The organism is Geodermatophilus sp. SYSU D00814 (genome assembly GCF_054050055.1).
Genome location: NZ_JBJGYP010000014.1, coordinates 55,662 through 111,555 on the forward strand (window position 1 = coordinate 55,662; position 55,894 = coordinate 111,555).

The window sequence follows — 55,894 nt, forward strand, 5'->3', positions numbered from 1 at the left end:
CTCCTGCGGCGTCTTGATCTGGATCATGCGTCCACTCCACTTCGCCAGCAGCGGGAGGCGGGTCAGGATCCCGGCCGACATGCGCGGCGCCGCCCCTCAGCTGTGGTCAGACCGTCCGGGCTGCCCGAGTGCGGTCATCACGCGCGCGGTGACCTCCTCGATGGTGCCGATCGCGTCGATGCGCGACAGCAGCCCCTCGCCGTCGTAGAACCCCGACAGCGGTGCGGTCTGTTCCCGGTAGACCTCCAGCCGGTGCCGGACGGTCTCGGGCCGGTCGTCGTCGCGCTGCACCCACTCCCCGCCGACGAGCATCCGCCGGCCGGAGAGCCGGCGCACCAGCTCCTCCTCCTCGACGACGAGCTCGATCACGCGGTCGAGGTGGTGGCCGAGCTCGTCGAGCGAGCCGCGCAGCTGCTCGGCCTGGGCGATGGTGCGGGGGAAGCCGTCGAGCAGGAAGCCCGCCTTGGCGTCGGGCTCGGCCAGCCGGTCCTTGACCATGGCGACGGTGATCTCGTCGGGGACGAGGTCGCCGGCGTCCATGTAGACCTTGGCCTCGAGCCCCAGCTCCGTCTGGCCGCTGACGTTGGCGCGGAAGATGTCGCCGGTGGAGATCGCCGGCACGCCGAGCTCGCCGGCGATGATCTGCGCCTGGGTCCCCTTGCCGGCTCCCGGAGGGCCGAGCAGCACGATGCGCACTACTTCAGGAACCCTTCGTAGTTGCGCTGGTTGAGCTGCGTCTCGATCTGCTTGACCGTCTCCAAGCCCACTCCCACCATGATCAGCACTGCCGTCCCGCCGAACGGGAAGTTCTGGTTCGCCCCCTGCTGGGTGATCGACAGGAAGAAGTTGGGCAGCACCGCGACGATACCGAGGTAGATCGACCCGGGCAGGGTGATCCGGGACAGCACGTACTGCAGGTACTCGGCCGTGGGTCGGCCGGGGCGGATGCCGGGGATGAAGCCGCCGTAGCGCTTCATGTCGTCGGCCCGCTCCTCGGGGTTGAAGGTGATCGACACGTAGAAGTACGTGAAGAACACGATCAGGCCGAAGTACAGGGCCACGTGCACCGCGTTGCTCTGGTCGATGACGTAGTTCTCGAAGAACTGGCGCACCGGGCCGGTCTCGTCGCCCTGCAGCTGGGTGATCAGCTGCGGCAGGTAGAGCAGCGACGAGGCGAAGATGACCGGGATGACGCCGGCCTGGTTGACCTTCAGCGGCAGGTAGGTCGACGTCCCGCCGTACATCCGGCGGCCGACCATGCGCTTGGCGTACTGGACCGGGATGCGCCGTTGCGCCTGTTCGACGTAGACCACCGCGCCGATGATCAGCAGCGCGAACGCGCAGACGACGGCGAAGACGACGCCGCCGCGGGTCTGCAGGATCGAACCGCCCTCGGCCGGGATGCGCGCGGCGATCGAGGTGAAGATCAGCACGGACATGCCGTTGCCGATCCCCTTCTCGGTGAGCAGCTCGCCGAGCCACATGATCACGGCGGTACCGGCGGTCAGCGTGATGACCAGGACGACCGTCGTCCAGACGCTCTCCGACGGGATGATGTCCTGCTGGCAGCCCGGGAAGAGCTGGCCGCTGCGGGCCAGGGCGATGATGCCGGTGCTCTGCAGCACCGCCAGGGCGATCGTGAGGTAGCGGGTGTACTGGGTCAGCTTCTGCTGCCCCGACTGCCCTTCCTTCTTCAGCTGCTCGAACCGCGGGATGACCACCACCAGCAGCTGCACGATGATGCTGGCGGTGATGTACGGCATGATCCCGAGCGCGAAGATCGACAGCCGCAGCAGCGCCCCACCGGAGAACAGGTTCACCAGCGAGTAGACGTCGCGCTGACTGCCGGCCTGCGCCTGCTCGAGACAGCTGTTGATCGCCTCCACCGAGACGCCCGGCCCCGGGACGGCGGCACCGAGCCGGTACACGGCGATGATCGCCAGGGAGAACAGCAACTTTCGCCGGAGGTCTGGCGTCCGGAACGCCGCGGCGAACGCCTGCAGCACGTGCCCTCCCCTTATCGGTCGGACGAGGTTAGCAACGACGGAGGGCCGCCCTGCGCCCCACCACGCGGGAGTCCGCGGCGGGGGCGCTGCAGCGAGGCGGCGGCCGGCCCGTCGGGAGGACGGGCGGGGAACAGCAGACGACCCCCGGGGCTGGTGGTGCGGCCCCGGGGGTCGTCCGTCGTTCAGATGCGGGTGGTGCTGCCCCCGGCGGCGGCGATCTTCTCCGCGGCGGAGGCGGAGAAGGCGTGCGCGTGCACGGTGACCTGGACGCCGCCCAGCTCACCGGTGCCGAGGACCTTCACCGGCCGGCCGCGGCGGACCGCGCCGGCGTCGGCGAGCGTGTCGGGGTCGACGTGCCCGCCCTGGGGGAACAGGGCCGCGATCCGGTCGAGGTTGACGACCTGGAACACGACCTTGTTCGGGTTCTTGAAGCCGGACATCTTGGGCAGCCGCATGTGCAGCGGCGTCTGACCGCCCTCGAAGCGCGCGGAGGTGTTGCCGCGCGCGCCGGTGCCCTTGGTGCCGCGACCGGCGGTCTTGCCCTTGGAGCCCTCACCACGGCCGACGCGCGTCTTGGGGGTGTGGGCGCCCGGGGCCGGACGCAGGTGGTGGATCTTGATGGTCATGAGGGGTCCCTGCTCAGATCTCTTCGACGGCGACGAGGTGCGTCACCGCGGCGACCATCCCGCGGATCTCGGGACGGTCCTCCTGCACGACCGTGTCGTTGATCCGCTTGAGGCCCAGCGAGCGCAGCGTCTGCCGCTGGTTGGGCTTCGTGCCGATCGCCGACCGGACCTGGGTGACCTTCAGCTGCGCCATGTCAGACCCCCTGACCGGCACGCGCCCGCAGCATGGCGGCCGGGGCGACGTCCTCGAGGGGCAGCCCGCGACGGGCAGCGATCTCCTCGGGGCGGACGAGGTCCTTCAGCGCCTGCATGGTGGCGTGCACGATGTTGATCGGGTTCGACGAGCCGAGGCTCTTGGACAGCACGTCGTGGATGCCGGCGCACTCCAGGACGGCGCGCACCGGACCACCGGCGATGACACCGGTACCGGGGCTGGCCGGCTTGAGCAGCACGACGCCGGCCGCCGCCTCACCCTGCACCGGGTGCGGGATGGTGCTGGCGATGCGCGGCACCTTGTAGAAGTGCTTCTTGGCCTCCTCGACGCCCTTGGCGATCGCCGCGGGCACCTCCTTGGCCTTGCCGTAGCCGACACCCACGGTGCCGTCGCCGTCGCCGACGATCACCAGCGCGGTGAAGCTGAAGCGCCGGCCGCCCTTGACGACCTTCGAGACGCGGTTGATGGCCACCACGCGCTCGATGTAGTTGCTCTTCTCGGCGGGTGCGCCACCGGGCCCCCGCCCGCCGTCACGACGGTCGCGGCGGTCGTTGCCGCCGCCGGCGCCGCCGCCGCGTCGCTGTGGTCCTGGCATCAGACGTCCCTCTCGATCTGCTCGTCGGCCGGGGCACCGGCCGCCTTCGGGGTCAGGCTCTTCATCAGAAGTCCAGCCCGCCCTCACGTGCGCCGTCGGCCAGCGCGGCGATGCGGCCCTGGTAGCGGTTGCCGCCGCGGTCGAAGACGACCTTGGTGATGCCCGCGGCCTGGGCGCGCTCGGCGACCAGGGCGCCGACCCGGCGGGCCAGGGCGGACTTGTCGCCCTCGGCGCCGCGGAGGCCGGCGTCCAGCGTCGAGGCACTCACCAGGGTACGGCCGACGGTGTCGTCGACGACCTGGACGTGGATGTGCCGCGAGCTGCGGTTGACCACCATGCGCGGCCGCTCGGCGGTGCCGCCGACCCGCTTGCGCAGCCGGTTGTGGCGGCGCAGCCGCGAGACGCGGCGGCGCGTGCTGATGTCGGTGCCGACGGGCGCGTGCGCCCGGGCCACCTTCGCCCCGCTCTGTGAACTGGTCTGTGCCATCACTTACCCGTCTTCCCGACCTTGCGCTTGACGACCTCGCCCTGGTAGCGGACGCCCTTGCCCTTGTACGGGTCAGGCCGGCGCAGCTTGCGGATGTTGGCGGCCACCTGGCCGACCTGCTGCTTGTCGATGCCGGTGACGCGCAGGCGCGTGGGCGACTCGACCGTGAAGCTGATGCCCTCCGGGGCCCGCACGGGGACCGGGTGGCTGTAGCCGAGGGCGAACTCGAGGTCGGTCCCCCGGGCCTGCACGCGGTAGCCCACGCCGACGATCTCGAGGGTCTTGGTGTAGCCCTCGGTGACACCGGTGATCATGTTGGCGATCAGGGTGCGGGACAGGCCGTGCAGGGCCTTGCTCTCGCGCTGGTCGTCGGGGCGGGTGACGGCCAGGACGCCGTCCTCGCCGCGGGCGACGGTGATCGGCGCGGCGACGGTGTGGGACAGGGTGCCCTTGGGGCCCGTGACGTTGACCGTCTGCCCGTCGATGGCGACGTCCACGCCGCTCGGCACCGGAATCGGCAGTCGTCCGATCCGTGACATCTCGCTCGCTCCTCTTACCAGACGTAGGCGAGGACTTCCCCGCCCACGCCCTTCTTGGTCGCCTGCCGGTCGGTCAGCAGCCCGGTGGAGGTGGAGATGATGGCCACCCCGAGGCCGCCGAGCACCTTCGGCAGGGCGTTCGACTTCGCGTAGACCCGCAGGCCCGGCTTGGACACCCGGCGCACGCCGGCGATGCTGCGCTCGCGGTTGGGGCCGTACTTCAGGTCGACCACCAGCTCCTTGCGGGTGGTGCCGTCCTGCTCGACCTCGTCGACGCGCCAGCCGGCGATGTAGCCCTCCTGCTGGAGGATCTCGGCGATGTGCGTCTTGAGCTTCGACGAGGGCATGCGCGCCGAGTCGTGGTAGGCCGTGTTCGCGTTGCGCAGCCGCGTGAGCATGTCCGCGATCGGGTCGGTCATCGTCATGGGTGTCGTGCCTCTCTCGCCGCGGTTCCGCACGCGTCCCTCGCGTGGGCCTCTCGGCGATCCATAAGTGGTGACGTGCTGGAACGGCCCCGCTGCAGGGTCCCGCGCCGAGCGTGCGAGGCGTGGGGGCAGCGGGGTCCTTCACCAACTCGACTTGCTCACACCCGGCAGCTCGCCGGCGTGGGCCATCTCCCGCAGGCAGATCCGGCACAGGCCGAACTTGCGGAAGACCGAGTGCGGACGACCGCACCGCTGGCAGCGGGTGTAACCGCGGACCGCGAACTTGGGCTTGCGGGCCGCCTTGTTGATCAGCGCCTTCTTGGCCATCTGTCTGTCTCCTCGGCCCGGCTCAGCGGATGGTGGTGACGACGGGCTGGCCGGCGAACGGGAAGCCCAGGAGGCGCAGCAGCTCGCGACCCTCCTCGTCGTTGGTCGCGGTGGTGACCAGCGTGATGTCCATGCCCCGCGGACGGTCGATCTTGTCGACGTCGATCTCGCGGAACATCGACTGCTCGGTCAGCCCGAAGGTGTAGTTGCCGTGCCCGTCGAACTGCTTGGCGTTCAGGCCGCGGAAGTCGCGGATGCGGGGCAGGGCCAGCGCCAGGAGCCGGTCGAGGAACTCCCACATGCGGTCGCCGCGGAGGGTGACCTTGGCACCGATGGGCATGCCCTCGCGCAGCTTGAACTGGGCGATCGACTTGCGGGCGCGGACCACGGCCGGCCGCTGGCCGGTGATGGCGGTCAGGTCGCGCACCGCGCCGTCCATGAGCTTGGCGTCGCGGGTGGCCTCGCCGACGCCCATGTTGACGACGATCTTCGTCAGCCGCGGGATCTGCATGACGTTCTCGTAGCCGTACTCCTGCTGGAGGGCCGGCACGATCGACTCGCGGTAGTGCGCCAGCAGGCGCGGGAGCTCGCGGGTGGGTGCAGTCATCGTCAGAGGTCCTTACCGGTCCGCCGCGACACCCGGATGGTGCGGCCGTCCTCGTCCTTGCGGTGGCCGACCCGGGTCGGCGTCCCCTCGGAGTCGATCACCATCACGTTGCTCACGTGGATGGGAGCCTCCTGGGTCACGATCCCGCCCTGCTGGGCGCCCCGCTGGTTGGAGCTGATGCGGGTGTGCTTCTTGATGCGGCCGACGCCCTCGACGAGGACCTTCTGCAGCTGGGGGTAGGCGGCGATGACCCGGCCCCGCGCGCCCTTGTCCTTGCCGGCCAGGACGACGACCGTGTCGCCCTTCTTGACCTTCATGGAGGGGGCCTTCTTCTTGGTGTCGGTCTTCTTGGTGGCGGCCATGGTCAGAGCACCTCCGGGGCCAGCGAGATGATCCGCATGAAGCGCTTGTCGCGCAGCTCGCGGCCCACGGGGCCGAAGATGCGGGTCCCGCGCGGGTCGCCGCTGTCGCGGATGATCACCGCGGCGTTCTCGTCGAAGCGGATGTAGGAGCCGTCGGGACGCCGACGCTCCTTGGCGGTGCGGACCACGACGGCCTTGACGACGTCGCCGCGCTTGACGCCGGCACCCGGCAGCGCGTCCTTGACGGTCGCCACGATGACGTCACCGATGCCCGCGTAGCGTCGCCCGGAGCCGCCGAGCACCCGGATGCAGAGGATCTCCTTCGCACCCGTGTTGTCGGCGACCCGCAGCCGCGACTCCTGCTGGATCACGTGCTACTCCCAATCTCGGTGGTGACAGCCGGGCCGGAACGGTGAACCGGCTGTCCGGTTCCCACGTGCGGACGCACCGGCAGCGGATGGCTGCCGGTGCGTCCGACACGGGTACCGGGATGTGGCGCTCACCCGGAGGGGCGCCAGTCGTCCAGGGTACCCGGTCCCCGGACGTCCCACGAGGGGCCGTCCGTCACAGGACAGGGACGCCCGGACCCCTTACTTCGCCTTCTCGACGACCTCGACCAGTCGCCACCGCTTGGTGGCCGACAGCGGCCGGGTCTCCATGATCTGCACGCGGTCGCCGATGCCGGCGATCCCCTGCTCGTCGTGGGCCTTCAGCTTGCTGGTCCGGCGGATGACCTTGCCGTAGAGGCCGTGCTTCACGCGGTCCTCGACCTCGACGACGATGGTCTTGTCCATCTTGTCGCTGACCACGAGGCCCTCGCGGACCTTGCGGTACCCGCGGCCGGCCAGGCCGGGACCGCTGGCGACGGCGGTGTTGTCGGGCTCGCTCATGCCACACCCTCGTTCGGGGCGGCCGAGAGACCCAGCTCGCGCTCGCGCATGATCGTGTAGATCCGGGCGATGTCGCGGCGGACGGTCTGCAGCCGCCGGTTGTTGTCCAGCTGGCCGGTGGCCACCTGGAACCTCAGGTTGAACAGCTCTTCCTTGTGCTCACGCAGCCGCGTGGCGAGCTCGTCGGCCGAGAGCTCGCGCAGCTCCGGAGCGGTCAGACCGGCAGCCATCACACCTCTCCTTCACGCGTGATGAAGCGGCACTTCATGGGCAGCTTGTGGATGGCGCGGCGCATGGCCTCGCGGGCCACCGGCTCGGCCACACCGGAGAGCTCGAAGAGCACCCGGCCGGGCTTCACGTTGGCGACCCACCACTCGGGCGAGCCCTTGCCGGAACCCATGCGGGTCTCGGCCGGCTTCTTGGTGAGCGGACGGTCCGGGTAGATCGAGATCCACACCTTGCCGCCACGGCGGATGTGCCGCGTCATGGCGATACGGGCCGACTCGATCTGCCGGTTCGTGACGTACGCCGGCTCGAGGGCCTGGATGGCGTACTCGCCGAAGTTGATCTGGGTGCCGCCCTTGGCCCGGCCGGTGCGGTCGGGGTGGTGCTGCTTGCGGTGCTTGACGCGCCGGGGGATCAGCACGTGTCAGCCCTCCGTCTGGGTGTCGGTGGCGGTCGCCTCGGCCGCCGCGGTGCCCTCGGGACCCGCGACCTCGGCAACGGTCGTCTCGGGCGCGACCTCGCCGGAGGTCACGGCCACGGTGCTGTCGGCGGTGTCCGGACCGGTCGCCGGCGCCCCGGAGGACTCGGCCGCGGCGCGGCCGGCCTCGGTGCCACCGGCGGTCGTGCCGCTGGAGCCCGACCGGCGGGGGCGCTGCGGGCGCTCGCGGCGCTGCTGCCGCGCGGCCAGGGCCTCGAGGGCCTCGCGCTCGGCACGCGAGCCGCTGACGTCGCCCTTGTAGATCCACACCTTGACGCCGATGCGGCCGAAGGTGGTGCGGGCCTCGTACAGGCCGTAGTCGATGTTCGCGCGCAGGGTGTGCAGCGGCACGCGCCCCTCGCGGTAGAACTCCGACCGGCTCATCTCGGTGCCGCCGAGGCGCCCGGAGCACTGCACCCGGATGCCCTTGACCTGCGGGCTGCGCTGGGCCGACTGCATGGCCTTGCGCATCGCGCGGCGGAAGCTCACCCGGCTCGACAGCTGCTCGGCCACGGCCTGCGCCACCAGCTGGGCGTCGGCCTCGGGGTTCTTCACCTCGAGGATGTTGAGCTGCACCTGCTTGCCGGTCAGCTTCTCCAGCTCGCCGCGGATGCGGTCGGCCTCCGCGCCGCGGCGGCCGATGACGATGCCCGGCCGGGCGGTGTGGATGTCGACGCGGACCCGGTCACGGGTGCGCTCGATCTCCACCTTCGAGATGCCGGCGCGCTCCATGCCCTTGGTCATGAGCTTGCGGATGGCCACGTCTTCCTTGACGTAGTCCTTGTAGAGCTTGTCGGCGTACCACCGGGACTTGTAGTCGGTGGTGATGCCCAGGCGGAACCCGTGCGGGTTGACCTTCTGACCCACTAGCGGGTCCCTCCCCTCGTGTTGGCGCGCTGCTGCGTGCCCTGCTGCTGGCCGGTCTGCTGCACGGCGGGGCCGGACTGGCCGGTGCGGCGGCGGGCGGTGCGGGACTTGCCGGCGAGCTCGGCGCTGGAGCCGACCTCGCTCACCTCGACGGTGATGTGGCTGGTCCGCTTGTTGATGCGGTAGGCCCGGCCCTGCGCCCGCGGACGGATCCGCTTGAGCGTGGGGCCCTCGTCGACGAACGCGGCGCTGACGACGAGCGCGGCCGGGTCCAGCCGCAGGTTGTGCTCGGCGTTGGCGACGGCACTGGCGACGACCTTGGCCACCGGCTCGCTGGCGGACTGCGGGGCGAACCGCAGCAGCGCCAGGGCCTCGTCGGTGGGCAGGTAGCGGATGAGGTCCACCACCCGGCGTGCCTTCATCGGGGTGACGCGGACGAAGCGGGCGGTGGCCCGCGCGACCTGCGTCTCCTCTCCCAGCTGGGAAGTCATCTCGTGTCTCTCTCTCCCGGGACCGTGCTCAGCCCCGCCGGGACCGGCGGTCGTCCTTCACGTGGCCCCGGAAGGTCCGGGTGGGGGCGAACTCGCCGAGCTTGTGCCCGACCATCGCCTCGGTCACGAACACCGGCACGTGCTTGCGCCCGTCGTGCACGGCGATGGTGTGGCCGAGCATGTCGGGGATGATCGTCGAGCGCCGCGACCAGGTCCGGATGACCGTCTTGGTGCCCTTCTCGTTCTGCGCGTCCACCTTCTTGAGCAGGTGGTCGTCGACGAACGGGCCCTTCTTCAGGCTGCGTGGCATGTCTGTCGGACTCCTCTACCCGCTCAGCGCTTCTTGTTGGTGCGGCGACGGCGCACGATCAGGGCGTCGCTGGCCTTGCGCTTGCGCGTGCGGCCCTCGGGCTTGCCCTTCGGGTTCACCGGGTGGCGACCACCGGAGGTCTTGCCCTCACCACCACCGTGCGGGTGGTCCACGGGGTTCATGGCGACACCGCGGACGGTCGGGCGCTTGCCCTTCCACCGCATGCGGCCGGCCTTGCCCCAGTTGATGTTCGACTGCTCGGCGTTGCCCACCTCGCCGACGGTGGCGCGGCAGCGCACGTCGACGTTGCGGATCTCGCCCGACGGCATGCGCAGCTGGGCGAAACGGCCCTCACGGGCGACCAGCTGGACGCTGGTGCCGGCCGAGCGGGCGATCTTGGCGCCGCCACCGGGACGCAGCTCGATGGCGTGCACCACCGTGCCGACCGGGATGTTGCGCAGCGGCAGGTTGTTGCCGGGCTTGATGTCGGCCGAGGGGCCGCACTCCACCGTGTCGCCCTGCTTGAGCCGCGCCGGCGCGATGATGTAGCGCTTCTCGCCGTCGGCGAAGTGCAGGAGCGCGATCCGCGAGGTGCGGTTCGGGTCGTACTCGATGTGCGCGACCTTGGCCGGCACGCCGTCCTTGTCCGCCCGGCGGAAGTCGATCAGGCGGTAGGCGCGCTTGTGGCCGCCGCCCTGGTGGCGAGCGGTCACCTTCCCGTGGACGTTGCGCCCACCGCGGCCGTGCAGCGGCCGGACCAGCGACTTCTCGGGATGGTCGCGGGTGACCTCGGCGAAGTCGGCGACGCTGGAGCCGCGGCGGCCCGGCGTCGTCGGCTTGTACTTGCGGATAGCCATTGCTGACTCAGTTCCTCTGTCTCTGGTCCGTACGGCCCGGGCGCCTAGGCGCCGGGACCACCGAAGATCTCGATGCGGTCGCCGGGGGCGACGGAGACGATGGCGCGCTTGGTGTCCTTGCGCTTGCCCATGCGTCCGCCGCGGCTGCGCTTGCGCTTGCCCTGGCGGTTGATCGTGTTGACGGACAGGACCTTCACGTTGAAGACCTGCTCGACGGCGATCTTGATCTGCGTCTTGTTCGCCTCGGGGAGGACCACGAACGTGTACTGGTTGTCGTCCAGCAGCCCGTAGCTCTTCTCCGAGATGACCGGCGTCAGCAGGACGTCCCGGGGGTCGCGGACGCTCACTTGGTCTCCTCGGTGGCGGTGTCGGTCACGACGTCGGCGTCGTCAGCGGCGTCGTCAGCGGCGGTGTCGCCGGCGATGTCCAGGTCGGTGGTGCCCTGGCCGCGGGCCGGCTGCACGGACGGGATGGCGCCGGGGATGTCCGGCGTCGTCAGGTCCGGCTTGGCCAGCGAGACGCGGTCACCGCCGTGCGGACCGGCCACGAACTCGGCGAGCGCGGTCTCGGTGAAGACGACCTCGTCGCTGACCAGCACGTCGTAGGTGTTGAGCTGGCCGGCCTCGATCAGGTGCACGCGCGGCTCGTTGCGCAGGCTCACCCAGTTGAGGACGTCGTCGCGGTCGAGGACCACGAGCACCCGCTTGGCGGTGCTGACGGCGTCGAGCGTGGCCAGCGCGGCCTTGGTCTTGGGGGCGTCCCCGTCGACGAAGGTGGTGACGACGTGCACGCGGCCCTCGCGCGCCCGGTCGGAGAGGGCACCGCGCAGGGCGGCGGCCTTCATCTTCTTGGGCGTGCGCTGCGAGTAGTCGCGCGGCTGCGGGCCGTGGACGGTGCCACCGCCGGAGAACTGCGGGGCACGGATCGAGCCCTGGCGGGCGCGGCCGGTGCCCTTCTGGCGGTAGGGCTTGACGCCACCGCCGCTGACGTCGCCACGCGTCTTGGTCGCGTGCGTGCCCTGGCGGGCGGCGGCGAGCTGGGCCACCACCACCTGGTGCAGCAGCGAGACGTTGGCCGACGCGTCGAAGAGGTCACCGGGCAGCGTCACGCTGCCGGCGGTCTCCCCGGCCGGCGTGCGGACGTCGACCTGGCGGTCGGCGCGCGCGCCCTCGGTCACGGTCGAGCGGGTCACTGGTTGTCACTCCCCACGGGACCGCCCTTGACGGCCGAGCGGACGAGCACGAGCCCACCCTTCGGGCCGGGGACGGCACCCTTGATCAGGATCAGGCCGCGCTCGGCGTCGACCTTGTGGACGACGAGCGAGAGCGTGGTGGTCTTGACCGCGCCCATGCGGCCGGCCATGCGCAGGCCCTTGAAGACGCGGCCGGGGGTCGAGGCGCCACCGATGGAGCCCGGCGACCGGTGCTTGCGCTGCGTGCCGTGCGCGGCACCCAGGCCCCGGAAGCCGTGACGCTTCATGACACCGGCGGTGCCCTTGCCCTTGCTCGTGCCGATGACGTCGACCTTGGCGACGCCCTCGAACACCTCGGCGGTCAGCTCCTGGCCGACCGTGTACTGCGCGGCGTCCTCGGTGCGCAGCTCCACGAGGTGGCGGCGCGGCGTGACGCCGGCCTTCGCGAAGTGGCCGCCCTCGGGCTTGTTCACCTTGCGGGGGTCGATCTCGCCGAAGCCGAGCTGGACGGCCGAGTAGCCGTCGACCTCGGGGGTGCGCACCTGCGTCACCACGTTGGGGCCCGCCTTGACGACGGTCACCGGCACGATGCGGTTGTTCTCGTCGAAGACCTGGGTCATCCCCAGCTTCTCGCCGAGGAGCCCGCGGAACGTACTCGCCATGACTGGTCTCGGTCCCTTACTGGATGTTGACGTCGACCGAGGCCGGCAGGTCGATGCGCATGAGCGCGTCGACCGTCTTCGGCGTCGGGTCGAGGATGTCGATGAGCCGCTTGTGCGTGCGCATCTCGAAGTGCTCGCGCGAGTCCTTGTACTTGTGCGGCGACCGGATGACGCAGTACACGTTCTTCTCGGTCGGCAGCGGCACCGGGCCGACGACGCGCGCTCCGGTCTTCGTGACCGTGTCTACGATGCGCCGCGCCGAGGCGTCGATCGCCTCGTGGTCGTAGGCCTTCAGCCTGATGCGGATCTTCTGTCCCGCCATCGCTGTCTCTCGCTCCTGCCGATCGCTGTTCTGCTAGCTGGGGAACGCCGGGTGCGTCCGGACGTCATCCGGTCTGGCCCCAGCGGGAGGGGTGGCGGTGCACACAGGTGCACGAGCGACCACCCGAGGACGGGCGGCGGCCGGCAAGCGGCCGCCGCCCGTCGGGGGTGCTACTTGAGGATCTTGGTGACGCGACCGGCGCCGACGGTGCGGCCACCCTCACGGATGGCGAACCGCAGGCCCTCCTCCATGGCGATCGGCTGGATCAGCTCGACCGTCATCTCGGTGTTGTCGCCCGGCATGACCATCTCGGTGCCGGCCGGCAGGGTCACGACGCCGGTGACGTCGGTCGTCCGGAAGTAGAACTGCGGACGGTAGTTGTTGAAGAACGGCGTGTGACGGCCACCCTCGTCCTTCGAGAGGATGTAGACCGAACCCTCGAAGTTGGTGTGCGGGGTGATCGAGCCGGGCTTCACGACGACCTGGCCGCGCTCCACGTCCTCGCGCTTGATGCCGCGCAGCAGCAGACCGACGTTGTCGCCGGCCTGGCCCTGGTCGAGCAGCTTGCGGAACATCTCGACGCCGGTGACGGTGGTCTTGGTCGAGTTCGGGCGGATGCCGACGATCTCGACCTCCTCCGACACCTTGACGATGCCGCGCTCCACGCGACCGGTCACGACGGTGCCGCGGCCGGTGATGGTGAAGACGTCCTCGACCGGCATGAGGAAAGGCTTGTCAATCTCACGCTGCGGCTCGGGGATCGCCGTGTCGACGGCGTTCATGAGCTCCATGAGCTTGTCGCCCCACTCGGCGTCGCCCTCGAGGGCCTTGAGCGCCGAGACGCGGACCACGGGGACGTCGTCGCCCGGGAACTCGTACTCGCTGAGCAGCTCGCGGACCTCCAGCTCGACGAGCTCGAGGATCTCCTCGTCGTCGACCATGTCGGCCTTGTTGAGCGCCACGACGATGTAGGGGACGCCGACCTGGCGGGCCAGGAGGACGTGCTCCTTGGTCTGCGGCATCGGGCCGTCGGTGGCGGCGACCACCAGGATGGCGCCGTCCATCTGCGCCGCACCGGTGATCATGTTCTTGATGTAGTCGGCGTGACCCGGGCAGTCGACGTGGGCGTAGTGCCGGTTCTCGGTCTGGTACTCGACGTGGGCGATCGAGATCGTGATGCCGCGGGCCTTCTCCTCGGGCGCCTTGTCGATCTGGTCGAAGGCCGACGCCTCGTTGAGGTCCGGGTACTTGTCGTGCAGGACCTTGGTGATCGCCGCGGTCAGGGTGGTCTTGCCGTGGTCGATGTGCCCGATGGTGCCGATGTTGACGTGCGGCTTGGTCCGCTCGAACTTGGCCTTGGCCACTGGGTTCCTCTCCTCGTGGTGTCGCAGTCGTGCTGACGCTGGGGTGGGCTTGCGGGGGGCCGGGCGGGGACGTACCCCGCCCGGCGGTCACTCGCCGGTGGCCTTGGCGATGATCTCCTTGGCCACGTTCTGCGGGACCTCGGCGTACGAGTCGAACACCATGGTGTAGCTCGCCCGCCCCTGGGTGCGGCTGCGCAGGTCGCCCACGTAGCCGAACATCTCCGAGAGCGGGACCAGGGCCCGGACGACGCGGGCGCCGGAGCGCTCCTCCATCGCCTGGATCATCCCGCGCCGGGAGTTCAGGTCGCCGATGACGTCACCCATGTAGTCCTCGGGCGTGACGACCTCGACGGCCATCATCGGCTCGAGCAGGGCCGGGCTGGCCTTGCGCGCGGCCTCCTTGAAGACCATCGAGCCGGCGATCTTGAAGGCCATCTCCGAGGAGTCGACCTCGTGGTACTGGCCGTCGATCAGGGTCGCCTTGACGCCCACGACCGGGTAGCCGGCGAGGATGCCGTACTGCATGGCGTCCTGCATGCCCTGGTCGACCGAGGGGATGTACTCCCGCGGGATGCGACCACCGGTGACGGCGTTGACGAACTCGTAGGTCGGGCCGTCGCCGGAGACCTCGAGCGGCTCCAGGGTGACCTGCACCTTGGCGAACTGGCCGGACCCACCCGTCTGCTTCTTGTGGGTGTAGTCGACCTTCTCGACCGCCTTGCGGATGGTCTCGCGGTAGGCCACCTGCGGCTTGCCGACGTTGGCCTCGACGCGGAACTCGCGCCGCATGCGGTCGACCAGGATCTCCAGGTGCAGCTCGCCCATGCCGGAGATGACCGTCTGGCCGGTCTCCTCGTCGAGCTTGACCTGGAAGGTCGGGTCCTCCTCGGCCAGCTTCTGGATGGCCGTGCCCAGCTTCTCCTGGTCGCCCTTGGTCTTCGGCTCGATGGCCACCGAGATGACCGGCGCCGGGAAGGTCATCGACTCCAGGATCACCGGGTTCTGCGGGTCGCTGAGGGTGTCGCCCGTCGTCGTCTGCTTGAGGCCGACGACGGCGACGATCTGGCCGGCACCCACGCCCTCGCGCTCCTCGCGCTTGTTGGCGTGCATCTGGTAGATCTTGCCGATCCGCTCCTTGCGGTCCTTGGTGCTGTTGAGCACCGGGGACCCGGAGTTGAGCCGACCGGAGTAGACCCGGATGTAGGTGAGCTTGCCGAGGTGCTGGTCAGTCTGGATCTTGAAGGCCAGCGCCGAGAACGGCTCGTCCTCGTCGGCGTGCCGCAGGACCTCGGTCTCGCCGTCGAGGGCGGTGCCGACGATCGACTCGATGTCCAGCGGGCTGGGCAGGTAGTCGACGACGGCGTCGAGCAGGGGCTGCACGCCCTTGTTCTTGAACGCCGTGCCGGTGAGGACCGGGTTGATCTGGGCGTTGATGGTCGCCTTGCGGATGGCGGCCTTCAGCTCCTCGACGGTGATCTCCTCACCGCCGAGGTAGGACTCCATGATCGTGTCGTCGGTCTCGGCGACGGCCTCGAGCAGCTTCTCGCGGTACTCGGCGGCCTGGTCGGCGAGCTCGGCGGGGATCTCCTCGACGGCGTAGTCCTCGCCCATCTTGGTCTCACCGCGCCAGGTGAGCGCGCGCATCTCGACCAGGTCGACGACGCCGATGAAGTCGGCCTCGGCACCGATGGGCAGCTGCAGCACGGCGGGGTTGGCGCCGAGCCGCTCGACCATCATGTCGACGCAGCGGAAGAAGTTCGCGCCGGTGCGGTCGAGCTTGTTGACGAAGCACATCCGCGGGACGCCGTACTTCTCGGCCTGCCGCCAGACCTGCTCGGTCTGCGGCTCCACGCCGGCGACACCGTCGTACACGGCCACCGCACCGTCGAGCACGCGCAGGGACCGCTCCACCTCGACGGTGAAGTCGACGTGCCCCGGGGTGTCGATGATGTTGATGTCGTGGCCGTTCCAGGTGCACTTCGTCGCGGCCGACGTGATGGTGATGCCGCGCTCCTGCTCCTGCTCCATCCAGTCCATCGTGGCCGCGCCGTCGTGGACCTCACCGATCTTGTAGTTGATACCGGTGTAGAAGAGGATGCGCTCGGTCGTCGTGGTCTTGCCCGCGTCGATGTGCGCCATGATCCCGATGTTGCGGGTCTTGGCGAGCTGGGCCTTGTTGTCGGCCATTCCTCACTCCTCTTCGTCTCTGGTCCGCGTGCGGGTCGTCCGGGGGTGGCCCGGCGCTCCCGCCGGCGGGTGCTGGTGGACGGGGTGTGTCACCAGCGGGGGTGCGACTACCAGCGGTAGTGCGCGAAGGCCTTGTTCGACTCGGCCATCTTGTGGGTGTCCTCGCGGCGCTTGACCGCGGCACCGAGGCCGTTGCTGGCGTCGAGCAGCTCGTTCATGAGGCGCTCGGTCATCGTCTTCTCGCGGCGCGCGCGGCTGTACTGGATCAGCCAGCGCAGGCCCAGGGTGGTGCTGCGGGAGGCGCGGACCTCGACCGGGACCTGGTAGGTCGCACCACCGACGCGGCGGCTGCGGACCTCGAGGGCCGGCTTGACGTTGTCCAGCGCGCGCTTGAGCGTGACCACCGGGTCGGTGTCGGTCTTGGCGCGGCAGCCCTCGAGGGCGCCGTAGACGATCGACTCGGCGACCGAGCGCTTGCCGTCGACCAGGACCTTGTTCACCAGCTGGGTGACCAGCGGCGACTGGTAGACCGGGTCGGCGGCCAGCGGACGGCGCGGCGCGGGGCCCTTGCGCGGCATGTCAGCTCTTCTCCTTCTTCGCGCCGTACCGGCTGCGAGCCTGCTTGCGGTTGCGGACGCCCTGGGTGTCCAGCGAGCCGCGGATGATCTTGTAGCGCACACCCGGGAGGTCCTTCACGCGACCGCCGCGCACGAGCACCATCGAGTGCTCCTGCAGGTTGTGGCCGACGCCCGGGATGTACGCGGTCACCTCGATGCCACTGGTGAGGCGGACGCGAGCGACCTTGCGCAGCGCCGAGTTCGGCTTCTTCGGCGTCGTCGTGTACACGCGGGTGCACACGCCACGACGCTGAGGGGAGCCCTTCAACGCCGGGGTCTTGGTCTTCTCGACCTTGTCCTCGCGGCCCTTGCGGACCAGCTGGTTGATCGTGGGCATGGGTGGCCTGGATCTCCTACCTGCGCTGGGTCGTGCTGTGGACGGTGCTGCTGTCGTGTCGCCGGTGCCGGTCCTGCCGGGGTGTCCACCCTGGTCGCGAGCCACTCACCGGTCCCCGCGGTCGGGCGTGTCGCCGACCCCAGGACCGGCCGGTGGTCGAACCGGACGGGTCGCCCCCCGCGACTCGGCGCCGCCACCTCCGGGCGCCACCCCGCGGGGCGGCCCTCCGGGGCGGACCCGCGGCCAGGAGGACGGACCTCCGGACACCCAGGCGCACCGCGAACGGGAGCAGGCCCAGGGCACCCTGGGCACGGCTGACCACGATACCCGCGGTCCGGGAGGCGGTCAAAGCCGGGTCCCGGGCGCCCAGCGGGCGAGGCCAACCTCACGTCCGGACCGACTCGACAGGTGCAGCGGCGCGAGCCCTGCCGGTATTCCCGGCGGCCGCGCCGGGCTGTTCCGCCGGCCCGGGTGGCGAGCACTGTACCGCCCGACGGGCGGTCCGCCAGGCCCGCGACGCCGTCGGCACGGGCACCGCAGGGGCTCGCCGGGGGCCGCGGGGACGCGCGACTGTCGGTGGCGCCCCCTACGGTCGGTCGCAGCAGAGCCACTCACCGCAACGGAGGTCTCCGTGCTCATCGACTCGGCGCGCGAGCTCAAGGCGCGCCTCACCGCGCGGCTGGCCGAGGGCTTCCCCCTGGTCACCGCGAGCGACCTCGGCGGCCGGCTGTGGACGCGGCCGGCGATCGGGCTGGCCCCGGTCTCCCCCGGCCGGGCCCACCTGGCCATCCGGGTGGCGGCGGAGGCCGACGCGCGTGTGCTGCTCACCGGCCTCGAGGACGCCGTCCGCGCCGAGGTCGACGTCCGGGTGACCGGGCCGATAGTGCCCCAGCCGGCCCGCTCCCCCGGGCAGCTGCAGCGGCGCACCCGGCCGCTGGTCCCCGGGCTGTCGGTGGCGCACCCGACGGTCAGCGCCGGGACCCTGGGGGGCTTCGTCCGGCTCGGCGGCCGGCTGGCCGTGCTGTCGAACAACCACGTGCTGGCCGCCACCGACACCGGCGCGGTCGGCGACGCGGTGCTGCAGCCGGGCCCCGCCGACGGCGGCACGCCCGCCGACCGGGTGGCCACGCTGGCCGCCGCCGTGCGCCTGACCGACCGCGCCAACCGGGTCGACGCCGCGGCGGCCACGGTCGACGACGGGGTCGAGGCCGACCCGGGCGGCCTCCCGGGCGGCCCGCTCGGCACCACGGTGCCCGACGGGGTCGACCTCGAGCCCGACGAGGAGGTGGAGAAGGTCGGCCGGACCACCGGGCACACGCGCGGGCGGATCACGGCGGTGGAGGTCGACGGGGTCGCCGTCCAGTACGACGACGGCGTGCACCTCTTCGACGACCAGATCGAGATCGAGGGCCTGTCAGGGGCGTTCTCCGCCGGCGGCGACAGCGGGTCGGTGATCTGGCGCAGCAGCGACCGCGCGCCGCTGGCCCTGCTGTTCGCGGGCAGCACCCAGGGCGGGAGCACCGGCGCCGGGCTGACCTTCGCCAACCCGCTGGCGACCGTGCTGGCGGAGCTCGGGGCGGAGTGGGTCGCCTCCTGAGCGAAGTCCCCAGGTCAGGGGGATGTCGCTCCGGGCGGGGACGAGGCACCATGGGGAGGTGACCGAGCCCGCCCGTCCGCCCGGGGCCTTCCTCGCCCCGGGCTCCCGGCCGGCGGGCGCCAGCGAGGAGCCCTCGTGACAGACCGTGCCGCCGCCCGTGCCGCCAAGAGCGCCCTGGCCACCCAGTTGTCCGCCCAGCCCGGCGTCGTCGGCATCGGCCTGGCCCGGCGCGACAGCGGGTACGTCGTCAAGGTCGACGTCGCCGACTCCGACGCGGCCGGCCGGGTGCCCCGCGACGTCGACGGCGTCCGTGTGGTGACCGAGGTCGTGGGCGCCATCCGCCCGCTGCGCAGCCGCACCGCCTGAGCCGCCCCGAGCCCGGGGGACCGGCCGGGCGCACCCGCTACGGTCGCCGTGGCGCCGACGCGGGCGCCGCCGACCAGAGGAGTGCAGGTGCGCATCGGCATCCAGGCCAGTTACGCCGGGGGGTTCCAGGAGACGGCGGCGGAGATCGTCGACCTGGAGGCCGCCGGGCTCGACCTCGCGATGTGCGCGGAGGTCTACACCTTCGACGCCGTGAGCCAGCTCGGGTACCTGGCCGCCGTCACCCAGCGCGTCGAGCTGATGAGCGCGATCCTGCCGATCTACAGCCGCACGCCGGCGCTGACGGCGATGACCGCGGCCGGCCTGGACTTCGTCTCCGGGGGCCGCTTCACCCTCGGCCTGGGCGCCTCCGGCCCGCAGGTCATCGAGGGCTGGCACGGCGTCCCCTACGACGCCCCGTTGCAGCGCACCCGGGAGGTCGTGGAGATCTGCCGGCAGGTGTGGCGGCGTGACCGGCTGGTGCACGAGGGCCCGAAGTACACCGTCCCGCTGCCGGCCGACCAGGGCACCGGCCTGGGCAAGCCGCTCAAGCTGATCAACACCCCGGTCCGCGAGCGGATCCCGGTCATGCTCGCCGCGCTGGGTCCCAAGAACGTCGAGCTCGCCGCCGAGATCGCCGAGGTGTGGGAGCCGATCTGGTTCATGCCCGAGCGCGCCGACGACGTCTGGGGCGACGCCCTGCGGGCCGGGAAGGCCAAGCGCGACCCCGAGCTCGGCGAGCTGCAGGTCATCTGCGGCGTCCCGGTGGCGATCGGGGAGGACGTCGACCACCTGCACGACGCGGTGCGGCCGCACCTGGCGCTCTACGTCGGCGGCATGGGGGCCAAGGGCAAGAACTTCTACAACGACCTCGCCCGGCGCTACGGGTACGACGACGCCGCCGAGACCGTGCAGGACCTCTACCTGTCCGGACGCAAGGACGAGGCCGCGGCCGCACTGCCGGAGGAGTTCGTCCGGAAGGTGTCGCTCATCGGGCCGGAGTCCTACGTGGCCGAGCGGGTCGCCGCCTACGCCGAGGCCGGGGTCACCACCATCGCGCTGCAGCCGCTCGACGACAGCCGCGAGGGCCGGCTGCGCACCGTGGAGACCATGCGCCGCCTGGCCGACGGATAGGGCACATCTTGCGTCACGTGACACCGTCGTCGTCCGAGCTCACCTGAGCGCGTCCTGGCTCACCTCCCACGGTGAGCCAGGACGCAGCACGATCAGGTGACCTGATCGTGCCGGCACCCCCAGACGCGGGAGGGCCCCGCAGATCTCGCGATCTGCGGGGCCCTCCTCACGTGCTGCGGGGATCAGCCTCGCCAGTCGTACTCCTCGAGGCGCACGGCCTCACCGGAGCCGGCACCGAAGACGTCGGGGCTGTAGTACTGCCCGTCGTCGTACCCGGCCATCGTGTAGACGGCGGCGCGGGCCTCCTCGGTCGGCTCGACCGTGATGTTCCGGTAGCGGCTGATGCCCGTACCCGCCGGGATCAGCTTGCCGATGATCACGTTCTCCTTGAGGCCGAGCAGGCTGTCGCTCTTGCCCTGGATCGCGGCGTCGGTGAGCACCTTGGTCGTCTCCTGGAAGGAGGCGGCCGACAGCCACGACTCGGTCGCGAGCGAGGCCTTGGTGATGCCCATGAGCACCGGACGGGCCGAGGCCGGCTCGCCGCCCTCGGCGACGACGCGGCGGTTCTCGGTCTCGAACAGCGTCCGCTCGACCAGCGCACCGGGGAGGAACTCCGTGGCGCCCGAGTCGATGATGGTCACCCGCTTGAGCATCTGCCGGATGATCACCTCGATGTGCTTGTCGTGGATCGACACGCCCTGGCTGCGGTAGACCTCCTGGACCTCGCGGACCAGGTGCAGCTGCACCTCGCGCGGGCCCATGATCCGCAGCACCTCGTGCGGGTCCACCGCACCCTCGGTGAGCTGCTCGCCGACCTCGACGTGGGCGCCGTCCTCGACCCGCAGCCGCGACCGGCGCGACAGCTTGTCGTAGACGACCTCGTCGGAGCCGTCGTCCGGGGTGATGGTCAGCTTGCGGAACTGCTCGCCGTCCTCGATCCGGACGGAGCCGGCCAGCTCGGCGATCGGGGCCTTGCCCTTGGGGACGCGGGCCTCGAAGAGCTCCACCACACGCGGCAGACCGTGGGTGATGTCCTCACCCGCGACACCACCGGTGTGGAAGGTGCGCATCGTCAGCTGGGTGCCGGGCTCACCGATCGACTGGGCGGCGATGATGCCGACCGCCTCCCCGACGTCGACGAGCTTGCCGGTGGCCAGCGACCGGCCGTAGCAGGTCGCGCAGGTGCCCAGCAGGGACTCGCAGGTCAGCACGCAGCGGACCTTGACCTCGGCCACGTTGGCGTCGACCAGCGCGCCGATGAGCACGTCGCCCAGGTCCTGGCCGGCCTGCGCGACCAGCGTGCCGTCCTCGGCCACCACGTCGGCGGCCAGGGAGCGGGCGTAGACGCTGGTCTCGACGTGCGCGTCCCGGGTGAGGACCCCGTCGACCACCGTGGCGATCGGCATGATGACGCCGCGCTCGGTGCCGCAGTCCTCCTCGCGGATGATGACGTCCTGGGAGACGTCGACCAGCCGCCGGGTGAGGTACCCGGAGTCCGCGGTCCGCAGGGCGGTGTCGGCCAGGCCCTTGCGGGCACCGTGCGTGGAGATGAAGTACTCCAGCACGGACAGACCCTCCCGGAAGTTGGCCTTGATCGGCCGCGGGATGATCTCGCCCTTCGGGTTGGCCACCAGACCGCGCATGCCGGCGATCTGGCTGATCTGCATCATGTTGCCTCGGGCGCCCGAGTTGACCATGACCCAGACCGGGTTGGTGGTCGGGAAGTTGTCCACCATCGCCTGGCTGACCTCGGCCCGCGCGCGGGTCCAGATCTCGATCAGCTCGCCGCGGCGCTCGGCGTCGGTGATGACACCGCGCTCGTACTGCCGCTCGATCTGCCGGGCCTCGTTCTCGTGCCGGTCGAGGATCTCCTGCTTGGCCGGCGGCGTGACGACGTCGTCGATGGCGATCGTGACGCCCGAGCGGGTGGCCCAGCGGAAGCCGGCCGACTTGAGGGCGTCCAGGGTCGCCGCGACCTGCACCTTGGGGTAGCGCTCGGCGAGGTCGTTGACGATCGCCCCGAGCTCCTTCTTCGGCACCTGGTAGTTGACGAAGCGGTAGTCCTCGGGCAGGGCCTCGTTGAACAGCACGCGGCCCAGGCTGGTCTCGACCAGCGCCGGCGCACCCGGCGCCCAGTCGGCCGGCTGCTCCCACGCGGGGTTGACCTTGCCGTTGTCGACGCCGAACACCTCGTCGAGGCGGATGAGCGCCCGCTCCTGCAGGCCCAGGGCGCCCTTGTCGAACGCCATGATCGCCTCGGCCGTCGACCCGAAGGCCGCCGGACGCCCACCGTCGGCCTCGTACCGGCTCGGCACCAGGGTGGTCAGGTGGTACAGGCCCAGCACCATGTCCTGGGTCGGCGCGGTGATCGGGCGACCGTCGGCCGGGCTCAGGATGTTGTTGCTCGACAGCATGAGGATGCGGGCCTCGGCCTGCGCCTCGGCCGACAGCGGCAGGTGCACCGCCATCTGGTCACCGTCGAAGTCCGCGTTGAACGCGGTGCAGACCAGCGGGTGGATCTGGATGGCCTTGCCCTCGACCAGCTGCGGCTCGAAGGCCTGGATGCCCAGGCGGTGCAGCGTCGGTGCCCGGTTCAGCAGCACCGGGTGCTCGGTGATGACCTCCTCGAGCACGTCCCAGACGACGGGACGGGCGCGCTCGACCATGCGCTTGGCGGACTTGATGTTCTGCGCGTGGTTGAGGTCGACCAGCCGCTTCATCACGAAGGGCTTGAACAGCTCCAGCGCCATCTGCTTGGGCAGGCCGCACTGGTGCAGCTTCAGCTGCGGGCCGACGACGATGACCGAGCGGCCGGAGTAGTCGACGCGCTTGCCGAGCAGGTTCTGCCGGAACCGGCCCTGCTTGCCCTTGAGCAGGTCGCTCAGGGACTTCAGGGGACGGTTGCCCGGGCCGGTGACCGGCCGGCCGCGGCGGCCGTTGTCGAACAGCGCGTCCACGGACTCCTGCAGCATCCGCTTCTCGTTGTTCACGATGATCTCGGGCGCGCCGAGGTCGAGCAGCCGCTTGAGCCGGTTGTTGCGGTTGATGACCCGGCGGTACAGGTCGTTCATGTCGCTGGTGGCGAAGCGGCCACCGTCGAGCTGCACCATCGGGCGCAGGTCCGGCGGGATGACCGGCACGCAGTCGAGCACCATGCCCATGGGCGAGTTGCGCGTCTGCTGGAACGCCGCGACGACCTTCAGCCGCTTGAGGGCCCGCAGCTTGCGCTGGCCCTTGCCGTTGCGGATGGTGTCGCGCAGCGACGCGGCCTCGGCGTCGAGGTCGAAGTCGGCCAGCAGCTTCTGCAGGGCCGCGGCACCCATGCCGCCCTCGAAGTACTCACCGAAGCGGTCGCGCAGCTCGCGGTAGAGGCCCTCGTCGGCGATGAGCTGCTTGACCTCGAGCTTGCGGAAGGTGTCGAGCACCTCCTCGAGGCGGTCGATCTCCCGCTGGGCGCGGTCGCGCAGCTGGCGCATCTCGCGCTCGCCGCCCTCGCGCACCTTGCGGCGGACATCGGACTTGGCGCCCTCCGCCTCGAGCTCGGCCAGGTCGGCCTCGAGCTTCTGCTGGCGGGCCTCGACGTCGGCGTCGCGCCGGCTCTCGAGGTTGTGCTTCTCCGCGCTGATCTCGGCCTCGATGGTCGGGAGGTCGCGGTGGCGCGCCTCGTCGTCGACCGAGGTGATCAGGTAGGCGGCGAAGTAGATGATCTTCTCGAGGTCCTTGGGCGCCAGGTCGAGCAGGTAGCCCAGGCGCGAGGGGACGCCCTTGAAGAACCAGATGTGGGTGACCGGCGCGGCCAGCTCGATGTGGCCCATCCGCTCACGCCGCACCTTGGCGCGGGTCACCTCGACGCCGCAGCGCTCACAGATGATGCCCTTGAAGCGGACGCGCTTGTACTTGCCGCAGTAGCACTCCCAGTCCCGGGTGGGACCGAAGATCTTCTCGCAGAAGAGACCGTCCTTCTCCGGACGCAGGGTCCGGTAGTTGATGGTCTCGGGCTTCTTCACCTCACCGTGCGACCACTGGCGGATGTCGTCGCCGGTGGCCAGACCGATGCGGAGCTCGTCGAAGAAGTTGACGTCGAGCACTGAGTGGACCCCTTTCCCGGGGCTAGTTCTCTTCTTCTGGCGAAGTGGGGGGCCGGCCGGCCCCGGTGGTCAGGGGCCGGCCGGCAGCGGATCAGACGTCCTCGACGGACGACGGCTCGCGGCGGGACAGGTCGATGCCCAGCTCCTCCGCGGCCCGGAACACCTCGTCGTCGGTGTCGCGCAGCTCGATCGCCTGCCCGTCGCCGGACAGCACCTCCACGTTGAGGCAGAGCGACTGCAGCTCCTTGAGCAACACCTTGAACGACTCGGGGATGCCCGGCTCGGGGATGTTCTCGCCCTTGACGATGGCCTCGTAGACCTTGACCCGGCCGAGGATGTCGTCGGACTTGATGGTCAGCAGCTCCTGCAGGGCGTAGGCCGCGCCGTAGGCCTGCATCGCCCAGCACTCCATCTCACCGAAGCGCTGGCCACCGAACTGCGCCTTACCACCCAGCGGCTGCTGCGTGATCATCGAGTAGGGGCCGGTCGACCGGGCGTGGATCTTGTCGTCGACCAGGTGCAGCAGCTTCAGGATGTAGACGTAGCCCACCGAGATCGGCTCGGGGAACGGCTCGCCGGAGCGGCCGTCGAACAGCCGCGCCTTGCCGGTCTCCTGGACCATCCGGTCGCCGTCGCGGTTCGGGGTCGTCGAGCCGAGCAGCCCGATGATCTCCTCCTCGCGGGCGCCGTCGAACACCGGCGTCGCGGTCCGCGTCCCCGGGGCGGCCGACTTGGCGGCCTCCGGCAGGTTGGCGGCCCACTCGGGGGTGCCCTCGACGTTCCAGCCCTGCTTGGCGATCCACCCGAGGTGGGTCTCCAGCACCTGGCCGACGTTCATCCGGCCGGGGACGCCCAGCGGGTTGAGCACGATGTCGACCGGGGTGCCGTCCTCGAGGAAGGGCATGTCCTCCTGCGGCAGGATCTTCGCGATGACGCCCTTGTTGCCGTGGCGGCCGGCGAGCTTGTCACCGTCGGAGATCTTGCGCATCTGGGCGACGTAGACCCGGATCAGCTCGTTGACGCCGGCGGGCAGCTCGTCGCCGTCCTCGCGGGAGAACACGCGGACGCCGATGACCTTGCCGGACTCACCGTGCTTGACCTTCAGCGACGTGTCGCGGACCTCGCGGGCCTTCTCGCCGAAGATCGCGCGCAGCAGCCGCTCCTCGGGGGTCAGCTCGGTCTCGCCCTTGGGCGTCACCTTGCCGACGAGGATGTCGCCGGGGACGACCTCGGCACCGATGCGGATGATGCCGCGCTCGTCGAGGTCGGCGAGGACCTCCTCGGAGACGTTCGGGATGTCCCGGGTGATCTCCTCGGCACCGAGCTTGGTGTCGCGCGCGTCGACCTCGAACTCCTCGATGTGGATCGAGGACAGGACGTCGTCCTGCACGAGGCGCTGCGACAGGATGATCGCGTCCTCGTAGTTGTGGCCCTCCCACGGCATGAAGGCGACGAGCAGGTTCTTGCCCAGCGCCATCTCACCCTGGTCGGTGCACGGCCCGTCGGCGATGACCTGGCCGACCTCGACCCGCTGACCCTCGTCCACGACGGGGGTCTGGTTGATCGAGGTGCCCTGGTTGGAGCGGCGGAACTTCAGCAGCCGGTAGGTCTGCCGGGTGCCGTCGTCGGCCATGACGGTGACGTAGTCGGCGGTGGAGTCCTCGACCACGCCGGCCTTCTCCGCGACCACGACGTCGCCGGCGTCGACGGCGGCACGCAGCTCCATGCCGGTGCCGACCAGCGGCGCCTCGCTGCGCAGCAGCGGGACGGCCTGGCGCTGCATGTTCGCGCCCATGAGGGCGCGGTTGGCGTCGTCGTGCTCGAGGAACGGGATCATCGCCGTCGCGACCGAGGTCATCTGCCGCGGCGAGACGTCCATGTAGTCGACGCTCTCGGGGGCGAGGTAGTCGACCTCACCGCCCTTGGTGCGGACCAGGACGCGGTCCTCGGCGAAGCGGCCCTGCGCGTCCAGCGGCGAGTTGGCCTGGGCGACGACGAAGCGGTCCTCCTCGTCGGCGGTCAGGTACTCGATCTGGTCGGTGACCACGCCGTTCTCGACCCGCCGGTAGGGGGTCTCGATGAAGCCGAAGGCGTTGACGCGGCCGTAGGCCGACAGCGAGCCGATCAGGCCGATGTTCGGACCCTCGGGGGTCTCGATCGGGCACATCCGGCCGTAGTGGCTCGGGTGCACGTCGCGGACCTCCATGCCGGCCCGCTCACGCGACAGACCACCCGGGCCCAGCGCCGACAGGCGGCGCTTGTGGGTCAGGCCCGCGAGCGGGTTGGTCTGGTCCATGAACTGCGACAGCTGGCTGGTGCCGAAGAACTCCTTGATGGAGGCGACGACCGGCCGGATGTTGATCAGGGTCTGCGGCGTGATCGCCTCGACGTCCTGGGTCGTCATCCGCTCGCGGACGACGCGCTCCATGCGGGAGAGGCCGACCCGGATCTGGTTCTGGATCAGCTCACCGACGGTGCGCAGCCGGCGGTTGCCGAAGTGGTCGATGTCGTCGACGCCGTGGTCGGGCTCGCCGGCGTGCAGCCGCACGACGTACTCGATGGTGGCGACGATGTCGTCCTCGGTCAGCGTCAGGGTGGCCTGCGGCACCTCGACGCCCAGCTTCTTGTTGACCTTGTAGCGGCCGACCTTGGCCAGGTCGTAGCGCTTGGGGTTGAAGAAGAGGTTCTCCAGCAGCGCCTGGGCGCTCTCCCGCGTCGGCGGCTCACCCGGCCGCAGCTTGCGGTATATGTCGAGCAGCGCCTCGTCCTGCCCGGCGATGTGGTCCTTCTCCAGGGTGGCCAGGACCGTGGGCGACCACTGGAAGTGCTCGCGGATACGGTCCTCGGTCCAGCCCAGCGCCTTGAGCAGCACGGTGACCGGCTGGCGGCGCTTGCGGTCGATGCGGACGCCGACGGTGTCGCGCTTGTCGACGTCGAACTCCAGCCACGCCCCGCGGCTGGGGATGACCTTGGCGCTGAAGACGTCCTTGTCGGAGGTCTTGTCCAGGGTCTTGTCGAAGTAGACGCCCGGGCTGCGCACGAGCTGGGAGACGACGACGCGCTCGGTGCCGTTGATGACGAACGTGCCCTTGTTCGTCATGATCGGGAAGTCGCCCATGAACACCGTCTGCGACTTGATCTCGCCGGTGGTGTTGTTCATGAACTCCGCGGTGACGAACAGCGGCGCCGCGTAGGTCATGTCCTTGTCCTTGCACTCCTCGAGGGACGCCTTGACGTCCTCGAAGCGCGGGTTGGAGAAGGACAGCGACATGGAGCCGCTGAAGTCCTCGATCGGGGAGATCTCCTCGAGGATCTCGGCCAGGCCGCCGACGGCGGAGGCCTGCTCCTCGGGCGAGAGGGTGGCGCGCCACTCGGGGCTGCCGATCAGCCAGTCGAAGGACGCGGTCTGCAGGGCGAGCAGGTCCGGGACCTCGAGGGGCTCGGAGATCTTCGCGAACGAGACCCGGAGCGGCGCGCCGGGGATCTTCTGCTGGTCGGCCTCACCGGTGCGCGGGCCGGCCGAGGGAGTCTGGTTCTGCTGGCCGTAGCCGCCGGACTCGGTGGTGCTGGGGGAGATGCTGGTGGGGCGAGAGCCTGCCAAGATGCGTCCTTCCAAGGACCTCACGACGTGCGGGCGGTGGGTGCGGTTCGTCCTGGGTCGTCGTCGGTTTCGGCGGGGCTGTCCGCGGCGACCGGCCCGCTCGGTCGACCGGGCGCCCGGAGGATCCCGGGCACCCCAGGCGACCCGGCTCGGCGGGCAGGCAGTCAGGGGGCAGCGCAACAGAGAACCCTACCCCTGCCGACGGAGGCTGTCCACGTCGGGGGGTGAGGGGCGACCCACACCACGACCCGGGAAGGACGGCGTCCGGCAGACCGGGCGGCGTTCCGCGTCGCCATGATGCCAGCCGGGAGGGCCGGTTGTCTCCGCCACGCCGCCGGGATCCCTCCCGGGTGGCCGCGGGCCCCTCCCCGGACGCCACAGGGGCCGCCCTCCCGGAGGAGGACGGCCCCTGTGTGCGGCGGAACGCCGCGAGGTGACGCGGTGGAACGGCCCCGGCGCAGGGTCCCGGCCCGAGCGGAGCGAGGGCTGGGGGCGCCAGGGTCCTTCTACTTGACGGTGACGGTGGCGCCGGCGCCCTCGAGGGCGGCCTTGGCCTTCTCGGCAGCGTCCTTGGCGACCTTCTCCAGGACCGGCTTCGGCGCGCCGTCGACCAGGTCCTTGGCCTCCTTGAGGCCGAGCGAGGTCAGGCCGCGCACCTCCTTGATGACCTGGATCTTCTTGTCGCCGGCGCTCTCGAGGATGACGTCGAACTCGTCCTGCTCCTCGGCGGCGGGGGCGCCACCGTCGCCACCGCCACCGGCGGGGGCGGCGGCCGCGACGGCGACCGGGGCGGCAGCGGTGACCTCGAAGGTCTCCTCGAACTGCTTCACGAAGTCGGACAGCTCGAGCAGCGTCATCTCCTTGAACGCGTCGAGCAGCTCCGTGGTGGACAGCTTGGCCATGATCTCTCCTTCTGGGGTCAGTCGGTGCCGGCCGCGGCGTCCGCGGTCTCGGCGGTGTCGGTGGTGGTGTCGGCGGCAGCGGTGTCGGCGGCGGGAGCGGCGGGGCCCTCGGCGGACTCCTTCTTCTCCTGCAGCGCCGCGGCCAGGCGGGCGACCTGCGACAGCGGGGCCTGGAACAGGCCGGCGGCCTTGGTCAGGTTGCCCTTCATCGCGCCGGCCAGCTTGGCCAGCAGCACCTCGCGCGGCTCGACGTCGGCCAGGGCGGTGACCTCGGCGGGGCCGACGGTGCGGCCCTCGACGACGCCGCCCTTGACGACGAGCAGCGGGTTGGCGCGCGCGAAGTCGCGGATGGCCTTGGCGGCCTCGACGACGTCGCCCTCGATGAAGGCGATCGCGGTGGGGCCGTTGAGCAGCGGGGCCAGGTCGGCGTGGCCGACCTCGTCCGCCGCCCGCTTCGTCAGGGTGTTCTTGACGACGGCGTAGCTGCTGCCCGCACCGAGGGAACGACGCAACTGGGTCAGCTGCGACACGGTGAGCCCGCGGTACTCGGTGAGCACGGCCGCGCTGGACTTCTGGAACCGCTCGGTGATCTCGTCGATCACCGCGGCCTTCGCCTGCGTGGGCATGGGCCTCCTCTCGTCGGACGGGCGACCGCCCGTGCGCCGCACGGGGCGCGGCGATCGGGGCCCGGAGACGAGGAACGCCCCGGCGCAGGGCGCACGGGGCGAGGGACGCGGGCGGCGCAGCGCCCGGTCGATCGAACCGTCCTCCTGCGCGGGCCGCCCGGGGATCCGGGACCTTCGATCGCACGCGGACGTGCGACGACCGGCGGTCGTGGGGGGAACGCCGCCCAGCGTACACGCTGCCGGAGCGGCGCCCGTGTCGCCGTCGTCACCGGGCGGACCCCCCGGTCGAGATCACGTGATCTCGCACGCGCCAGCGCTCGTCCCGCGTCGAGATCACGGGATCTCGACGGGAGTCCCCTCGCAGACGCGCGGAGGCCCCGCAGCGCGGTGCGCTGCGGGGCCTCCGGGGACGTGCCGGTGCGGTCCCCTCGCAGGGTCCCGCCGCGAGCCGACTCAGGCGGTGGGCTCGTCCACCGTCAGGTTGCGGGTGCGGTTCGGGTCGACCGGGATGCCGGGGCCCATGGTGGTGGAGATGGTGACCTTCTTGAGGTACCGGCCCTTGGCCGCGGCCGGCTTGGCGCGCAGCACCTCGTCGAGCGCGGCGGCGTAGTTCTCGACCAGCCGGGTCTCGTCGAAGGAGGTCTTGCCGATCACCAGGTGCAGGTTGGCCTGCTTGTCGACGCGGAAGTTGATCTTCCCGCCCTTGATGTCGGCGACGGCCTTGGTGACGTCGGGGGTCACCGTGCCGGTCTTCGGGTTCGGCATGAGGCCGCGGGGGCCGAGGATGCGCGCGATGCGGCCGACCTTGGCCATCTGGTCGGGGGTGGCGATCGCGGCGTCGAAGTCCAGGAAGCCCTCCTGGATGCGCGCGATCAGGTCGTCGGAGCCGACGACGTCGGCGCCGGCGGCCTCGGCCTCGGCGGCCTTGTCACCGGTCGCGAAGACGATGACGCGGGCGGTCTTGCCGGTGCCGTGCGGCAGGTTCACCGTGCCGCGGACCATCTGGTCGGCCTTGCGCGGGTCGACGCCGAGCCGCATGGCCACCTCGACGGTGGCGTCGTACGTCGTCGGCGAGGTCTCCTTCGCCAGCCCCGCCGCCTGCAGCGGGCTGTAGAGCTTCTCGCGGTCGACCCTGGACGCCGCCTCGAGGTACTTCTTGCCGTGCTTCGCCATGGTGTGTCCTCTCCCCCGGCCCTGCGGCTCGGGGAGTCGTGTGGTCGACGGGCCTGGCGCGGCCCTCCCACGGTTGCTGTGCTCCGTGCAACGCCGGCCGGTGCCGGCGCCTTCCGTCAGCCGGTGACGGTGATGCCCATCGACCGGGCGGTGCCGGCGATGATCTTCTCGGCCTGGTCGAGGTCGTTGGCGTTGAGGTCGGCCATCTTGGTCTGGGCGATCTCGCGGACCTGGTCACGGGTGACCGTGGCGACCTTGGTCTTGTGCGGCTCGCCCGAGCCCTTCTCGACACCGGCGGCCTTGAGCAGCATGCGCGCGGCCGGCGGGGTCTTGGTGACGAAGGTGAACGAGCGGTCCTCGTAGACCGAGATCTCGACCGGGATCACGTTGCCGCGCTGCGACTCCGTGGCGGCGTTGTACGCCTTGCAGAACTCCATGATGTTGACGCCGTGCTGGCCCAGCGCCGGACCCACCGGCGGCGCGGGGGTGGCCGCACCGGCGTTGATCTGGAGCTTGATGACCGCGGTCAACCGCTTCCTGGGGGGCATGTCTTTCCTTCTTCGTGAGCGTTGTGCGTGGTGTTGGTTGGAAGGCCCCCTCGCAGGGTCCCACCCCGAGCGTGCGGGGGATGGGGCGAGGGGGTCCTCTCAGATCTTGGCGACCTGGGTGAACGACAGCTCGACCGGCGTCTCCCGGCCGAAGATGGAGACCAGCACCTGCAGCTTCTGCTGCTCGGCGTTGATCTGGTTGATGGTCGCCGGGAGGGTGGCGAACGGGCCGTCCATGACGGTGACCGACTCGCCGACCTCGAAGTCGACCACGGCGGTCGGCGCGGCGGCCGCGGCCGGCGACGCGGCCTCGGCGACCTTGGCCGCCTGCGGCGGCGCGTCGGGCACCAGCAGGTTGACGACCTCGTCGATGCTCAGCGGCGAGGGCCGCGAGGTGGCGCCCACGAAGCCGGTGACGCCGGGGGTGTTGCGGACCGCGCCCCAGGACTCGTCGTTGAGGTCCATCCGGACGAGCAGGTAGCCGGGCAGCTTCTTCCGGTTGACCTGGGTGCGCTTGCCGTTCTTGATCTCGGTGACCTCCTCGGTGGGCACCTCGATCTGGAAGATGTAGTCCTCCATGTCCAGCGACTGGATGCGGGACTCGAGGTTGGTCTTCACCTTGTTCTCGTAGCCCGCGTAGGAGTGGATGACGTACCAGTCGCCGAACTGCGTGCGCAGCGTCCGCTTGAGGGTCTCCCGCGGGTCGGCGTCCTCCGCCTCGGCCTCGGCCAGGGCCTCGGTGACGATCGGGTCGTGGTCGGGCGCGGGCGCGGCCAGCGGGTCGCCGACCAGGCTGTCGCGGCCGCCGCTCTCGACCAGCGGGGTGACGTCGGCGACGCCGGTGGCGGTGTCCTGGTCGGTGGTGTCGGCCGAGCTCTCGGCCGCACCGGCCGCGTCGGCGCCGGTCTCGAGGTCGACGCTGCCGCGGACGTCGAGCCGCTCGTCGTCGAGGTCGATCGCCTCGACGTCGCTGTCGGTGTCGAAGGGCTCGCGGGGGTCGGTCACGGGGATCTCTTCCTTCTCGGGTGCGGGCGGGCGCGGGGCGGTCAGCCGAAGACGGCGAGCACGCCCTGCGCGAAGAGGACGTCCAGGCCCGCGACCAGGGCCACCATGAAGGCCACGAAGAGGATGACGACCGTGGTGTAGGTGATCAGCTCGCGGCGGCCGGGCCAGATCACCTTCCGCAGCTCGGCGACGACCTCGCGGAGGAAGCGGCGCAGGTCGCGGCGCCGGCGGACCTCGTCGGTGCGGGCGCGCTGGGCGGCGGCCCGGGACCGGGTCCCGGCCCCCTCCGACCGGCCGGCCGGGCGGCTGGTGCGCTCGCGCGCCGCGCGGCGGGTGCGGGCGGTCGCGGGCTCGTCGTCCTCGTCGTCGTCGGCGGTGATCCGGCCACCCCGGCGGCGGGCCGGGGTGGGGACGACCTTGTCCTCCTCGGCCGCGGCCTCGGCGGCGATCTCGTCCTCGGCGGCCTCGAGCTCGCCGGCGTCGTCGACGCCCGGGGCCTCGCGGTCGAGCTGCTCGTCGGTCAGCTCGGCGTCGGAGGCGGCGCGGGGGTCGTCCCCGCGGCCCGGCTTCTCGTCGCTCACTGCGCCTCGCTCGCGTCGTGGTGGTGGCCGCTGCTCTCCGGCCGTCTGGTGTCGTGCTCCCCGGACCGTGCGGCACCCGGGGCGGCACCGGCCGCGGCCGGCGCTGCCGGGACACGGGGCGGTGCCGGGTCGTGCTGCCCGCCGGCGGGACCGGCGGCACGGGCAGGGGTGACAGGACTTGAACCTGCAGCCTGCGGTTTTGGAGACCGCTGCTCTGCCAGTTGAGCTACACCCCTCGGGTCCGGGACCGCGGTCCCGGACTCCCCCGGAGCGGCCCACCCGCCGGTCGGCGCGCGGTTCCCAGGAGGTCCCGGGGCACGCCGGTGGCGGGGTCGATCGCCCCAGGACAGCCAGTGTACGGGACCGCGGGCGCGGTCCGTGACCGCGCTCCGGGGACGCGCCCCGGACGGGGCCCCGGGCCGTGGCGCCGGGCCGTGGTGCCGACCGCCGACCGGGCCGCCCGGACGGCGGCCCCTCCGGCAGGATGGGTCCATGACCGCCGCCTCCCCGTCGGGGACCGCTGCCCTCTCCCCCGCCGACCGCCGCGTCTCGCGGCGCGTCGCGGCCATCACCGAGTCCGCGACGCTCGCGGTCGACGCCAAGGCCAAGGCGCTCAAGGCGGCGGGCAAGCCGGTCATCGGCTTCGGCGCCGGCGAGCCGGACTTCGCGACGCCGGACTACGTCGTCGAGGCCGCCGTCGCCGCCTGCCGCCAGCCGGCGATGCACCGCTACACCCCAGCCGGGGGGCTGCCGGCGCTCAAGGAGGCGATCGTCGCCAAGACGGCGCGCGACTCGGGGCTGACCGTCACGCCCGCGCAGGTGCTGGTCACCAACGGCGGCAAGCAGGCCGTCTACGAGGCCTTCGCCGCGATGCTCGACCCGGGTGACGAGGTGCTCGTGCCCGCGCCGTACTGGACCACCTACCCGGAGGCGATCCGGCTGGCCGGCGGGGTGCCGGTGCCGGTGGTCGCCGACGAGGACAGCGGCTACCTGGTGACGGTCGACCAGCTCGAGGCCGCCCGCACCGAGCGGACGAAGGTGCTGCTGTTCGTCTCGCCGTCCAACCCGACGGGCGCGGTGTACCCGCCCGACCAGGTCGAGGCCATCGGGCGCTGGGCGCTGGAGGCCGGGCTGTGGGTGCTCACCGACGAGATCTACGAGCACCTGACCTACGGCGGAGCCACCGCGCCGTCGATGCCGGTGGTGGTGCCCGAGCTCGCCGACCGCTGCGTCGTCGTCAACGGCGTGGCCAAGACCTACGCCATGACCGGGTGGCGGGTGGGCTGGATGGTCGGGCCGGCCGACGTCGTCAAGGCGGCGACCAACCTGCAGTCGCACGCGACGTCGAACGTCGCCAACGTGTCCCAGGCGGCCGCGGTGGCCGCCCTCACCGGCGACCTGTCGGCGGTGGCGCAGATGCGGACGGCGTTCGACCGCCGGCGACAGACGATCGTGTCGATGCTGCGGGAGATCCCGGGCGTGACGTGCCCGGAGCCGCAGGGTGCGTTCTACGTCTACCCGTCGGTCAAGGGCCTGCTCGGCCGGCCGGTCAACGGGCGGACGGCGTCGTCGAGCGTCGAGTTCGCCGAGATCGTCCTGGAGGAGGCCGAGGTCGCCGTCGTCCCCGGGGAGGCCTTCGGCACGCCCGGCTACGTGCGGATGTCCTACGCGCTCGGCGACGACGACCTGGTCGAGGGCGTCTCGCGGCTGCAGCGGCTGCTGTCCTGAGTCAGTCCGTGTCGTCCTCGTCGAGGGCGCCGGCGGCCACGAGCACGTCGAGGGCGGCCGGCAGGTCGGCGAGGGCGGCGGCGACGTCGTCGGGTGTGACGATGGTCCAGGCGTTGCGCTGCACGTAGCAGCGCAGCGCGGCGTCGAACGGCCCGGCCCCGGCGGCGTCGCGGGCGGCGAGCAGCGCGGCCGCCCCCTTGCCGTACACGGCGGCGAAGTACTCGTCGGTGCCGGCGAACTCGTCCATCGCCGCACCGACGTCGCCGGGGACGCCCAGCGCCCGGTCCAGGGTCTCGCGCGACGCCTGGTCGTCGACCGCCTCGGCGTAGGTGGCGAAGGCCTCGTCCAGCCACGGGTCGCGGAACTGCGAGTCGCCGACCATGCCGTAGAACCACATGTGCGCGACCTCGTGCACGAGCACCGGGCGGTCGGCGCCGGCCAGCAGGATCGAGCTCGGGTACTCGATGCCACCGCCCTCGACGGGCAGCAGCGGCACGGTGAGCGTGTCGTAGGGGAACGCGCCGAACCGGTCGGCGAGCCCCGTGACGGCGTCGGCGGTCCAGTCCGCGAGCTCGCCGGGCCCGACGGGGGCGTTCCCCAGCACGCCGGTGGTGATCTCCACCCCCGCTGCGGTGGTGAGCCCGGCGGTGCGGAACGGGCCGACGGCGACGCTGACGTCGCGGGCCACCGGCTCACGGGAGGTCCAGCTGCGCCGGCCGCCCTCGGCCGCGGAGGGCTCCTCCTGCGCGCCGGTCATGAGCACGGTCAGGTCCTCGGGGGCGTCGACGGTGACCGTGGTGTCGGCGACCGGGCTGGTCGCCGTCTCGCCGAGGATCCCCACGAACGGGTCGCGGGCCCATCCGGCGCCGGGCTCCCAGGCCAGCAGCGGGAAGCCACTGGCCCACCAGGCGGTGCCCTCGGCCGAGCCGAACCGCTCGAAGCCGCCCTGGCCCAGCGACAGCGTGAAGTCCAGCTCCACCTCGGTGGACTCCCCGGCCGCCAGGTCGCCGTCGAGCTGCAGCACGTAGAGCCCGCCGGGGCCGTCCGCGCCGGCGTCCTCGTACCCGGCCTGGTCGACGTCGTCGCCGCGGACGTCGTCGACGGTGAGCCGGTTGCCGAGCCCGGCGGCGGCCGGGCCGTTGGGGACCAGCCGGAAGACCAGCTCGTCGGTGGCGACGTCGGGGGTGAAGACGACGGTCTCGGTGCCGGTGACGGTGCGCAGGTCGTCCGACAGCCGGAAGTCCAGGTCGACGACGGGACGGTCGGGGTCGGGAGCGGCGCGCTCGGCCGGGCAGCGGTCCTCGTCGTCCGCGGCGCCCGCGTCGTCCGACGGCGTGGCCGGCGCGGTCGCGGTCCCGGTCGTCGTCTCGCTCGTGGCGAGCGTGTCGGTGAACGACGTGCAGCCGCACACCAGCAGGGCCGCGGCGGCCAGCGCCCCCCGCCGGAGCGTCATGCCAGGGCGACGGTGGCGCGGGCCAGCGAGAGGACCTTCTCGCCGCCGCTGGTGACCGTGAGGTCGACGCGGACGCGGCCGCCGTCGAGGACGGCGCCGACCCTCCCGCGGACGGTGACCTCGGCACCGGTGTCGTCGTCGGGGACGACGACCGGCCGGCCGAAGCGGACCTGGTACTCGACGACGGCGGCGGGGTCGCCGGCCCAGTCGGTGACGGTGCGGGCGGCCAGGCCCATGGTGAGCATCCCGTGGGCGATGACGCCGGGGAGGCCCACGCCGGTGGCGACGCGGTCGCTCCAGTGGATCGGGTTGAGGTCACCGGAGGCGCCGGCGTAGCGGACCAGGTCCGCACGGGTCACCCGGTGTGTCTGCTCGGGCAGCTCGGTGCCGACGGCGACGTCCGCGGCGCGCAGGCGGGCGCTCACGCCGTGCCCCGCGCGACGAGCAGCGAGGTGGCGGTGCAGACGGCCTCGCCGTCCTCGGTGGCGACGTCGACCCGGGTGGTGAGCATGTCGTTGCCGGCCACGGTGCGCACCGCCTCGATCGTCGTGGTGCTGACCAGCCGGTCGCCGGCCCGGATGGGGCGGTGGTGGGTGAAGCGCTGCTCGCCGTGCACGACGCGGCTGTAGTCGAGGGCCACGTCGGGGTCGGCGATGACGACGTCGGCCGCGCCGAGGGTGACCACGATGGCGAAGGTGGGCGGCGCGACGACGTCGGCGTGGCCGAGCGCGCGGGCGGCCGACGGGTCGGTGTGGGCCGGGTCGGTGGCCCCGACCGCGGCGGCGAACTCGGCGATCTTCGCGCGGCCGACCTCGTAGACGGCGGAGGGCGGGTAGCTGCGCCCGACCAGTCCTGCGTCCAGCGCCACTCCCGCCCTCCCTCTTCCGTCGCGGACCGGCGTCAGCGGGTCTCGCGGTGCACGGTGTGCCGCCGGTCGCGGGGGCAGAACTTCTTCAGCTCGAGCCGGTCGGGGTCGTTGCGCCGGTTCTTGCGGGTGATGTAGTTCCGGCTCTTGCACTCCTGGCAGGCCAGGGTGATCTTCGGACGGACGTCGGTGGCTGCCATGGAGGCACTCCTCGCCTTGTGCGGACCGGCCCGCTGCGGGCCGGTTGACCGTGCCGGCAGGTGCCGACACGGCGACGGACCCCGGTGCCCGGGGTCCGTCTGGGGTAGCGGTGACCGGATTTGAACCGGTGACACAGCGATTATGAGCCGCTTGCTCTGCCTGGCTGAGCTACACCGCCGGAAGGACCGCGCGGCCCGGTCTCGCGACTGGACCGGTGGTCGGAGCCCCTTTACGGAATCGAACCGTAGACCTTCTCCTTACCATGGAGACGCTCTGCCGACTGAGCTAAAGGGGCCTGCTCCGAGGAGCCGGGGAGAACTGTACCCGATGCCCCCGGCGGCCTCTGCAGGGGGCCCGCCTCAGGCGCGGACGAACAGCCGGCGGTGCTGGGCACCCGGCGCCGCCGAGCGCACGCCGGTGCGGGCCAGCAGCCAGCTCTCCAGCCGCTCGTCCGGCAGCGGCCGGCTGACCAGGAAGCCCTGCAGCTTGTCGCAGCCCATCTCGGTGAGCAGCTTGCGGGTGAGCTCGTCCTCGACGCCCTCGGCGACGACGCGCAGGCCCAGGTTGTGCGCCAGCTCGATGATCGAGCGGGCGATGAAGGACTCGCCCTGGCTGGTGGACATCCCCAGCACGAAGGACTTGTCGATCTTGACCTCGTCGATGGGCAGCTGCCGCAGCTGCGACAGCGACGAGTAGCCGGTCCCGAAGTCGTCCATCGACAGCCGCAGGCCCAGCGCGTGCAGGTCCTCCAGCACGGTGCTGGAGCGCACCGAGTCGTCGACGACGCTGCCCTCGGTGAGCTCGAGGATGAGCAGCTCGCCCGGGACCCCGTGGCGGCGCAGCGCCCGCTGCACCCGCTCGACCAGGTCGGGCTCGGCCAGGCAGCGCGCCGAGAGGTTGACCGCCACCGACAGGCCGATGTCCTGGTCCAGCCACCGGCGGCAGCGGGCCAGCGCCAGGTCGAGCACGTGGTCGGTGAGCGGGCCGATCCGGCCGATCTGCTCGGCGAGGTGGATGAACTCGTCCGGCGGGATGGCGCCGAAGCGCGGGTGGGCCCAGCGCACCAGCGTCTCCACCGAGACGATGTCGGAGGTCCGGGCGTCGATGATCGGCTGGAAGACCACGCTGATCTGCCCGTCGGCCATCGCCTGCTCGAGCTCCGTGCCCAGCTGCAGGCGGCGCAGGCTCTGCTGGTCGAGGACCTGGTGGTAGCTGGCCACCCCGGAGCTGTCGGTGGCGGCGAGCAGGGCGACGTCGGCGCGCTGCATCAGGGTGCCGGAGTCGGTGCCGTGCACCGGCGCGGCGACCACGCCGATGGTCAGCGTGACCTCGAGGTCCAGGCCGGCGACGCGCGCGCGGGTGGAGGCCGCCTCGCGCAGCCGGCGCGCGGCCCGCTCGGTGGCGGCCAGCGACAGCCCGGGCAGCAGGACGGCGAACTGCTCGCCCTCCATGCGCGCCACGAGGGCGTCCGGCGGCGCGTGCTCGCGCAGCAGGCCGGCGGTGACGAGGAGGAGCTCGTCGGCGGCGGCGTGGCCGAGCGTGTCGACGATCTCGGTGTGGTTGCCCAGGGCGGCCAGCACCAGCCCGGCCCGCGCGCCCACCGGGTCGGACTCGAGCAGCTGGTCGATCTCGACGGCGAGCCGCTGCCGGTTGGGCAGGCCCGTCAGCCGGTCGTGGTCGGCGTCGTAGCGGATCTGGGTGAGCAGCTGCTGCTGGCGGATGGCCGCGTTGACGTGGGTGAGCATCGAGTCCAGCGCCGAGCGGTCGCTGCCGGAGAAGGACACGACGTCGCTGCGCCGGTCGCAGACCTCGAGGTAGCCGGGCTCGCCGGCCGCCGTGGCGACGGGGGCCCCGAGCACCTCCTGGGCGCCACGGCGGGCGAGGGCGGCGGTCTCGGCGGCGTCGGCCCGGGTGGCGGCGACCAGGACCGGCTCGGCCGAGCCGGGGGTCAGCGCCCGCTGGCGCAGGACGTCCTCGGGGTCGGCGGGCCCGTCGTACCAGGTGACGCCGCCGTCACCGGCGACGACCAGGCGGGGCGGCTCGTCGAGGTAGGGGGGCAGCCACAGCGCGACCTTGTCGGCGTTGAGCAGTTCCTTGACCGCCTGCACGATCTGCAGCGGACCGTCGGTGTCCGGCCGGATCTGCTCCACCTGCCGGGCGAAGTCGTAGATGCGCTCCAGGGCCTGGCCCGCACGGGACACCTCGGCGAACCGGCGGAACAGCAGGATGACGGCGACGGCCGCCGGTGCGATCAGGACGACGGCCCAGTGGGTGCGGTCGTTGAGCAGCGTCGCGACGAGCCCGACGCAGACGGCGAAGGGAGCGACCACGCCGATCGGGAGCAGCAGCTCCTTCCAGAGCCGCCGGCCGGGGTTGCCGCCACTGAGCCGGATGGCCGCGACGACGAGGGGCGCCCCGACGAGGTCGGCGACCAGGACGGCGGCGAGCAGGCTCAGCCAGCTGAGGGGGTCGTCCAGTGCTCCGAACGGCAGCAGCCGGAGCACGGTGACGGCCGCGGCGACCTCGATGACGGCGACGGCGAGGTTGTAGACGACCTTCGCACCGGCGTAGCGCTGGTAGACCATGCTGGCGCCGAGCCCGACGACCCGGGCGGCTGCGGCCCACACGCCGCCCACCTCGACCAGGGCGATCGTGAGGGCGAGCTCGCTGACCGACCACGCCCACGTCTGGCGCCGGAACTCCACGTGCAGGGAGACCATGTCGGTGGCGAAGAAGGCGGCCACCACGAGGAGGAAGGGCCCCAGCCGGAAGTCGGCCGGCGCCGCGGGGAAGGCGAGGATCCCGACCCCGGCGGCCAGGACCACGCCGGCCGCGGCGATCACGCCGAGAGGGAGCAGCGCGCCAGCACGACGGGGCGTGGCACGCGCGCGACTCGCCAAGGTCACCCGGATCTGTGAGAAGGAGGACAGCGGCGCCGAGGCTAACAGCGCGGGCGGCCCTCCAGAACCGAACTCCCCCGTCCGGGGTGGACGGCGGATCCGGGCGACCGGACCCCGCCTGGTGCAGGCGGGGTCACCTACGGGTCAGGCCCACTTGGCTCCGCGCGCCCACTTGGCACCCCGCGCCCACTTGGCACCGCGCGCCCACTTGGCACCCCGGGCCCACTTCGCACCACGCTCGTTCATGACGCCTCCTCAGGCATGAAGGGACAGCTGTTGACGTGCGGCTGTCACCCGGGCGCGGGGGCAGAGCGTCGTTCGTGTACGGACCGCACACAGACCTTGATGCCCGTCACCCTCGCGAGTCAAGCACGGAGAATCACGATCGGGTGACACGCCGTTACTTTGTGACACCAGGTCAACTGGAGACCCCTCAGTGTCACTTGGGCGGGTGAAGGGTGTCCCGCGGAGGGCGGAGCCCCTGGGGACGACCGGCGGACGGGGTGCCGGACGGCCCTACGCTGCCCGCCGTGCCGACGGCGGACCAGGGAGTGCCCGACCACCCCGACGAGCGCGGGTCCGCCCTCCCCTTCGTACTCGTCTGCTGGCTGGTGGCGGTGTTCATGGTCCTCGGGGCCATCGCGGCCTCCGACGCCTTCCTCGAGCGGCAGGACCTGCAGGCGGCGTGCGACGGCGCCGCCCTGGCCGCGGCCAACCGGACCGACGAGGACCGCGTGTACGCCACGGGCGTCGGTACGACGCTGCCGCTGACCACCGAGACCGCGCGGGCCGCCGTCGCCGACCACCTCGCCGACGGCGGGACCGCCCTCGACACCTGGTCGGCCGAGACCGACGGTACCGAGGTGACCGTCCGCTGCGGCCGCTCGGTGGACGTCGCCTTCGGCTGGCTCTTCCTCGGCGGCCGGCCCCTGCAGGTCGACGCCGTCGCCGGTGCGCGGGCACCGACGCTGGGCTGATGCCGGACGCACAGCGGCCCCCGACCTGCCGGTCGGGGGCCGCTGCCACGGGCGTGGCGGGTGAAGGATTCGAACCTTCGTAGGCTAAGCCGACGGATTTACAGTCCGCTCCCATTGGCCACTCGGGCAACCCGCCGCGGTGCCACGGGAGAGAGCGTACAAGACGGGCCGACGAGGTCCGACGGGTCCCGCGGCGGGTCACTCCCGCCCGCGGAGGTGAGGAGCAGACATGGCCGACGCGTCCTTCGACGTCGTGAGCAAGGTCGACCGCCAGGAGATCGACAACGCGCTCAACCAGGCGGGCAAGGAGCTCTCCCAGCGCTTCGACTTCCGCGGCACCAACGCCCGCATCTCCTGGGCGGGCGAGAACGGCGTCCTGCTCGAGGCCGACACCGAGGAGCGGGTCACCGCCGCCCTCGACGTCTTCAAGGACAAGCTGGTGAAGCGGGGCATCTCGCTCAAGGCGCTCGACGCCGACGAGCCGCAGGCCTCGGGCAAGGCCTACAAGCTCTCCGCGCGGATCAAGCAGGGCATCGAGTCCGACACCGCCAAGAAGATCGCCAAGATCATCCGCGACGAGGGCCCCAAGGGCGTGCAGGCCCAGATCCAGGGCGACCAGCTGCGGGTCAGCGGCAAGAAGCGCGACGACCTGCAGGCGGTGCAGCAGCTGCTGCGCGGCAAGGACCTCGACGTCGCCCTGCAGTTCGACAACTACCGCTGATCCGGCGCGGGTCCTCCGGCGGCCGGATCGCCCCGGACGACGCGGCCGGCGCCCGCCCCGTACTCCGGACGGGCGCCGGCCGCGGACGGATCAGGAGCGTGCGGACCGGCCCAGGAGGACCAGGATCGCCGCCAGGGCCGCGGCGGCCTGCGTCGCCTGGTCGACGTCCCGGGTGATCGAGAGCGTCAGCGCCATCAGGCCCGCCAGGAGGGCGGCGATCGCGACGGGGTCCCCACCGCCGGGCGGGGCGGACGGCGGGGGCTCCTGACGGACCGACGGGCTGTTCGGACGGAGCTTCTTCGGCATGGTTCCTCCGCGGATCAGGGCCGAGGCGACTGGGGAGTGCGGCAGCCACTGGCACGCGGGGGCAGAGCGTCGTTCGTGTACGGGCCGCGCCGCAGACGCTGCTTCCCGTCACCCGAGCGGACAAGCACGCAGGATCACGTCGAGGTGACGAACCGTGAGGTCGTCACGGTGGGCTCTGGGTGATCGACGCCTCGTCACCGGACCGGGTGCGGGCGCGAGGCGGTGGCGGGAGCGCTCGTGTCGGCGTCCGGAGCACCCTCCGCGGGAACGGAGACGAGTTCGACCGTTTTCCGCTGCGGGGGACTTGTGTCACGGACCGTGAGCGCAGGACCCTCGACGCGTGCGCAGACGCCAGTTCCTGGCCGCCGCGGCCGCCGCCGCGCTGGCCGGCTGCTCCCGCGGACCCGCGTCGTTCACCCGGTCGGCCAGGACGACGGAGCCGGGCACGACCTCGGCCGCCCCGACCACCACAGCGGCACCCACCACCACCGAGCCCCCGCCGCCGCCGACCACCCCCCCACCGACCCCGGGCACGCCACAGCAGGTCCTGGCCCGCTCGACGGTGCCGGTGCTGTGCTTCCACAACCTGCGCGACCACGTCCCGACCGACGGCGAGGTGGCCCGCAGCATGATCACGCCGCCGTCGGTGCTGACCGCCCAGCTGCAGGCCCTGCGCGACGGTGGGTACACCCCGGTCAGCGGCACGGCGCTCGTCGACCACCTCGAGTTCGGCACCCCGCTGCCGGCCAGGCCCGTCCTGCTGACCTTCGACGACGGCTGGGGCTCCCACCACGCCGTCGCCCTCCCCGAGCTGGTCCGCTTCGGCTTCGTGGGGACCTTCTTCCCGCAGACGATGGTGCTCGGCGCCGAGGGCTGGCTCAGCGAGGACGACCTGCGCGACCTCGACCGCGCGGGCATGACCATCGGGGCGCACTCCTACGACCACCAGCGGATGGACCGGCTCGGCGGCGACCAGTGGCGGGTGCAGGTCGACGAGCCGCGGGCGCAGCTCGGCGGCATCCTCGGCCACCCCGTGGACCTGCTGGCCTACCCGTACGGCGTCTGGTCGCAGGAGGCCGTGGACCACGTGGCGGACGCCGGCTACCGGGCGGCCTTCCAGCTGGGCGACGCCCAGGACCCGGACCGGCCGCTGCTGACCATCCGGCGGATCATGCCGCCGCCGACCTGGGACGGCCCGACGCTGATCGCCCAGATGGACGCGGCCTTCTGAGCCGGGTGGACGCCGGGTCCTGAGCGCGCGCCGGTCAGCCCTCCCGGGCCATCCGCTCCAGCCGGGCGATGCGCTCGGCCATCGGCGGGTGGGTGGCGAACAGCGCCGCCAGGCCGGCCGGGCGGAACGGTGCGGCGATCATCAGGTGGCCCTGCGCCACGAGCCGGTCGTCGGGGGGCAGCGGCCGGGCCTCGGTGCCCGCCGCGATCCGGCGCAGGGCACCGGCCAGGGCCAGCGGGTCGCCGCAGAGCCGGGCGCCGTCGGCGTCGGCCTCGTACTCCCGGCTGCGGCTGACCGCGAGCCGCACCAGGCCGGCGGCCAGCGGGCCGAGCAGCACGAGCAGCAGCGTGCCGAGCAGGCCGCCGCCCTCGCGCTCGTCGTCGCGGCCGCCGAACAGCGTGCTGAACGTGGCCACGTGCGCCAGGTAGGTCACGACGGCGGCCAGCGCGCCGGCGACCGACCCCAGCAGGACGTCGCGGTTGTAGACGTGCGAGAGCTCGTGGGCGAGCACCGCGCGCAGCTGCCGGCGGTCGAGCAGCTCGAGCACGCCCTGCGTGCAGCACACCGCGGCCCGGCGCGGGGTGCGCCCGGTGGCGAAGGCGTTGGGCTGGTCGGTGGGGCTGACGTAGAGCCGCGGCATGGGCCGGCGCGCCTGGGTGGCCAGCTCGCGCACCATCGCGTACAGGCCGGGTGCCTGCGTCTCGGTGACCGGGAAGGCACGCATGGCCCGCAGCGCCAGCCGGTCGGAGCGGTACCAGGCCCACCCGTTCACCCCGAGGGCGACCACGAGCGCGACCGCGAGCCCCGCGCGGCCGGCCAGCAGGCCCCCCGCGGCGAGCACGACGCCGGCCATCAGCCCCAGCAGGAGGGCCGTCCGCACCCCGTTGCCCCAGCGCCGCACCCCTCGTGAACGGAGCGGCGGGAACCGCCGTTCCCCGGCCCCGGCTGCGACCCCGGTCACGGACGGCGGCGTCCGGAATGGCGGCCGCGCGCGAGGGGTTGCGCTGGAGAGACCCCGCCCCGCCGGGCCCACCGGCTACCGTCCGTGATCCGCGTCACGGTTCGGCCGGCACGCCGCCACGTAACCTCGGCCGCTGGAGGTACCACGCCTGATGACTGCTCTCGAACCGACCACCACGCCCGGCAGCTCGGCCCCCGGTGGGCTCGTCAAGAGCGTCGTCGAGCTCGACCGGGTCGTGATCCGGCTGGCCGGCGACTCGGGTGACGGCATGCAGCTGACCGGCAACCGCTTCACCAGCGAGACCGCGTCCTTCGGCAACGACCTGTCGACGCTGCCCAACTTCCCCGCCGAGATCCGCGCGCCGACGGGGACCCTGCCCGGCGTCAGCTCCTTCCAGCTCCACTTCGCCGACCACGACATCATGACGCCGGGTGACGCCCCGGACGTCCTCGTGGCGATGAACCCCGCGGCGCTCAAGGCCAACCTCGCCGACCTGCCCGGCGGCGGGCTGGTCATCGCCGACAGCGACGAGTTCACCCCGCGCAACCTGGCGAAGGTCGGCTACGCCACCAACCCGCTCGAGGACGGCTCGCTCGACGGCTGGCAGGTCGTCGCCGTCCCGCTGACCTCCATGACGCTCGAGGCGCTGGCCGACTCCGGCCTCGGCAAGAAGGAGGCCGAGCGCAGCAAGAACATGTTCACCCTCGGCCTGCTGAGCTGGATGTACCACCGGCCCACCGAGGGCACCGTCCGCTTCCTCGAGCGGCAGTTCCGCCGCAAGCCCGAGATCGCCGCGGCCAACATCGCCGCCTTCCGCGCCGGCTACAACTACGGCGAGACGACGGAGGCCTTCGCGGTCTCCTACGAGATCAAGCCCGCCCCGATGCCGCCGGGCCGCTACCGCAACATCTCCGGCAACCAGGCGCTGGCCCTCGGGCTGGTCGCCGCCGGGCAGCGCTCGGGCCTGCCGGTGTTCCTCGGTGCCTACCCGATCACCCCGGCGTCGGACATCCTCCACGAGCTGTCGCGGCACAAGGCGTTCGGCGTGCGGACCTTCCAGGCCGAGGACGAGATCGCCGGCATCGGTGCGGCGCTGGGCGCCTCGTTCGGCGGCGCGCTCGGCGTCACGACGACGTCGGGCCCCGGCGTCTCGCTGAAGTCCGAGGCGCTGGGCCTGGCCGTGATGACCGAGCTGCCGCTGGTCGTCGTCGACGTGCAGCGCGGCGGGCCCTCGACCGGCCTGCCGACCAAGACCGAGCAGTCGGACCTGCTGCAGGCCATGTTCGGGCGCAACGGCGAGGCCCCGCTGCCGGTGATCGCACCGCGCTCCCCCGGCGACTGCTTCGACGCCGCGCTCGAGGCGGCGCGGATCGCGCTGAAGTACCGGACGCCGGTCATGCTGCTCTCCGACGGGTACCTGGCCAACGGCGCCGAGCCGTGGGCCATCCCCGCCGTCGACGAGCTGCCCGACCTGCGGGTGGAGTTCGCCACCGAGCCCAACGGCGCGGCCGCCGACGGGACGCCGGAGTTCCTGCCGTACCTGCGCGACCCCGAGACGCTGGCCCGCCCGTGGGCGGTCCCCGGCACCGCGGGCATGCAGCACCGCATCGGTGGGCTGGAGAAGGCCGACCGGAGCGGCAACATCTCCTACGACCCGGCCAACCACGACCTGATGACCCGGCTGCGGCAGGCCAAGGTCGACGGCATCGCCGCCGACATCCCGCCCACGGACGTCGACGACCCCGACGGCGACGCGCGGGTGGCGGTGATCGGCTGGGGCTCGACCTACGGGCCGATCGGCGCGGCCTGCCGGCGGATCCGCCGCTCCGGCCGTTCGGTCGCCCAGATCCACCTGCGGCACGTCAGCCCGATGCCGGCCGACCTCGGCGAGGTGCTGGGCCGGTACGACCGGGTGGTCTGCCCGGAGATGAACATGGGGCAGCTCGCGCTGCTGCTCCGCGCGAAGTACCTCGTCGACGTCCAGAGCCACACCCAGGTGCGCGGGCTGCCCTTCCGGGCCGCCGAGCTCGCCGCGGTCGTGCAGGACGTCATCGACTCCACCACCGGAGGCACCAAGTGACCACCTCCCCCCACGTGCACGACCTCGGCATGCCGGGGGCGCCGATCGACGCCCGCATCCAGCAGGCCGTCGCCGACTCGGTCGCCAGCCAGGGCGAGAAGCAGACCGCCCTCAAGGCCAAGGACATGAAGACCGACCAGGAGGTGCGCTGGTGCCCCGGCTGCGGTGACTACGTCATCCTCAACGCCGTCCAGAGCTTCCTGCCCTCCCTCGGGATCGCCCGCGAGGACATGGTCATCGTCTCGGGCATCGGCTGCTCCTCGCGCTTCCCGTACTACATGAACACCTACGGGATGCACTCGATCCACGGCCGCGCCCCGGCGATCGCCACCGGTCTGGCCGCCTCCCGGCCGGACCTGTCGGTGTGGGTCGTCACCGGCGACGGCGACGCGCTGTCGATCGGCGGCAACCACCTGATCCACGCGCTGCGCCGCAACGTGGACATGACGATCCTGCTGTTCAACAACCGGATCTACGGGCTGACCAAGGGCCAGTACTCCCCCACGTCCGAGGTCGGCAAGGTCACCAAGTCCACGCCGATGGGGTCGCTGGACCACCCGTTCAACCCGGTGTCGCTTGCCCTCGGCGCCGACGCGACGTTCGTGGGCCGGGCGATGGACTCCGACCGCAAGGGCCTCACCGAGGTGCTGCGGCAGGCCGCCGAGCACCGCGGCACCGCGCTGGTGGAGATCTACCAGAACTGCAACATCTTCAACGACGGCGCCTTCGACCTGCTCAAGGACCCGGCGACCGGCCCGACGTGGACGATCCCGCTGCGCCACGGCGAGCCCCTGGTGTTCGGTCCGGACGGCGCCTCGTGCGTGGTCCGCGACGAGTTCGGGGGCCTGCGGATCGCCGAGACCAACCAGGTCGACGCGAGCGAGATCGTCGTCCACGACGCCACGCGGGAGGACCCGTCCTACGCGTTCGCGCTGTCGCGGCTGTCCAGCCAGGACCTGCGCTACACGCCGATGGGCGTCTTCCGCTCGGTCAGCAAGCCGACCTACGACCGGATGATGCTCGACCAGCTCGAGGAGGCCCGGACCCAGGGCCCCGGTGACCTCGAGGCGCTGCTGGCCGGCAACGACACCTGGACCGTGTCGGCGTAGTCAGCCGCTCCCCCCGGCCCGCCACCCCGACGGGGTGGCGGGCCGGTCGCGTCCCGGAGGACGTGGGTGAGCACCGGCAGCGACCGGAGCAGCTCGGCGCGGGAGGGGGCGGCGAAGCCGAGCACCAGCCCGGCCGCCGGCCGGTGCGGTCCCGGCCCGGTGCGGTGCCGGGCCAGGCCGTCGACGGCGAGGCCCCGCGCGGCAGCCCGAGCGACGACGGCCGCCTCGGTGACCGCGTCCGGCAGCGGGACGAGCACGTGCGCCCCGGCCGGGTCCCCCGCCACGGGCACGCCGGCCCGCCCGAGCGCCGCGGTCACCTGCTCGCGACGCTCGGCCAGCTCCCGGCGCAGCCGCCGCAGGTGCCGGGACAGGTCGCCGGAGGCGGCCATCGCGGCGAGCACGCGCTGCCCCGCCCGCGCGGGCCGGGTGCCGGTCGCCGTCCGCCGGTCGAGCAGGTCCGCCCGCAGCGCCGCGGGCGCCACCAGCCACCCGACGCCCAGGGTCGGGCTCAGGACCTTGCTGCTCGTGCCGAGGTGCACGACGACGTCGGGGCCGAGCGCGGCCAGCAGCGGCAGCGGGGCGACGTCATAGCGCAGCTCGCCGTCGTAGTCGTCCTCGAGGATCCACCAGCCCTCGGCGCGGGCCCGGGCGACCAGCGCGACCCGCCGCGCCGCGGGCATCCGCCGCCCGAGCGGCCACTGGTGGGCCGGCGTGCAGTAGACGGCGGCCAGCCCGTCCGGCACCGCGTCGACGACCAGCCCGTCGTCGTCGACCGGGCAGGGCACCACCTCGACGCCGGCCGCCCGGAGGGCCTCCGCCGCCCGCTGGTAGCCGGGGTCCTCGACGCCGACGCGACTGCCCGGCGGCAGGAGCCGGGCCACCTCCGCCACCGCCGCGGACGTGCCCGCGGTCGCCAGCACCGCCGGGGGCACGACCGGCAGCCCGCGGTGCCGGAGCAGGTGCCCGGCGACCGCGGCCTGGAAGGCGGGGTCGCCCGCCGGGTCGGGGAGGGCGTCGGGCGGGGTGTCGCCGGCGGCGCGCCAGGCCCGCCGCCACGCGGCCCGGTCGAGCACCTCCAGGCAGGGCGAGCCCGCGCGCAGGTCGACCGCCGGCGCGTGGCGGTCGAGCACCCGGGTGCCGGCCTCCCGGGGCGCCGGTGCGGAGGGTGCGGCGCCGACCACGAAGGTGCCCGCGCCGCGGCGGCCGGCGGCCCAGCCCTCGGCCACCAGCTGGTCGTAGGCCGCGGCGGTGACGGTGCGGCTCACCCGCAGGGCGGCGGCGAGCTCCCGGGTCGAGGGCAGCCGGTCGCCGGGGCGCAGGACACCGCCCGCGGCGGCGGCGCGCAGGGCGTCGGCCAGCTGGGTGGCCAGCGGGCGGTCCGAGCCCCGTTCCAGCACGACGGGTGGCACGTGCACGCGGCGTCCTCCGGTCCCGAGTGGCCTGGTGGAACGGCAGCGTACTGGCCCTTCCGGCAGGCCACCGGGCCCGGCAGGCTGGCGCCGTGGACACCGCACCGCCGCTCTCCCCCACCGACCGCAGCACCGTCCGCCGGGGCTCGGCCCGGGCCCGCACCGACCGCGCCGAGCTCCACGCCGTCCTCGACGCCGGGCTGGTCGGCCACCTGGGCATCGTCCTCGGCGGTGCGCCGGTCGTGCTGCCCACCGGCTACGGCCGGCACGGCGACACCCTCTACCTGCACGGTTCGACCGGCGCGGCGACGCTGCGGGCCGCGGGCGCCGGGGCGCCGGTGTGCTTCACGGTCACGCACGTCGACGGCGTCGTCTACGCCCGCTCGGCGTTCCACCACTCGATGAACTACCGCTGCGCCGTCGTCCACGGGACCGCCCGGGTGGTGACCGACCCCGGCGAGCGGCTGCTCGGGCTGGAGGTGCTCACCGAGCACCTGGCGCCGGGCTCCTGGGCGGCCACCCGGCGGCCCGACCGCAAGGAGCTGGCGGCCACGGCGCTGCTGGCGCTCGACCTCACCGAGGCCAGCGTCAAGGTGCGCACCGGCCCGCCCGGCGAGGACGAGCGCGACCTCGCGGCGCCGGTCTGGGGCGGCGTGCTGCCGGTGCGGACCGTCCTCGGCGAGCCCGAGCCCGACCCGCTGCTCCCGGAGGGGGTCGCGGTGCCCGACCGCGTGCGCGACCGGCGGCTGGGCTGAGCTACCGGGCCCGCAGCGCCCAGGCGAGCACGGCGGTCGCCGTCTGCTCGGGGGTCTCGCCGGTCGAGTCGTGGAACAGGTCGGCCGGCGTCGCCCGCACCCACGCGTCGAAGGTGCGCACCGCGTCGAGCAGCTGCGCCCCGGACCCCGACCAGGCCGCGTAGGCACCCGACCCCCGGCCGCGCTCGCGGGCCACCACCGCCTCCGGTGCCGGCGTCAGGGCCACGGTCAGCAGGCGCAGCGGGGCGACGGCGTCGCGGAGGACCTGCAGGTCCGCGCCGTAGACGTTGTCGGCCACGACGGTGCGGAAGCCCGCGGCCGCGTAGACCCCGGCGGCCCGCCCCAGTGCGCGGTACCGCAGGTGCAGCTGCTCGAGCGCCTCCGGCGTCGGGTCCCCGGTCATGTCCGCGCGGCCGGAGACCACCGCCTGCCAGAAGGTGTCGCCGTCGAGGAAGACACCCCGGGGCGCCCGGCCGGCCACCAGCCGCCCGACCGTCGACTTGCCCGACGCCTGGGCGCCGGTGACCAGCAGGACCGTCACCGGGGCTCGGGCGTGACGCGCAGCAGGCGGTCCTCGCCCCCGCCGTCGTCGGTGGTGAGGTACAGCGCGCCGTCGGCGCCGTACACCGGTGAGCGCACCCGCCCGAGGGTGTCCTCGAGCTCGGGCACGCGGAACTGCTCGACCAGCCGGCCGGCGTCGTCGAGCCGCAGCGCCAGCACGCCGGTGTCCTTCAGCACGCCGACGAGCAGCACGCCGTCGTAGCCGCCCCACTGCGGGCCGCTGACGACGTCCGCGCCGCTGGTGGCGATGGTGGGGTCGCCGGAGGACCAGACCGCCGGGACGGCGCCGGGGATCGCGGGGTCGGTCATCGGGACGCTCTCGTCGTAGCGCCCGCCGGCGCCGTCGGGGTCCCAGCCGTAGTCGCCGCCCGGCACCGACAGGTTCACCTCGTCGTCGCGGTCGGGCCCCTGCTCGACGGTGAGGACCTGCCCGCTGCCCGGCCGGACTGCGATGCCCTGCACGTTGCGGTGGCCCGAGGACAGCACCAGCCGGGTGTCGGGGTCGGCGGCGTCGGCGAAGGGGTTGCCGGGCGCCGGGCCGCCGGTGGCCGGGTCGATGCGCAGCACCTTGCCCGCCAGGGAGCCGAGGTCCCGCGGGTGGCTGCCGACGGCGTTGTCGCCGGTGCCCACGAGCAGCGCCCCGGAGGGGTCGAAGCGCACCCGGCAGCCGCCGTGCCGGCCGGAGTCCTCGTTGACCGGGATGTCGCCGAGCAGCGGGTCGGCGACGCGGGTGGCCGCGGTCCAGTCCTCGTCCACCGTCCAGGCGATCACCTGGATCTCGGCGCCGCCGTCCTCCTCGACCCCCTGGCAGGTGTAGAAGCGGCGGTCCTCGGCGAACGCGGGGCTGAGCACCAGGCCCATCAGGCCGGTCTCGCCCTCGGCGAAGAGGTCGGCGAGGTCGGCGTCGAGCTCGCGCGCGGTGCCGTCGGGCGCGACGGCGGTCAGCCGGCCGCCGCGCTCGTCGACCAGCAGCGTCCCGTCGGGGGCGCGGGCGACGTCCCAGGGGTGGTCGAGCCCGTCGAGGACGGTCTCCACCCGCAGCGCGGGGAGGCCGGCCGGGGCGCTGACCCCGCCGTCCGGGCCGGTGGTGGACTTCTCCTCCTGCGCGCCGGGGAGGTCGCCGGTCCCGGCGGCGGAGCAGCCGGTCAGCACGAGCGCGGCGGTCAGGAACAGGACGGGGACGGACCTCACCCCGCCGAGCATCCCCGAGCAGCGGGGACTGTGCCGTCCGCTAGCTGGTGCGGGTGACCACGTAGTCGCACAGCGCCGACAGGGCGTCGCGCACCTCACCCGCCGGCACCCCCGACAGCGACGCGCGCGCCCGGTCGGCGTACTCCCGCAGCACGTCGCCGGCGCGCTCGAGCGCCGCGGAGCCGCGCAGCAGCGTCAGCGCCTCCGCGTGCTCGCCGTCGTCGGACAGCGGGCGGGAGACCAGTTCGCGCAGCCGGGCGTCGGCGGGGTCGTCGCCGGCCAGGGCGATCAGCGCCGGCAGGGTGGCGATGCCCTCGCGCAGGTCGGTGCCCGGGGACTTGCCGGAGGCGCCGTCGGTGACGATGTCGAGCAGGTCGTCGGAGAGCTGGAAGGCGACGCCGACCTCCTCGCCGAAGCGGGTCAGCGCCTCGACGAGGGCGGTGTCGACGCCGGCGAAGGAGGCACCGAAGCGGGCGGAGGTGGCCACCAGCGAGCCGGTCTTGTCGGCGAGCACCTCGAGGTAGTGGGCCACCCGGTCCTCACCCTGCCGGGCGCCGACGGTCTCCCGGATCTGCCCGGTGACCAGCCGCTCGAAGGTGCGCGCCTGGATCCGCACCGCCTCGGGGCCGAGGTCGGCGAGCAGGTCCGAGGCGCGGGCGAAGAGGAAGTCGCCGGTCAGGATCGCGACGCTGTTGGTCCAGCGGCTGTTGGCGCTCTGCGCCCCGCGGCGCACGTCGGCCTCGTCCATGACGTCGTCGTGGTACAGCGTGGCCAGGTGGGTGAGCTCGCAGACGACGGCGGCCCGCACCACCTCGGGTGCCCGCGCGTCCCCGAGGTGCGCGGCGAGCAGCGCCAGCATCGGCCGGAACCGCTTGCCCCCGGCGGCCATGAGGTGACCGGCGGCCTCGGAGACGAAGGGGTGCTCGCTGGTCACCGCGGCGGCGAGGGTCGCCTCCACGCGGGCGAGGCCCTCGGCGAGGGAGTCCCCGAGGGACCCCGGGGGGAGCCAGGGCCCCATCGTGGACGCGGGGGTGGCGATGCGGTGCCAGACCTCGGCCGGGGCGCTCCCGTCGACGGCGGCACGGGGTCCGGTCATCAACCGACGAAGATAGCCGCCCGATCGGCCAGACCGAGCACCGCCCCGGGCACGATGCCCAGCACCAGGGTGGCCGCCGCCGTCACCGCGAGCACGATCGTCGTGGGCAGTCCGGGCACGCCGACGGTCGGGCCGTCGACCGCGGGCTCGGAGAAGTACATGAGCACGATGACCCGCAGGTAGAAGAACGCCGCCACCGCGCTGGCCAGCAGCGCCACCAGGGCCAGCGGCCAGGCGCCGTCCTCGATGGCGGCCCGGAAGACGGCGAACTTGCCGGTGAAGCCGCTGGTGAGCGGGATCCCGGCGAGCGCGAGCAGGAACAGGCTCATCACCGCGGCGGTCAGCGGCGAGCGCTGCGCCAGCCCGGCCCACTGCGACAAGTGGGTGGCCTCGCCGTCGCCGCTGCGCACCAGGGTGAGGACGGCGAACGCGCCGAGCGTCGTCAGCCCGTAGGCGAGCAGGTAGAACATCACCGCGGGCAGGCCCGACCCGGCGGCGTCGCCGGTGGCCGGCAGGCCGAGGACGCCGGTGAGCAGGAACCCGGCGTGCGCCACCGAGGAGTAGGCGAGCATCCGCTTGAGGTCGGTCTGGGTCAGGCCCAGCACCGCGCCGACGACCATGGAGACGATGGCGACGCCGTAGACCAGCGGCCGCCAGGTCCACTCCTCGGTGCCGAAGGCGACGTAGAGCAGCCGCAGGATGGCGCCGAACGCCGCGACCTTGGTGCAGGCGGCCATGAACGCCGTCACCGGGGTGGGCGCGCCCTGGTAGACGTCGGGCGTCCAGGTGTGGAACGGCGCGACGCTGGCCTTGAACAGCAGGCCCACGACCAGCAGTGCCAGGCCGAGGACGACCAGCGTGCCGCCCTCCGCGCCCGCGACCGCCTCGCGCACCCCGGCCAGCCGCACGGTGCCGGTGGCGCCGTAGACCAGCGCGAGGCCGTAGAGGAAGAACCCGGAGGCGAACGACCCGAGCAGGAAGTACTTGACCGCCGCCTCCTGCGACAGCAGCCGCCGCCGGCGGGCCAGGCCGCTGATCAGGTAGAGCGGGAGGCTGAGCACCTCCAGCGCCACGAACATCACCAGCAGGTCGTTGGCGGTGACGAAGAGCATCATGCCGCCGATGGCGAAGGTGGCCAGCGGGTAGACCTCGGTCTGCACCCGCGGCACGGTGAGCAGCTCGCGGTCGCGGACGCTGCCGGCCGGCACCGCGGCGGAGACGACGAACGCCGAGCGGGCGGGGTCGAGGTTGCGCTCGGCGAACAGCAGGAGGGACAGCGCGCCGAGGCCGGCGATGGTGGCCTGCAGGAACAGCCCGGCGCCGTCGACGGCGAGCGCGCCGCCGGCGGTGACCTCGCGGGTGCCGGCGAGCAGCACCGTGCTGACCAGCCCGCCGAGGGTGCCGACCAGCGCCACGGCGACCTGCACCGGGTGGCGGCGATCGCGCGGGCCGAACGCCTCGACCAGCACGCCGATGCACGCCGCGCCGAAGACGAACAGCAGCGGGGCGAGGGCGGCCAGCGACAGGTCGGGCGCCTCGATCGTCATCGGTCGGTCCCCTCGGTGGTGGCGGGGGTGGTCCCGGCCGGGTCGGCGCCGACGTCGCTCATCGTGGCCGCGACGGCCGGCTCGATCAGCCGGACCAGCGGCTGCGGGTAGAAGCCGAACACGAGGACCAGCGCCACCAGCGGGGCGACGACGACCGTCTCGCGGCGGGTGAGGTCGTGCAGCAGCGTCGTGGCGCGGGCGGGCGGCGCCTCGGTGAGCGTCGCCGTCCCTGTGGCCGTCGCCGTCCCTGTGGCCGTCCCCGTCGCGGTGGCCGACGCCGCCGTGGCCCCGTGCCCGACGGCCGGCACCGGCTCGCCGGCCGCGGAGCTGTCGGCGGTGGCGGGGTCGGCGGGGAACAGCACGCCGCGCGGCGGGCCGTGCATCGTGCGTTGGTAGAGCAGCAGCACGTAGAGCGCGGCCAGGATGATCCCGACGGTGGCCAGGACGGTGAACACCGGCCGGGTCGGGAACGACCCGATGAGCACGAGGAACTCGCTGACGAAGCTGTTGGTGCCCGGCAGCGCCAGCGACGCGAGCCCGGCGATGAGGAAGACCCCGGCGAGCTTGGGCGCGCGGCTGGCCACGCCGCCGTAGTCGCCGACCAGCCGGGAGCCGCCGCGGGCGATGAGCATCCCGACGACGATGAACAGCAGCCCCGTGGCGATGCCGTGGTTGACCATGTACAGCACCGCGCCGGTGGCGGCCTCGGTGGTGAACGCGAAGACGCCCAGCGCGATGAACCCGAAGTGCGCGATCGAGGTGTAGCTGACCAGCCGCTTCATGTCGTTCTGCCCCATGGCCAGCAGCGCGGCGTAGAGCACCCCGGCGACGGCGAGGACGAGGACCAGCGGGGCGAAGTCGCGGGAGGCGTCGGGGAACAGCGGCAGGCAGTAGCGCAGGAACCCGAAGGTGCCGACCTTGTCGAGCACGCCGACGAGCAGCACCGCGCCGCCGATCGGCGCCTCGGCACCGGCGTCGGGCAGCCAGGTGTGCAGCGGCACCAGCGGCGCCTTGATGGCGAAGGCGACGAAGAAGCCGAGGAACAGCAGGCGCTGCACGTCGGGGTCGATCTCCAGCTGCCGCAGCGACTCGAAGGCGAACGTGCCCTCCCCCGCCGACGCGCTGACCACGTACAGCCCGATGACGGCGGCGAGCATCACCAGGCCGCCGACCAGGCTGTAGAGGAAGAACTTCACCGCGGCGTACTGCCGGCGCGGGCCGCCGAAGCTGCCCACGATGAAGTACATCGGGACCAGCATCGCCTCGAAGAAGACGTAGAACAGGAAGACGTCGGTGGCGGCGAAGACGCCGACCATGCACGCCTCGAGCAGCAGCAGCCAGGCGAAGAACGTCCGCATCGACCGCCGCGCCGGCGGGGTGTCGTCCCACGAGGCGAGCACGACCACCGGCACCAGGACGCCGACCAGCAGCAGCATCACCAGCGCGATGCCGTCGACGCCGAGGGCGAAGTCGACCCCGAAGCCGGGGATCCACGGCACGGAGCTGGTCAGCTGGAACCGGTCGCCGTCGGGGTCGAAGGCGACGGTGGCCAGCACCGCGAGCACCAGCACGACCAGGCTGACGCCGAGGGCGACCTGCCGGGCCAGCGGGGTGCGCTCGCGGGGCAGCCCGGCGACGACCGCCGCGCCCACCGCGGGCACCACGACCATCGCCACGAGCAGCAGGGAGTCGCTCACGCCGTCGCCCCTCCGTTCTCCGTCGTCCGCAGCCGGGCCCGTCCGGTCATCCCGCCGTCACCGCCAGCAGCGCCCCGGCCACCACGACCGCGCCGCCGAGCATCCCGAGCGCGTAGGAGCGCACGAAGCCGGTCTGCGTCCGGCCCAGCCGCGACGAGGACCCGCCGAGCGTGGCGGCCAGGCCGTTGACGGCGCCGTCGACGCCGCGGTTGTCCACCCACACCAGCGCGCGGGTCAGCCACTGGCCCGGCCGCATGAACAGCGACTCGTTGACCGTGTCGGCGTAGAGCGCCCGCCGCGCCGCGCGGACCACCGGCGAGACCCGGGCCGGCGCGACCACGGGCACCTCGCGGCGCCCCACGAACAGCCACGCGGCCAGCACCCCGAGGGCCATGACGGCGGTGACGACGAGCCCGACGACGGCCGGGGCGACCACGTGCTCGGCCTCCTCGGGGACGCCGAACACCGGCTCCAGCCAGGTGTCGAGCGGGAAGACCTGCA

Annotated in this window: 60 protein-coding genes and 4 tRNA genes (2 of these 64 only partly in view); 10 read left to right on the forward strand and 54 right to left on the reverse strand. The window is 72.6% G+C overall.

Annotated elements, in window-relative coordinates; all coding sequences use genetic code 11:
• From map to rpsL, 28 genes are all read right to left on the reverse strand, one after another.
• A protein-coding gene (map, locus tag ACI780_RS12665; protein WP_457003287.1) for a type I methionyl aminopeptidase crosses the window boundary here: on the reverse strand, positions 1-27 show its 5' portion. 777 nt of this gene lie to the left of the window's left edge; only the first 27 of its 804 coding nucleotides appear in the window; the start codon lies at positions 25-27; its stop codon lies off the left edge, out of view.
• Positions 28-96: 69 nt separating this feature from the next.
• Entirely contained in the window at positions 97-696 is a 600-nt protein-coding gene (locus ACI780_RS12670; protein WP_456869218.1) for an adenylate kinase, read from the reverse strand.
• Positions 696-2,006, reverse strand: a complete 1,311-nt coding sequence (gene secY, locus ACI780_RS12675) for a preprotein translocase subunit SecY (RefSeq protein WP_456869219.1) — start codon at positions 2,004-2,006, stop codon at positions 696-698. Before secY ends, ACI780_RS12670 begins: the two co-directional genes overlap by 1 nt.
• Before the next feature lie 182 nt (positions 2,007-2,188).
• Positions 2,189-2,632 carry a 50S ribosomal protein L15 gene (gene rplO / locus ACI780_RS12680; RefSeq protein WP_456869220.1) on the reverse strand — a complete coding sequence of 148 codons (444 nt, stop codon included), beginning with the start codon at positions 2,630-2,632 and terminating at the stop codon, positions 2,189-2,191.
• A gap of 13 nt (positions 2,633-2,645) precedes the next feature.
• On the reverse strand, positions 2,646-2,825 hold the full coding sequence (rpmD, locus tag ACI780_RS12685; RefSeq protein ID WP_089402117.1) for a 50S ribosomal protein L30: 180 nt from the start codon (positions 2,823-2,825) through the stop codon (positions 2,646-2,648).
• A 1-nt stretch (position 2,826) separates the two neighbouring features.
• Positions 2,827-3,441, reverse strand: coding sequence for a 30S ribosomal protein S5 (rpsE, locus tag ACI780_RS12690; protein WP_026857030.1), 615 nt, complete (start codon positions 3,439-3,441; stop codon positions 2,827-2,829).
• A gap of 64 nt (positions 3,442-3,505) precedes the next feature.
• Positions 3,506-3,928, reverse strand: a complete 423-nt coding sequence (gene rplR / locus ACI780_RS12695) for a 50S ribosomal protein L18 (RefSeq protein WP_457003290.1) — start codon at positions 3,926-3,928, stop codon at positions 3,506-3,508.
• A complete protein-coding gene (gene rplF, locus ACI780_RS12700; RefSeq protein ID WP_456869222.1) occupies positions 3,928-4,467 on the reverse strand; it encodes a 50S ribosomal protein L6 in 540 nt (179 codons plus the stop codon). Before rplF ends, rplR begins: the two co-directional genes overlap by 1 nt.
• 14 nt (positions 4,468-4,481) lie before the next feature.
• Complete coding sequence (gene rpsH, locus ACI780_RS12705) at positions 4,482-4,886, reverse strand: 30S ribosomal protein S8 (RefSeq protein ID WP_456869223.1); 405 nt, start codon at positions 4,884-4,886, stop codon at positions 4,482-4,484.
• 147 nt (positions 4,887-5,033) lie between these two features.
• Complete coding sequence (locus tag ACI780_RS12710; protein WP_012950469.1) at positions 5,034-5,219, reverse strand: type Z 30S ribosomal protein S14; 186 nt, start codon at positions 5,217-5,219, stop codon at positions 5,034-5,036.
• 22 nt (positions 5,220-5,241) lie between these two features.
• Complete coding sequence (gene rplE / locus ACI780_RS12715) at positions 5,242-5,826, reverse strand: 50S ribosomal protein L5 (protein ID WP_456869224.1); 585 nt, start codon at positions 5,824-5,826, stop codon at positions 5,242-5,244.
• Positions 5,827-5,828: 2 nt separating this feature from the next.
• Positions 5,829-6,188: a 50S ribosomal protein L24 gene (gene rplX / locus ACI780_RS12720; RefSeq protein ID WP_425432444.1), complete on the reverse strand. Its 360-nt coding sequence runs from the start codon at positions 6,186-6,188 to the stop codon at positions 5,829-5,831.
• 2 nt (positions 6,189-6,190) lie between these two features.
• Positions 6,191-6,559, reverse strand: a complete 369-nt coding sequence (rplN, locus tag ACI780_RS12725; RefSeq protein ID WP_072919076.1) for a 50S ribosomal protein L14 — start codon at positions 6,557-6,559, stop codon at positions 6,191-6,193.
• A 219-nt stretch (positions 6,560-6,778) separates the two neighbouring features.
• Positions 6,779-7,078, reverse strand: coding sequence for a 30S ribosomal protein S17 (gene rpsQ / locus ACI780_RS12730; RefSeq protein WP_456869225.1), 300 nt, complete (start codon positions 7,076-7,078; stop codon positions 6,779-6,781).
• Positions 7,075-7,308 (reverse strand): 50S ribosomal protein L29, encoded by a 234-nt coding sequence (rpmC, locus tag ACI780_RS12735; protein WP_073421354.1) that lies wholly within the window; start codon positions 7,306-7,308, stop codon positions 7,075-7,077. Before rpmC ends, rpsQ begins: the two co-directional genes overlap by 4 nt.
• Entirely contained in the window at positions 7,308-7,724 is a 417-nt protein-coding gene (gene rplP, locus ACI780_RS12740) for a 50S ribosomal protein L16 (protein WP_456869226.1), read from the reverse strand. The genes rpmC and rplP overlap by 1 nt, the downstream gene beginning before the upstream one ends.
• A 3-nt stretch (positions 7,725-7,727) precedes the next feature.
• Positions 7,728-8,648, reverse strand: coding sequence for a 30S ribosomal protein S3 (gene rpsC, locus ACI780_RS12745; RefSeq protein ID WP_456869227.1), 921 nt, complete (start codon positions 8,646-8,648; stop codon positions 7,728-7,730).
• Positions 8,648-9,139 carry a 50S ribosomal protein L22 gene (rplV, locus tag ACI780_RS12750; protein ID WP_089402110.1) on the reverse strand — a complete coding sequence of 164 codons (492 nt, stop codon included), beginning with the start codon at positions 9,137-9,139 and terminating at the stop codon, positions 8,648-8,650. The genes rpsC and rplV overlap by 1 nt, the downstream gene beginning before the upstream one ends.
• Before the next feature lie 28 nt (positions 9,140-9,167).
• Positions 9,168-9,449 carry a 30S ribosomal protein S19 gene (gene rpsS / locus ACI780_RS12755; RefSeq protein WP_089402109.1) on the reverse strand — a complete coding sequence of 94 codons (282 nt, stop codon included), beginning with the start codon at positions 9,447-9,449 and terminating at the stop codon, positions 9,168-9,170.
• A 23-nt stretch (positions 9,450-9,472) separates the two neighbouring features.
• Positions 9,473-10,306, reverse strand: coding sequence for a 50S ribosomal protein L2 (gene rplB, locus ACI780_RS12760; protein ID WP_089402108.1), 834 nt, complete (start codon positions 10,304-10,306; stop codon positions 9,473-9,475).
• Between the two features lie 44 nt (positions 10,307-10,350).
• Entirely contained in the window at positions 10,351-10,653 is a 303-nt protein-coding gene (rplW, locus tag ACI780_RS12765; RefSeq protein WP_456869228.1) for a 50S ribosomal protein L23, read from the reverse strand.
• Complete coding sequence (gene rplD, locus ACI780_RS12770) at positions 10,650-11,498, reverse strand: 50S ribosomal protein L4 (RefSeq protein ID WP_456869229.1); 849 nt, start codon at positions 11,496-11,498, stop codon at positions 10,650-10,652. Before rplD ends, rplW begins: the two co-directional genes overlap by 4 nt.
• Positions 11,495-12,160, reverse strand: coding sequence for a 50S ribosomal protein L3 (gene rplC, locus ACI780_RS12775; protein WP_089402106.1), 666 nt, complete (start codon positions 12,158-12,160; stop codon positions 11,495-11,497). The genes rplD and rplC overlap by 4 nt, the downstream gene beginning before the upstream one ends.
• 16 nt (positions 12,161-12,176) lie before the next feature.
• On the reverse strand, positions 12,177-12,482 hold the full coding sequence (rpsJ, locus tag ACI780_RS12780; protein WP_014742859.1) for a 30S ribosomal protein S10: 306 nt from the start codon (positions 12,480-12,482) through the stop codon (positions 12,177-12,179).
• 170 nt (positions 12,483-12,652) lie between these two features.
• Positions 12,653-13,846 (reverse strand): elongation factor Tu, encoded by a 1,194-nt coding sequence (gene tuf / locus ACI780_RS12785; RefSeq protein WP_446768809.1) that lies wholly within the window; start codon positions 13,844-13,846, stop codon positions 12,653-12,655.
• Positions 13,847-13,933: 87 nt separating this feature from the next.
• Positions 13,934-16,033 carry an elongation factor G gene (gene fusA, locus ACI780_RS12790; protein WP_457003296.1) on the reverse strand — a complete coding sequence of 700 codons (2,100 nt, stop codon included), beginning with the start codon at positions 16,031-16,033 and terminating at the stop codon, positions 13,934-13,936.
• 107 nt (positions 16,034-16,140) lie between these two features.
• Entirely contained in the window at positions 16,141-16,611 is a 471-nt protein-coding gene (rpsG, locus tag ACI780_RS12795; protein WP_089402103.1) for a 30S ribosomal protein S7, read from the reverse strand.
• A gap of 1 nt (position 16,612) precedes the next feature.
• Positions 16,613-16,987 (reverse strand): 30S ribosomal protein S12, encoded by a 375-nt coding sequence (gene rpsL, locus ACI780_RS12800; protein WP_012950487.1) that lies wholly within the window; start codon positions 16,985-16,987, stop codon positions 16,613-16,615.
• A gap of 631 nt (positions 16,988-17,618) precedes the next feature.
• On the opposite strand from rpsL, the gene ACI780_RS12805 reads away from it, so the two are divergent.
• The 3 genes from ACI780_RS12805 to ACI780_RS12815 all read left to right on the forward strand — a co-directional run bounded on the left by ACI780_RS12805 (position 17,619) and on the right by ACI780_RS12815 (position 20,081).
• Positions 17,619-18,584 (forward strand): hypothetical protein, encoded by a 966-nt coding sequence (locus ACI780_RS12805; RefSeq protein ID WP_456869231.1) that lies wholly within the window; start codon positions 17,619-17,621, stop codon positions 18,582-18,584.
• 135 nt (positions 18,585-18,719) lie between these two features.
• Positions 18,720-18,950, forward strand: a complete 231-nt coding sequence (locus ACI780_RS12810) for a hypothetical protein (RefSeq protein WP_456869232.1) — start codon at positions 18,720-18,722, stop codon at positions 18,948-18,950.
• Positions 18,951-19,037: 87 nt separating this feature from the next.
• Entirely contained in the window at positions 19,038-20,081 is a 1,044-nt protein-coding gene (locus tag ACI780_RS12815) for an LLM class F420-dependent oxidoreductase (protein WP_456869233.1), read from the forward strand.
• 182 nt (positions 20,082-20,263) lie between these two features.
• Here ACI780_RS12815 and ACI780_RS12820 read toward each other — a convergent pair whose 3' ends face one another.
• From ACI780_RS12820 to ACI780_RS12860, 9 genes are all read right to left on the reverse strand, one after another.
• Entirely contained in the window at positions 20,264-24,169 is a 3,906-nt protein-coding gene (locus ACI780_RS12820; protein WP_456869234.1) for a DNA-directed RNA polymerase subunit beta', read from the reverse strand.
• A gap of 91 nt (positions 24,170-24,260) precedes the next feature.
• Entirely contained in the window at positions 24,261-27,770 is a 3,510-nt protein-coding gene (rpoB, locus tag ACI780_RS12825) for a DNA-directed RNA polymerase subunit beta (RefSeq protein WP_456869235.1), read from the reverse strand.
• Between the two features lie 506 nt (positions 27,771-28,276).
• Entirely contained in the window at positions 28,277-28,672 is a 396-nt protein-coding gene (rplL, locus tag ACI780_RS12830; RefSeq protein WP_089402097.1) for a 50S ribosomal protein L7/L12, read from the reverse strand.
• A 17-nt stretch (positions 28,673-28,689) separates the two neighbouring features.
• A complete protein-coding gene (gene rplJ / locus ACI780_RS12835) occupies positions 28,690-29,298 on the reverse strand; it encodes a 50S ribosomal protein L10 (RefSeq protein WP_456869236.1) in 609 nt (202 codons plus the stop codon).
• 453 nt (positions 29,299-29,751) lie between these two features.
• Entirely contained in the window at positions 29,752-30,471 is a 720-nt protein-coding gene (gene rplA, locus ACI780_RS12840; RefSeq protein ID WP_456869237.1) for a 50S ribosomal protein L1, read from the reverse strand.
• A gap of 116 nt (positions 30,472-30,587) precedes the next feature.
• Positions 30,588-31,019, reverse strand: a complete 432-nt coding sequence (rplK, locus tag ACI780_RS12845; protein ID WP_456540959.1) for a 50S ribosomal protein L11 — start codon at positions 31,017-31,019, stop codon at positions 30,588-30,590.
• A gap of 99 nt (positions 31,020-31,118) precedes the next feature.
• The gene (nusG, locus tag ACI780_RS12850) at positions 31,119-32,024 is read right to left on the reverse strand and encodes a transcription termination/antitermination protein NusG (protein WP_456869238.1); all 906 of its coding nucleotides are present in this window, start codon (positions 32,022-32,024) and stop codon (positions 31,119-31,121) included.
• Positions 32,025-32,065: 41 nt separating this feature from the next.
• Positions 32,066-32,605, reverse strand: coding sequence for a preprotein translocase subunit SecE (secE, locus tag ACI780_RS12855; protein ID WP_456869239.1), 540 nt, complete (start codon positions 32,603-32,605; stop codon positions 32,066-32,068).
• A gap of 163 nt (positions 32,606-32,768) precedes the next feature.
• A tRNA-Trp gene (locus ACI780_RS12860) sits at positions 32,769-32,841 on the reverse strand.
• 256 nt (positions 32,842-33,097) lie between these two features.
• Between ACI780_RS12860 and ACI780_RS12865 the strand changes: the two genes are divergently transcribed.
• Positions 33,098-34,333 carry a pyridoxal phosphate-dependent aminotransferase gene (locus ACI780_RS12865; RefSeq protein WP_457003302.1) on the forward strand — a complete coding sequence of 412 codons (1,236 nt, stop codon included), beginning with the start codon at positions 33,098-33,100 and terminating at the stop codon, positions 34,331-34,333.
• 1 nt (position 34,334) lies between these two features.
• On the opposite strand, the gene ACI780_RS12870 is transcribed toward ACI780_RS12865, so the two are convergent.
• The 7 genes from ACI780_RS12870 to ACI780_RS12900 all read right to left on the reverse strand — a co-directional run bounded on the left by ACI780_RS12870 (position 34,335) and on the right by ACI780_RS12900 (position 39,695).
• A complete protein-coding gene (locus ACI780_RS12870; protein WP_457003304.1) occupies positions 34,335-35,786 on the reverse strand; it encodes a M1 family aminopeptidase in 1,452 nt (483 codons plus the stop codon).
• Positions 35,783-36,211: a MaoC family dehydratase gene (locus ACI780_RS12875; RefSeq protein ID WP_456869242.1), complete on the reverse strand. Its 429-nt coding sequence runs from the start codon at positions 36,209-36,211 to the stop codon at positions 35,783-35,785. Before ACI780_RS12875 ends, ACI780_RS12870 begins: the two co-directional genes overlap by 4 nt.
• Complete coding sequence (locus tag ACI780_RS12880) at positions 36,208-36,654, reverse strand: FAS1-like dehydratase domain-containing protein (RefSeq protein ID WP_456869243.1); 447 nt, start codon at positions 36,652-36,654, stop codon at positions 36,208-36,210. The genes ACI780_RS12875 and ACI780_RS12880 overlap by 4 nt, the downstream gene beginning before the upstream one ends.
• A 32-nt stretch (positions 36,655-36,686) precedes the next feature.
• Complete coding sequence (rpmG, locus tag ACI780_RS12885; RefSeq protein WP_089303708.1) at positions 36,687-36,851, reverse strand: 50S ribosomal protein L33; 165 nt, start codon at positions 36,849-36,851, stop codon at positions 36,687-36,689.
• 105 nt (positions 36,852-36,956) lie between these two features.
• Positions 36,957-37,030 (reverse strand) — tRNA-Met (locus ACI780_RS12890).
• Between the two features lie 44 nt (positions 37,031-37,074).
• A tRNA-Thr gene (locus ACI780_RS12895) sits at positions 37,075-37,147 on the reverse strand.
• Positions 37,148-37,211: 64 nt separating this feature from the next.
• Positions 37,212-39,695, reverse strand: coding sequence for a putative bifunctional diguanylate cyclase/phosphodiesterase (locus ACI780_RS12900; protein ID WP_457003307.1), 2,484 nt, complete (start codon positions 39,693-39,695; stop codon positions 37,212-37,214).
• Between the two features lie 587 nt (positions 39,696-40,282).
• On the opposite strand from ACI780_RS12900, the gene ACI780_RS12905 reads away from it, so the two are divergent.
• Complete coding sequence (locus ACI780_RS12905; RefSeq protein ID WP_457003309.1) at positions 40,283-40,729, forward strand: pilus assembly protein TadG-related protein; 447 nt, start codon at positions 40,283-40,285, stop codon at positions 40,727-40,729.
• Positions 40,730-40,783: 54 nt separating this feature from the next.
• Here ACI780_RS12905 and ACI780_RS12910 read toward each other — a convergent pair.
• Positions 40,784-40,865: transfer RNA gene (locus ACI780_RS12910), tRNA-Tyr, on the reverse strand.
• A gap of 93 nt (positions 40,866-40,958) precedes the next feature.
• On the opposite strand from ACI780_RS12910, the gene ACI780_RS12915 reads away from it, so the two are divergent.
• On the forward strand, positions 40,959-41,450 hold the full coding sequence (locus ACI780_RS12915; protein WP_457003311.1) for a YajQ family cyclic di-GMP-binding protein: 492 nt from the start codon (positions 40,959-40,961) through the stop codon (positions 41,448-41,450).
• Positions 41,451-41,540: 90 nt separating this feature from the next.
• Here ACI780_RS12915 and ACI780_RS12920 read toward each other — a convergent pair whose 3' ends face one another.
• On the reverse strand, positions 41,541-41,756 hold the full coding sequence (locus ACI780_RS12920) for a hypothetical protein (protein WP_457003313.1): 216 nt from the start codon (positions 41,754-41,756) through the stop codon (positions 41,541-41,543).
• A gap of 340 nt (positions 41,757-42,096) precedes the next feature.
• Here ACI780_RS12920 and ACI780_RS12925 point away from each other — a divergent pair, with 340 nt between their 5' ends.
• Positions 42,097-42,987 carry a polysaccharide deacetylase family protein gene (locus ACI780_RS12925; protein WP_457003315.1) on the forward strand — a complete coding sequence of 297 codons (891 nt, stop codon included), beginning with the start codon at positions 42,097-42,099 and terminating at the stop codon, positions 42,985-42,987.
• Positions 42,988-43,021: 34 nt separating this feature from the next.
• Here the strand turns inward: ACI780_RS12925 and htpX are convergent, their stop codons facing one another.
• Positions 43,022-43,948: a zinc metalloprotease HtpX gene (gene htpX, locus ACI780_RS12930; protein WP_457003317.1), complete on the reverse strand. Its 927-nt coding sequence runs from the start codon at positions 43,946-43,948 to the stop codon at positions 43,022-43,024.
• Between the two features lie 151 nt (positions 43,949-44,099).
• Here htpX and ACI780_RS12935 point away from each other — a divergent pair, with 151 nt between their 5' ends.
• Together ACI780_RS12935 and ACI780_RS12940 are read left to right on the forward strand one after the other, a co-directional pair.
• A complete protein-coding gene (locus ACI780_RS12935) occupies positions 44,100-46,028 on the forward strand; it encodes a 2-oxoacid:acceptor oxidoreductase subunit alpha (protein WP_456869250.1) in 1,929 nt (642 codons plus the stop codon).
• On the forward strand, positions 46,025-47,137 hold the full coding sequence (locus ACI780_RS12940; protein ID WP_456869251.1) for a 2-oxoacid:ferredoxin oxidoreductase subunit beta: 1,113 nt from the start codon (positions 46,025-46,027) through the stop codon (positions 47,135-47,137). The genes ACI780_RS12935 and ACI780_RS12940 overlap by 4 nt, the downstream gene beginning before the upstream one ends.
• On the opposite strand, the gene pdxR is transcribed toward ACI780_RS12940, so the two are convergent.
• The gene (gene pdxR, locus ACI780_RS12945) at positions 47,032-48,552 is read right to left on the reverse strand and encodes a MocR-like pyridoxine biosynthesis transcription factor PdxR (protein ID WP_457003319.1); all 1,521 of its coding nucleotides are present in this window, start codon (positions 48,550-48,552) and stop codon (positions 47,032-47,034) included. The genes ACI780_RS12940 and pdxR overlap by 106 nt on opposite strands.
• A gap of 86 nt (positions 48,553-48,638) precedes the next feature.
• Between pdxR and ACI780_RS12950 the strand changes: the two genes are divergently transcribed.
• Entirely contained in the window at positions 48,639-49,301 is a 663-nt protein-coding gene (locus tag ACI780_RS12950; RefSeq protein ID WP_457003321.1) for a pyridoxamine 5'-phosphate oxidase family protein, read from the forward strand.
• Position 49,302: 1 nt separating this feature from the next.
• Here the strand turns inward: ACI780_RS12950 and ACI780_RS12955 are convergent, their stop codons facing one another.
• The 6 genes in view from ACI780_RS12955 to nuoL are tightly spaced (at most 46 nt apart) and all read right to left on the reverse strand, a layout consistent with a single transcriptional unit that may run on beyond the window.
• Positions 49,303-49,842 carry a phosphotransferase-like protein gene (locus ACI780_RS12955; protein WP_456869254.1) on the reverse strand — a complete coding sequence of 180 codons (540 nt, stop codon included), beginning with the start codon at positions 49,840-49,842 and terminating at the stop codon, positions 49,303-49,305.
• Positions 49,839-51,053: a PQQ-dependent sugar dehydrogenase gene (locus ACI780_RS12960; protein ID WP_457003324.1), complete on the reverse strand. Its 1,215-nt coding sequence runs from the start codon at positions 51,051-51,053 to the stop codon at positions 49,839-49,841. Before ACI780_RS12960 ends, ACI780_RS12955 begins: the two co-directional genes overlap by 4 nt.
• A gap of 40 nt (positions 51,054-51,093) precedes the next feature.
• On the reverse strand, positions 51,094-52,149 hold the full coding sequence (locus tag ACI780_RS12965) for a polyprenyl synthetase family protein (RefSeq protein WP_457003326.1): 1,056 nt from the start codon (positions 52,147-52,149) through the stop codon (positions 51,094-51,096).
• On the reverse strand, positions 52,149-53,696 hold the full coding sequence (nuoN, locus tag ACI780_RS12970) for an NADH-quinone oxidoreductase subunit NuoN (protein WP_457003327.1): 1,548 nt from the start codon (positions 53,694-53,696) through the stop codon (positions 52,149-52,151). Before nuoN ends, ACI780_RS12965 begins: the two co-directional genes overlap by 1 nt.
• Positions 53,693-55,393 (reverse strand): NADH-quinone oxidoreductase subunit M, encoded by a 1,701-nt coding sequence (locus ACI780_RS12975; protein ID WP_457003329.1) that lies wholly within the window; start codon positions 55,391-55,393, stop codon positions 53,693-53,695. Before ACI780_RS12975 ends, nuoN begins: the two co-directional genes overlap by 4 nt.
• 46 nt (positions 55,394-55,439) lie before the next feature.
• Positions 55,440-55,894: the end of an NADH-quinone oxidoreductase subunit L gene (gene nuoL / locus ACI780_RS12980; protein ID WP_457003331.1), read on the reverse strand. The gene runs 1,450 nt beyond the window's last position; 455 of the gene's 1,905 nt are visible here — the last part of the coding sequence; its start codon lies off the right edge, out of view; it ends in the stop codon at positions 55,440-55,442.

Bases quoted from the DNA above. Each gene is read 5' to 3' on its own strand.
- rplO (WP_456869220.1), bottom strand. From the start codon at position 2,632: ATGACCATCAAGATCCACCACCTGCGTCCGGCCCCGGGCGCCCACACC.
- rpmD (WP_089402117.1), bottom strand. From the start codon at position 2,825: ATGGCGCAGCTGAAGGTCACCCAGGTCCGGTCGGCGATCGGCACGAAG.
- rpsE (WP_026857030.1), bottom strand. From the start codon at position 3,441: ATGCCAGGACCACAGCGACGCGGCGGCGGCGCCGGCGGCGGCAACGAC.
- rplR (WP_457003290.1), bottom strand. From the start codon at position 3,928: ATGGCACAGACCAGTTCACAGAGCGGGGCGAAGGTGGCCCGGGCGCAC.
- rplF (WP_456869222.1), bottom strand. From the start codon at position 4,467: ATGTCACGGATCGGACGACTGCCGATTCCGGTGCCGAGCGGCGTGGAC.
- rpsH (WP_456869223.1), bottom strand. From the start codon at position 4,886: ATGACCGACCCGATCGCGGACATGCTCACGCGGCTGCGCAACGCGAAC.
- ACI780_RS12710 (WP_012950469.1), bottom strand. From the start codon at position 5,219: ATGGCCAAGAAGGCGCTGATCAACAAGGCGGCCCGCAAGCCCAAGTTC.
- rplE (WP_456869224.1), bottom strand. From the start codon at position 5,826: ATGACTGCACCCACCCGCGAGCTCCCGCGCCTGCTGGCGCACTACCGC.
- rplX (WP_425432444.1), bottom strand. From the start codon at position 6,188: ATGGCCGCCACCAAGAAGACCGACACCAAGAAGAAGGCCCCCTCCATG.
- rpsQ (WP_456869225.1), bottom strand. From the start codon at position 7,078: ATGAGCGAGCCCGACAACACCGCCGTCGCCAGCGGTCCCGGCCTGGCC.
- rpmC (WP_073421354.1), bottom strand. From the start codon at position 7,308: ATGGCTGCCGGTCTGACCGCTCCGGAGCTGCGCGAGCTCTCGGCCGAC.
- rplV (WP_089402110.1), bottom strand. From the start codon at position 9,139: ATGACTTCCCAGCTGGGAGAGGAGACGCAGGTCGCGCGGGCCACCGCC.
- rpsS (WP_089402109.1), bottom strand. From the start codon at position 9,449: ATGCCACGCAGCCTGAAGAAGGGCCCGTTCGTCGACGACCACCTGCTC.
- rplB (WP_089402108.1), bottom strand. From the start codon at position 10,306: ATGGCTATCCGCAAGTACAAGCCGACGACGCCGGGCCGCCGCGGCTCC.
- rplC (WP_089402106.1), bottom strand. From the start codon at position 12,160: ATGGCGAGTACGTTCCGCGGGCTCCTCGGCGAGAAGCTGGGGATGACC.
- rpsJ (WP_014742859.1), bottom strand. From the start codon at position 12,482: ATGGCGGGACAGAAGATCCGCATCAGGCTGAAGGCCTACGACCACGAG.
- fusA (WP_457003296.1), bottom strand. From the start codon at position 16,033: ATGGCCGACAACAAGGCCCAGCTCGCCAAGACCCGCAACATCGGGATC.
- rpsG (WP_089402103.1), bottom strand. From the start codon at position 16,611: ATGCCGCGCAAGGGCCCCGCGCCGCGCCGTCCGCTGGCCGCCGACCCG.
- rpsL (WP_012950487.1), bottom strand. From the start codon at position 16,987: ATGCCCACGATCAACCAGCTGGTCCGCAAGGGCCGCGAGGACAAGGTC.
- rplL (WP_089402097.1), bottom strand. From the start codon at position 28,672: ATGGCCAAGCTGTCCACCACGGAGCTGCTCGACGCGTTCAAGGAGATG.
- rplJ (WP_456869236.1), bottom strand. From the start codon at position 29,298: ATGCCCACGCAGGCGAAGGCCGCGGTGATCGACGAGATCACCGAGCGG.
- rplA (WP_456869237.1), bottom strand. From the start codon at position 30,471: ATGGCGAAGCACGGCAAGAAGTACCTCGAGGCGGCGTCCAGGGTCGAC.
- rplK (WP_456540959.1), bottom strand. From the start codon at position 31,019: ATGCCCCCCAGGAAGCGGTTGACCGCGGTCATCAAGCTCCAGATCAAC.
- ACI780_RS12865 (WP_457003302.1), top strand. From the start codon at position 33,098: ATGACCGCCGCCTCCCCGTCGGGGACCGCTGCCCTCTCCCCCGCCGAC.
- ACI780_RS12870 (WP_457003304.1), bottom strand. From the start codon at position 35,786: ATGACGCTCCGGCGGGGGGCGCTGGCCGCCGCGGCCCTGCTGGTGTGC.
- rpmG (WP_089303708.1), bottom strand. From the start codon at position 36,851: ATGGCAGCCACCGACGTCCGTCCGAAGATCACCCTGGCCTGCCAGGAG.
- ACI780_RS12915 (WP_457003311.1), top strand. From the start codon at position 40,959: ATGGCCGACGCGTCCTTCGACGTCGTGAGCAAGGTCGACCGCCAGGAG.
- ACI780_RS12920 (WP_457003313.1), bottom strand. From the start codon at position 41,756: ATGCCGAAGAAGCTCCGTCCGAACAGCCCGTCGGTCCGTCAGGAGCCC.
- ACI780_RS12935 (WP_456869250.1), top strand. From the start codon at position 44,100: ATGACTGCTCTCGAACCGACCACCACGCCCGGCAGCTCGGCCCCCGGT.
- ACI780_RS12965 (WP_457003326.1), bottom strand. From the start codon at position 52,149: ATGACCGGACCCCGTGCCGCCGTCGACGGGAGCGCCCCGGCCGAGGTC.
- nuoN (WP_457003327.1), bottom strand. From the start codon at position 53,696: ATGACGATCGAGGCGCCCGACCTGTCGCTGGCCGCCCTCGCCCCGCTG.